Genomic DNA, 55,605 nt, shown 5'->3' with positions numbered 1-55,605 from the left:
TTGGAACAGAACATATTTTACTTGGCTTAATCCGTGAAGGTGAAGGTGTAGCGGCACGTGTTTTAAATAATTTAGGCGTCAGCCTCAACAAAGCAAGACAACAAGTGTTACAACTTCTTGGAAGTAACGAAGCAAGTTCAGGTCACCAAGGTGGTTCATCGACAAATGCAAATACACCGACACTAGACAGTTTAGCGCGCGACTTAACAGTTGTTGCACGTGAGAATCGTTTGGATCCTGTTATTGGACGTAGTAAAGAAATTCAACGTGTAATTGAAGTGTTAAGCCGTAGAACAAAAAACAATCCAGTGTTAATTGGAGAGCCTGGTGTAGGTAAAACAGCAATTGCTGAAGGGTTAGCACAGCAAATCGTAAATAATGAAGTTCCTGAAACGTTAAGAGATAAGCGTGTTATGACACTAGATATGGGAACAGTGGTAGCTGGGACGAAATATCGTGGTGAGTTTGAAGATCGTTTAAAGAAAGTAATGGATGAAATACGTCAAGCAGGGAATATTATTCTATTTATTGATGAACTTCATACACTAATCGGTGCAGGTGGAGCAGAAGGTGCAATCGATGCATCAAATATTTTAAAACCATCTTTAGCACGCGGAGAATTACAATGTATTGGTGCGACAACTTTAGATGAGTATCGTAAATATATTGAAAAGGATGCAGCTTTAGAGAGACGTTTCCAGCCAATTCATGTTGATGAGCCGAGTCTAGAAGAATCAACTCAAATCTTGAAAGGTTTACGCGATCGTTATGAGGCCCATCACCGTGTGTCTATTACAGATGATGCAATTGATGCAGCTGTGAAACTTTCCGATCGTTATATTACGGATCGTTTCTTACCAGATAAAGCAATTGATTTAATTGATGAAGCTGCTTCAAAGGTTCGCTTACGTTCTTATACAACACCACCAAACTTAAAAGAGCTTGAAGTGAAGCTTGAGGAAATTCGAAAAGAAAAAGATGCGGCTGTACAAAGTCAAGAGTTTGAAAAGGCTGCTTCCTTACGTGATATGGAACAACGCTTACGTGAGAAATTGGAAGATACAAAGCGTCAGTGGAAAGAACAACAAGGAAAAGAAAATTCAGAGGTTACGGTAGAAGATATTGCAAATGTCGTTTCTACATGGACACGTATCCCTGTTTCTAAACTTGCACAAACAGAGACTGATAAATTATTAAACTTAGAATCCATTCTTCATGATCGTGTCATCGGCCAGGATGAAGCGGTAGTGGCTGTAGCGAAAGCTGTTCGTCGTGCAAGAGCAGGACTGAAAGATCCGAAACGTCCAATTGGTTCATTTATTTTCTTAGGACCAACAGGTGTAGGTAAAACAGAATTAGCAAGAGCGTTAGCAGAATCTATGTTCGGTGATGAGGATGCAATGATTCGCATTGATATGTCTGAGTATATGGAGAAACATTCAACTTCTCGCTTAGTTGGTTCTCCTCCAGGATATGTTGGGTATGAAGAAGGCGGACAATTAACAGAGAAGGTTCGTCGTAAGCCGTATTCAGTTGTCCTATTAGATGAAGTAGAGAAGGCGCATCCTGATGTATTTAATATTTTACTACAGGTATTGGAAGATGGTCGTTTAACTGATTCTAAAGGACGTACAGTTGACTTCCGTAATACGATTGTTATTATGACGTCTAACGTTGGTGCTGAGGCGTTAAAACGTAACAAACATCTTGGATTTAACGTACAAGATGAAAGCCGTGATTATTCGGATATGAAAGGTAAAGTAATGGATGAGCTGAAAAAGGCATTTCGTCCAGAATTCTTAAACCGTATTGATGAAATTATCGTATTCCATATGCTTGAGAAAAAACATATTCAAGAAATTGTGACTCTTATGGTAAATCAGTTAGTGAATCGCTTAAAAGAACAAGAAATTGAATTGCAATTAACAGAAGGGGCGATTGCAGCTATTGCTGATAAAGGGTTTGATCGTGAATATGGTGCTCGTCCACTACGTAGAGCAATTCAGAAGCATGTAGAAGATAGACTATCGGAAGAACTTTTAAAAGGTGCTATTGAGAAAGGACAAAAAGTTATCTTTGATGTAGAAGGGGAAACATTTGTCATTCATAGTGCTGAAAAGGTAAAATAAGTATAGACAAACTAAGAGGGCTACGAGATAGCCCTCTTTCTTGTACGAGAAGGTCAAATGTTTATAGATGAAAGCGAAGTGAAATATAAAAAGATATGGCTAAAAAGAAAACAAAATTCACATGTCAAGAGTGTGGTTATCAATCACCAAAATATATGGGTAAATGTCCAGGGTGTGGTCAATGGAATTCGCTTGTTGAAGAGATGGAACCCGTTGTATCATCCAGACGCCTAAATTATGCAAATGCAATTCAAACAGAAGTAACAAAACCAAGACGTCTTACAGAAGTAGAAACAAAGTCTGAGGCACGTATTGAAACAAAATTTCAGGAGTTTAACCGTGTACTAGGTGGCGGAATTGTAGATGGATCTTTAGTACTTATTGGTGGGGACCCTGGGATTGGAAAATCAACGTTATTATTACAGATTTCCTCGCAATTAGCAGATGCTTCATATGATGTATTGTATATATCAGGTGAGGAGTCAGCAAAGCAGATTAAACTTCGTGCAGATCGTTTACATGTAAATGGTAGTAATCTATTTGTTGTATCAGAGACAGATTTACAGCGTATTGCAGCACATATTGAAGAGATGAATCCTGCTTTTGTTGTTATTGATTCTATTCAAACGATACATTTACCTGAAGTGACATCAGCTCCTGGTAGTGTGGCGCAAGTACGTGAATGTACAGCAGAATTAATGAAACTTGCAAAAACAAAGGGAATCCCAATTTTCATCGTAGGGCATGTGACAAAAGAAGGTGCAATTGCGGGACCGCGTATGCTAGAACATATGGTCGATGCAGTTCTTTACTTTGAAGGAGATCGACACCATACATATCGTATTTTACGAGCTGTAAAGAATCGTTTTGGTTCTACGAATGAAATGGGTATCTTTGAAATGAAAGAACTTGGCCTTGCAGAAGTCTTAAATCCTTCTGAAATTTTCCTTGAGGAAAGACCAGTTGGAGTTGCAGGTTCAACAGTAGTTGCCTCAATGGAAGGAACAAGACCAGTTTTAGTAGAAATACAGGCATTAATTTCCCCTACTAGTTTTGGAAATCCTCGAAGAATGGCGACAGGAATTGATCATAATCGTGTCTCGCTTATTATGGCGGTACTAGAGAAAAGAACAGGTTTACTATTACAAAATCAAGATGCGTATTTAAAAGTAGCTGGTGGTTTGAAATTAGATGAACCGGCAATTGATTTAGCTGTTGCCTTAAGTATAGCTTCAAGTTTTAGAGATAAATCTACGGCACCAACTGATGCGGTAATAGGAGAAGTTGGATTAACTGGAGAAATAAGAAGAGTATCAAGAATCGAACAACGTGTACAAGAAGCAGCTAAATTAGGATTTCAACGTGCTATCATTCCTAGAAAAAATTTAGGGGGGTGGACAATTCCAGAGGGGATTGAGGTTGTAGGTGTTTCTAATTTAGGAGAAGCGCTTCGTTTGACATTAGGAGGCTAGGCTATGGAAGAAAATAAGCAACGTGTCAAAAGTATAATTAATATTTTACAGCTCGTGGCCCCGGGAACACCACTGCGCGAAGGGATAGATAATGTACTTCGTGCACAAACAGGGGGACTAATTGTTCTTGGGTATAATGAGCAGATTAAAAGCATTGTTGATGGTGGTTTTCATATTAATTGCGCATTCTCTCCTGCTAGTTTATATGAATTAGCAAAAATGGATGGAGCACTTATTTTAAATGAAACTGGAAGTAAAATTTTAATTGCAAACGCACAGTTAGTTCCGGATTCATCTATTGATTCTATTGAAACAGGTATGCGTCACCGAACAGCAGAGCGTGTAGCAAAGCAGACGGGCAGCCTTGTTGTGGCCATTTCACAAAGACGTAATGTAATTACGCTATATCAAGGGAACTTACGTTATACATTAAAAGATATAGGTGTCATTTTAACAAAAGCAAATCAAGCAATTCAAACGCTAGAAAAATATAAGGCTGTATGGAATGACGGCATTACGAATTTGGGTATTCTAGAATTTGAAGAGGTCGTTACAATGTCCGAGGTGGTTCACGTTTTACATAGTGTTGAAATGGTGCTGCGTATAAAAAATGAAATATTGAGCTATATTCATGAGTTAGGAACAGAAGGTAGGTTAATTCGTTTACAGCTTACAGAATTACTAGCTGATTTAGAGGCAGAGGCAGCATTGTTAATTAAAGATTATCACCAGGAGAAAACACAAGACCATCATCAAATCTTGAAAAAGTTACAAGATCTTGCAAATACACAACTTTTAGAGGATAGTGATTTAGTTAAATTACTTGGCTATCCAGGACAAACAAGCTTAGAAGAAAGTGTGACACCTAGAGGGTACCGAATCACAAGCAAGATTTCTCGTGTTCCGCCACTTATTATCGAGAATTTAATTAATCGATTTAAAACATTGCAAGGTGTTTGCCGAGCAACTATTAATGAATTGGATGATGTGGAAGGAATTGGAGAAGTGAGAGCGAAGAAAATACGAGAAGGTCTAAAAAGAATTCAAGAGCATCTCTATATGAGTAGACACAATTAAGAATATTACATTGATTCTATAATATAACGACACTAGAACATTTTTGGTATATGATATGATATATTGGTAAATAAAACTATTTACAAAAAAACACGTCCGCTTTTGCATTCGGCGTTTTGATTAGCGAAACAATGGTTAATAATGAGTAGGAGGTGGTTGGATGTTAAAACGGATTGTACAGCTCTTCTTTTTAGTGATCGGGGGAGCGTTAGGGATTTACTTAATCCCAAAAATTATTAATGTATTAGATATCGGTGCGGTTCCTTTGTTGGAAGGATCGTATGTTCGTGCAATTATTGGTGCAATTATTTTATTTTTAACAACATTTTGGCTTGTAGATTATATTGTTCAACTTATTAAGCATATTGAAGAGGCTCTTGTAAAGGCGCCTGTAGCAGATGTTTTATTTGGTACATTAGGATTAATCTCTGGTCTTATTGTTGCATATTTAATTTTGATACCAATTCGTGAATTTACAATTCCAGTTATTAGTACGGTGTTGCAAGTGTTCTTCACCCTTTTACTTGGATATTTAGGATTCCAAGTAGGATTTAAAAAGAGGAATGAATTGCTAGGATTATTTACATTACCCCAACGCGGAGGTAAGAAGAAAAACAATAGTGAGAATGAAGAGGTAGAGGTCGAAGCAGAAAAATCTACGACTCATTGGAAAATTCTCGATACGAGTGTAATTATTGACGGACGTATTGCAGATATTTGCCAAACAAAGTTTTTAGAAGGAACAATTGTCATTCCGCAATTCGTATTAGAAGAGCTTCAGCATATTGCCGATTCTTCAGATGCTTTAAAGCGTAATCGTGGCCGCAGAGGGCTAGACATTTTAAATCGTATTCAAAAGGAGATGCCAATTCCGGTAGAAATTTATGAAGGCGATTTCGATGATATCCAAGAAGTAGATAGCAAGCTTGTAAAGTTGGCAAAAATCACTGGTGGAACTGTAGTAACAAACGATTTCAATTTAAACAAAGTTTCTGAATTACAAGGGGTTACGGTGTTAAACATTAATGATTTAGCTAATGCGATTAAACCAGTCGTACTCCCTGGTGAAGAATTAAGTGTTTATGTTGTGAAAGATGGTAAAGAACAAAATCAAGGTGTTGCATACTTAGATGATGGTACGATGATTGTAGTAGAAGATGGTAGAGAGTATGTGGGTTCACAACTTGACGTACTTGTTACTAGCGTATTACAAACATCGGCTGGTCGTATGATTTTTGCAAAACGTAAATTGCTAGAAAAAGCATTATAAGTAGAGGATTATTAATATGTATACATTAATTATTCCGGCAGCGGGCCAAGGAAAACGAATGGGTGCTGGTAAAAATAAGTTATTTTTACTTATAGATGAAGTACCAATTATTGTGCACACATTGCGTGCTTTTGAAAAAGATAAAGCGTGCAAAAGTATTATTATGGCAATTAACGAAGAAGAACGCCCGTATTTTGAAGAGTTAATGCAGAAGTACCAGATTGAAAAGCACGTACAATTTATTCAGGGTGGAGCCGAAAGACAAGATAGCGTATATAACGCACTTCAGTATGCGAGTGGTGTCGAATATGTTCTTGTGCATGACGGGGCGCGCCCGTTCGTAACGAATAAAGTGATTCGCGATGTATTAATTGCAGCAGAAAAATATGGAGCTTCCATTTGTGCAGTGCCAGTAAAAGATACTGTTAAGAAAGTAGAGCAGGGTGTTGTTGTAGAAACGGTAGAGCGATCTCAACTTAACGCTGTACAAACACCACAAGGATTCTCTGTTTCTCTTTTGCTAGAAGCTCATAGAAGCGCAAAGCAAAGTTGTTTTCTTGGCACAGATGATGCAAGTCTCGTAGAACGTGTTGGGAAGCAAGTAGGTGTAGTAGAGGGGAGTTACTATAATATTAAAGTGACGACTCCGGAAGATCTATTAATTGCTGAAAGTTTCCTACGTGTTCAGAAGAAATAATGTTGATGATGTGTTAATAAAGAAAAGCTCGGCAACAGCCGGGCTTTTCTTTATAAGGATAGCGATATAATATAGAGTCATAAAACTCAGTAGTTTAGCTTAAGGAGGAAGTAAGGATGTTTCGAATTGGACAAGGTTTTGATGTACATGAATTTGCGGAAGGGCGCCCGTTGATTATCGGTGGAATTACAATTCCACACGAGAAAGGATTAATTGGTCATTCAGATGCAGATGTATTGTTACATACGATTGCTGATGCATGTTTAGGTGCGATTGCAGCAGGAGATATCGGAAAGCACTTTCCTGATACAGACCCAGCTTTTAAAGATGCAGATTCAGCTGTATTGTTACAAAAGGTTTGGGAATTTGTGCGTGAACAAGGTTACGAGTTAGGAAATTTAGATTGTACAATTATTGCTCAACAACCAAAAATGGCACCACATATTGAGAGCATGCGTAAGCGCATTAGTGAACTGTTAGAAACGTCTATCGATAACATTAATGTAAAGGCAACAACAACAGAAAAATTAGGATTTACAGGTAGAGAAGAAGGGATTGCTTCTCAAGCGGTTGTTTTATTACAGAAAAAATGATGGTTTTTAATTCGTAAGATGGATAATCACATTTTTTTGGTGTACAATTATAGAATGTGTTGACATTAAGGATGGAAGGTGTACCAATTATGGAAAAGCAAGTGAGAGTACGCTACGCGCCAAGTCCAACAGGACACTTACATATCGGAAATGCGCGTACGGCATTATTTAATTATTTATTTGCTCGTCATTTAGATGGCAAATTTATTATTCGTATTGAAGATACTGATGTAAAACGTAACGTGGCTGGTGGAGAAGAAAGCCAATTAAAATACTTGAAATGGCTCGGTATGGACTGGGATGAAGGTGTTGATGTTGGTGGTGAATTTGGACCATATCGCCAAACAGAGCGTTTAGATATTTATAAAAAATTATATGAAGATTTATTAGAGCGTGGTCTAGCTTATAAATGTTATATGACAGAAGAAGAGCTAGAAGCAGAGCGTGAAGGACAAATCGCTCGCGGTGAAACACCTCGTTACGCAGGTAACCACCGTGAATTAACTGAAGAACAAGTGAAAGAATTTGAAGCTGAGGGACGTATTCCAAGTATTCGTTTCCGTGTACCAGCTGATCGTGACTACACATTCAAAGATATTGTAAAAGATGAAGTTGCGTTCCATTCAAATGATTTCGGTGATTTTGTTATTGTGAAAAAAGATGGAATTCCAACTTATAACTTTGCAGTAGCAGTAGATGATCATCTAATGGAAATTACACATGTACTTCGTGGTGATGATCATATTTCAAATACACCGAAACAAATGATGATTTATGAAGCTTTCGGCTGGGATATTCCACAATTCGGTCATATGACTCTAATTGTTAATGAAAGTCGTAAAAAGTTAAGTAAGCGTGATGAATCTATTATTCAATTTATTGAGCAATATAAAGAGCTTGGGTATCTTCCAGAAGCAATCTTTAACTTTATTGCACTACTAGGTTGGTCTCCGGTAGGAGAAGAAGAAATCTTCTCTAAAGATGAGTTTATCAAAATGTTCGATGCAGCTCGTTTATCAAAATCACCTGCATTATTTGATTCTCAAAAACTAAAATGGATGAACAACCAGTATATGAAAAAGCAAGATTTAGATACGGTTGTAGAGTTAAGCTTACCGCATTTAGTGAAAGCTGGACGTGTGGGAGAAACTTTAAGCGAACAAGACCAAGCTTGGATTCGTGATGTAATTGCTTTATACCATGAACAAATGAGTTTTGGAGCTGAAATTGTAGAGCTTTCTGAAATGTTCTTTAAAGATCATGTTGATTATGAAGAAGAAGGACAAGAAGTATTAAATGGTGAACAAGTACCTGAAGTACTTCGTGCATTTGCTGGTCAAATAGAAGCTCTAGAAGCAATGGAGCCAGCAGCAATTAAGGCAGCGATTAAAGCAGTTCAAAAGGAAACAGGACATAAAGGTAAAAATTTATTTATGCCAATCCGTGTTGCAACTACAGGACAAACGCATGGTCCAGAGCTTCCGAATGCTATTGCACTTCTTGGAAAAGAAAAAGTTTTAAATCGTCTTCAAAAAGTAATTGGTTAACATTTTCTAGGTTTAGAAATATAATAAGTATACCTAAAACCTAATAAGGAAAAGCGACGAGAAGGAGAAGTAGAAAATCAGGCTTTTTACAGAGAGAACCACCTTTAGGCTGGGAGTGGTTTATAAGCGGATTTTTGAAATGCCCCTTCGAGTCTTCTGCTGAACAGCGAATTGCTTCGTGGGATGTCTTAGGCCGCAAAGTAAGCAGGAGCGGTGTACACCGTTATCATGGATGAGTTTGAGGCTTTTTTAAGCCTAAACAGAGTGGAACCGCGCTTAAAAGGCGTCTCTGTCAATATGACAGAGACGCCTTTTTTTTATACCGTGTAAATAGGTATGAATATAGAATTTATCTCCTTATATAAAGAATTAGGGGAGAAGTGATGAGTTAGGGGAGTTAGTTCGTTCGACAAAAAAGCAGCCCATAAAGGGGAGGGAACACCGATGTTTAAGAGGCTTCGGGAAGATATTGAAGTCGTTTTTGAACAGGATCCAGCGGCAAGAGGTTATTTCGAAGTCATTTTAACTTACTCTGGATTACATGCAGTTTGGGCCCATCGAATTGCACATGCTTTCTATAAAAGAAATTTTTTCTTTCTTGCACGTTTTGTTTCACAAGTGAGCCGCTTTTTTACTGGCATTGAGATCCATCCAGGAGCAACTATTGGTCGACGCTTTTTTATAGATCATGGAATGGGAGTTGTAATTGGAGAAACTTGTGAAATTGGTGATAATGTAACGATTTATCAAGGGGTTACATTAGGTGGTACAGGAAAAGAAAAAGGGAAGAGGCACCCAACAATTCAGGATAATGTATTAATTGCGACGGGTGCTAAAGTTCTTGGGTCTATTACTGTGGGAGAGAATTCTAAAATCGGAGCAGGGTCTGTCGTATTAAAAGAAGTTCCTGCACATTCTACAGTTGTAGGTATACCTGGCCGTGTCGTTATTCAAAATGGAGTAAAGATTGGTCAAGAATTAAATCACTCTGACCTTCCAGATCCGATTTTTGATAAATTAAAGGCTATGGAAGTAGAACTTGATAAATTGAAGAAACAATTGGAATTAAAGGTAGAAAGGAAGGATAAAAATGACTATTCACATTTATAATACGTTAACACGTCAAAAAGAAGAGTTTGTTCCATTAGAAGAAAATAAGGTAAAGATGTATGTATGCGGACCTACAGTTTATAACTACATTCATATTGGGAATGCAAGACCTCCTATGGTATTCGATACAGTGCGTCGTTATTTAGAATACAAAGGATACGATGTGCAATATGTATCTAACTTTACGGACGTAGATGATAAATTAATTAAAGCGGCAAATGAATTAGGTGAAGATGTACCAACGATTGCTGATCGTTTTGTTGAAGCGTACTTTGAAGATGTAACAGCACTAGGTTGCAAACACGCAACAGTTCATCCTCGTGTAACAGAAAATATGGATATCATTATTGAATTTATTCAAGAACTTGTGAATAAAGGGTATGCATATGAATCAGAGGGTGATGTGTACTTTAAGACGAAGGAATTCGAAGGTTACGGTAAATTATCACATCAACCAATCGCAGATTTACGTCACGGTGCTCGTATTGAGGTAGGGGAAAAGAAACAAGACCCTCTTGATTTTGCTTTATGGAAAGCTGCGAAAGAAGGAGAAATCTTCTGGGAAAGCCCTTGGGGGCAAGGACGTCCAGGATGGCATATTGAATGCTCAGCAATGGCGCGTAAGTACTTAGGGGATACAATTGACATTCATGCTGGTGGGCAAGACTTGGCGTTCCCGCATCATGAAAATGAAATTGCGCAGTCAGAGGCATTGACTGGAAAAACGTTTGCACGTTACTGGATGCATAATGGATATATTAATATTAACAATGAGAAGATGTCTAAATCGCTGGGTAACTTTATTTTAGTTCACGATATTATTAAGCAATACGACCCGCAGTTAATTAGATTCTTTATGTTATCAGTACACTATCGTCACCCGATTAACTTTAGTGAAGAGTTATTACAAAGTACGAATAATGGACTGGAAAGAATTAAAACAGCTTATGGAAACTTAAAGCATCGTATGGAGAGTAGTACGGATTTAACGGACCATAATGAGAAATGGTTAGCTGAAATAGAGAAATTCCAGACTGCATTTGAAGAGGCAATGAATGATGACTTTAACACTGCAAATGCAATTACCGAATTATACAACGTAGCAAATCATGCAAATCAATATTTACTTGAAGAGCATACATCTAAAGTTGTGATTGAAGCATACGTAAAACAACTGGAAACGTTATTTGATATTTTAGGATTAGAATTATCAAAAGAAGAATTACTGGATGAAGAAATTGAAGAGCTTATCCAAAAGCGCATTGAAGCTCGTAAAAATCGCGATTTCGCATTGTCTGATCAAATTCGTGACGATTTAAAAGAACGTAATATTATTTTAGAAGATACCGCTCAAGGTACAAGATGGAAAAGAGGATAAGGATGATTGATGCAAAGCAATTAAACAGCTTGGCGTTAGCGTATATGGGTGATGCGGTATATGAACAATATATCCGCTATCACCTCCTTCAAAAAGGAAAAGTTCGCCCTAATCAATTACATCGCTTAGGGACGAGCTTTGTTTCAGCAAAAGCACAGGCGAAAGTTGTTTATCATTTATTAGAGACGGCATTTTTGACAGAGGAAGAAGAGGCGGTATTAAGAAGAGGGCGTAATGCAAATTCAGGTACAGTTCCGAAAAATACGGATGTACAAACATATCGACATAGTACAGCCTTTGAAGCACTAATTGGTTATCATCATTTATTAAATAATCGTGAAAGATTAGACGAAATTGTATATAAGGCAATTGCAGTTTTAGAAGAAAAGGAAGGGGGCACATCATCATGACTAGTGAATATATTATCGGACGTAACCCTGTAATTGAAGCGTTAAGATCAGGGAGAGATATTAATAAAATTTGGATCGCAGAAGGTGCTGCCAAAGGACAAGTACAAATTGTACTAGCGTTAGCGAAAGAAAATAAGATTATTTTACAACATGCACCAAAGAAAAAGTTAGATCAATTAGTTGAGGGTAATCATCAAGGTGTAATTGCTCAAGTAGCTGCATATCAGTATGCAGAGTTAGAAGATTTATTCAAAGTGGCAGAAAAACGTAATGAAGATCCGTTCTTCTTGATTTTAGATGAGATTGAAGATCCGCATAACCTAGGTTCTATTATGCGTACTGCTGATGCAACAGGAGCTCATGGAATTATTATTCCGAAGAGAAGAGCTGTGGGACTTACCGCATCAGTTGCGAAAGCATCAACAGGAGCGATTGAATACATTCCTGTTGCGCGCGTAACAAACTTATCTCGTACAATTGATGAATTAAAAGAGCGTGGACTTTGGATTGCTGGTACAGATGCCAAAGGGAAAACGGATTACCGTAATTTAGATGGTACAATGCCGATTGGATTAGTAATTGGTAGTGAAGGAAAAGGTATGAGTCGTATTATTGGTGAAAAGTGTGATTTCTTAATCACTCTACCGATGGTTGGTAAAGTTACATCCTTAAATGCTTCAGTAGCCGCAAGTTTGTTAATGTATGAGGTATATCGTAAACGTCACGAAATTGGTAAATAAAAAATGAACGATATTTTAATCGTTGACGGCTACAACATTATCGGAGCTTGGGGAGATTTGAAGAAACTGCGGGATGTAGATTTACAATCATCAAGAGATGCGCTTATTGATAAGATGGCGGATTATCAAGGTTATACAGGCACAAAAGTGATGATAGTCTTTGATGCCTATACAGTCCATGGTATTGAAAAAAAGATGAAACAATCTCGTGTAGAAGTAATATTCACACGAAAGAATCAAACTGCAGACGAAAAGATAGAGCAACTTGCGATAGAGCTTAGAAATATAAATACACAAATATATGTTGCGACTTCTGATTATACAGAACAATGGGTTATATTTGCGCAAGGTGCCCTTCGAAAATCTGCGCGTGAATTAGAGTTGGAAGTACAAGCAATGGAACAACAAGTAAGAAGGCGTACAAAAGACGCGAAAGAACAGCAGCCCGCCATGCGAAAGATATTTAGTAAGGATATTACAGAAAAATTAGAAAAATTAAGAAGAGGAGAGCGTTGAAGCATTGACGCTCTTTATCTTTTTACTGTATAATATTGCTAAATAAATAGCGGTCGGAGGGATCAAGGTGGAAGCAGGCTTCGTAAGTATAGGCGACGTTACATTTCGTGATTTAGAGGATGAGGCAATCGTTGAGTTAGTTCGAAAAGGTAATACTGACGCTCTAGAATATTTAATTCACAAGTATAAGAACTTTGTTCGTGCGAAATCAAGATCTTACTTTTTAGTGGGTGCCGATCGAGAAGACATTGTTCAAGAAGGTATGATAGGGTTGTTTAAAGCAATTCGTGATTATAAAGAGGACAAGCTGTCTTCATTCAAAGCATTTGCTGAACTATGTATCACTCGACAAATTATTACCGCTATTAAAACGGCAACAAGACAAAAACATATTCCTTTAAATTCGTATGTGTCTTTAGATAAGCCGATTTACGATGAGGAATCTGATCGAACGTTATTGGATGTTATTTCTGAAGCGAAGGTGACTGATCCTGAAGAGATGATCATTAGCCAGGAAGAATATACAGACATAGAATCAAAAATATCTGAATTATTAAGCGATTTAGAAAGAAAAGTGCTTTCTTTATATTTAGATGGTCGTTCTTATCAAGAGATTTCAGAACAGTTAAACAGGCATGTGAAATCTATTGATAACGCTTTACAAAGAGTAAAGAGGAAATTGGAACGATATATGGAAATGAGAGAAAGTACAACTTTAAATTCATAAGAAGTAACAAGTGCTGCAGGTGTAAAATAAATCACCTGTTTTCTTTTGTAGAGAGTACAAAATGCATGTCATTGACATTGTCTTTTATTGTATGATACATTTTTAGGGACATAATGTTACAAGGTTGGTGTAACTAATGAGGAAAAAAGTTGTACTCTCATGTGAAGAGTGTAAAAATCGAAACTACTCTACTATGAAAGATACGAGCTCAATAGAGCGACTTGAAATAAAAAAGTTTTGTAAAACATGCAATCAGCATACAGTTCACAAGGAAACAAAATAAATAATTGAAATAATACACTGGAGGTCCCGCAGATGCGTTTAACGAACTTTTTCGGCGATGTAGGTCGCGAAATGAAAAAAGTAAGTTGGCCTAAAAAAGATGAATTACTCCGCTCAACAGCGACTGTTGTTGCTACAGTTGTGTTCTTTGCGATTTTCTTCGCAGTAGTTGATATGGGCATTTCTTCTTTAATTCGGTTAATTCTTGGTTAATTCTTGAATAAGAAGCACTTATCCATGATATAATGTTATTTATAAGAACTGTGTAAAAGCCCGGTGAACGGGTTTTTTCATTTGCGCAAAAAAATGTACGTCAGGGAGGGAAGGACGCTCGTCCTAAATGAATGGAAAAAAGTTGGTATGTTGTCCATACTTATTCTGGATATGAAAATAAAGTAAAAGCAAACCTAGAGAAACGTGTAGAATCAATGGGTATGCAAGATAAAATTTTCCGTGTTGTTGTCCCGGAAGAAGTAGAAGTAGAAATGAAAAACGGAAAAGAAAAATTAATGAAAAGAAAAGTGTTCCCAGGTTATGTATTAGTAGAATTAATCATGACTGATGACTCTTGGTATGTTGTACGTAACACGCCGGGTGTAACTGGGTTCGTTGGTTCTTCTGGTTCTGGATCTAAACCATCACCTCTATTAGAAGAGGAAGTTGTTACCATTATGAAACATATGGGAATGGACAACGAAGTGGTTGATTTCGACTTTGAACTTCATGAGACAGTACGTGTAAATGAGGGGCCATTCGCAGATTATACAGGTGCTATTGAAGAAATTGATGTGGAGAAGAAAAAGGTTAGCGTGCTTGTGGATATGTTTGGTCGCGAGACTCCAGTTGAACTTGACTTCCATCAAATTGAAAAATTATAAAATGAAACTTGAAATGAATTGTAAAAAGTGATAATATCTTTTAAGTCAGTACGTCTTCGTTATCGGAGACGTTTTTTGAAAGATTTTATCCTTACAGATAAAATATGACGTGGGAGGGCAAATCACTGTCCAATTGACCACATCACGGACTTAAGGAGGTGTGTCTCGTGGCTAAAAAGGTAATTAAAATGGTAAAGCTTCAAATTCCTGCAGGTAAAGCTAACCCAGCTCCACCAGTTGGTCCAGCATTAGGACAAGCAGGTGTTAACATCATGGGCTTCTGTAAAGAGTTTAACGCTCGTACAGCAGATCAAGCTGGTCTTATCATCCCTGTTGAAATTACGGTATTTGAGGACCGTTCATTCACTTTCATTACTAAAACTCCTCCTGCTGCTGTTCTTCTTAAGAAAGTAGCTGGTATTGAGTCTGGTTCTGGTGAACCAAACCGTAATAAAGTGGCAACTGTTAAGCGTGATAAAGTACGCGAAATCGCTGAAACTAAAATGCCTGACCTAAACGCTGCTAGCGTAGAAGCTGCAATGCGTATGGTTGAAGGTACTGCACGCAGTATGGGCATCGTTATCGAAGACTAATTCGATTTGTTTTTAAAAAAGGTTGCGGGTCTGGAATTCCAATTCGCAACCTTTATTATCGTAAATGATTATCGTTTTTAAATAAATGGATGGCGCTCATCCTCAGGTTATACCTGAAAACAGGCGTAAACGTGGGAGGTTATTCCGCTAAAACCACATTCGAGGAGGAAATAAAAATGGCTAAAAGAGGTAAAAAGTACGTAGAAGCTGCAAAGCTTGTTGATCGTGCAGCTGCTTACTCTGCAACAGAAGCAGTAGAATTAGTAAAGAAAACAAACACAGCTAAATTTGATGCAACTGTAGAAGCTGCATTCCGTTTAGGTGTTGACCCTAAGAAAGCTGACCAACAAATCCGTGGTGCAGTTGTTCTTCCACACGGTACTGGTAAAGTACAACGTGTATTAGTATTTGCTAAAGGTGAAAAAGCTAAAGAAGCTGAAGCTGCTGGAGCTGACTTCGTAGGCGATACTGATTACATCGGTAAAATCCAACAAGGTTGGTTCGATTTCGATGTAGTAGTAGCAACTCCTGACATGATGGGTGAAGTTGGTAAACTTGGTCGCGTATTAGGACCTAAAGGTTTAATGCCAAACCCTAAAACTGGAACAGTTACTTTCGATGTAACTAAAGCTGTTAACGAAATCAAAGCTGGTAAAGTTGAATACCGCGTTGATAAAGCTGGTAACATCCACGTTCCAATCGGTAAAGTATCTTTCGAAGATGCTAAATTAGTAGAAAACTTCAAAACAATTGCTGACACTTTACAAAAAGTTAAGCCAGCTGCTGCAAAAGGTACTTACATGAAGAACGTAACAGTTGCTTCTACAATGGGACCTGGCGTACGTGTAGACGTTTCTACATTAGCGTAAATTTTGGAAGTTGACTTCATAAAGAAGTTTTAATATAATCATTTATGTTGTGAATTTAATTAGTGTACCGTAGACAGTAGGTGTCAATAGACTTAATTTCCTACCTAGGTGTTAATATACGAAGCGGAATCTTTTTTCTGTGACTATATGCCTCCATGTCTACAAGTTGGGCATGGAGGTTTTTAGTGCACTTTCGGTACATCTTCTATATAATCTACAGGAGGTGTAATAACATGAGCAAAGTAATCGAAACTAAACAACAAGTTGTAACTGAAATCGCGGACAAACTTCGCGCTAGTAAATCTACAATCGTTGTTGACTACCGTGGTTTAACAGTTTCTGAAGCAACAGAATTACGTAAGCAATTACGTGAAGCTGGCGTTGAGTTCAAAGTTTACAAAAACTCTCTAACTCGTCGTGCTGCAGAATCTGCTGAAATGGCTGAGTTAAATGAATTCTTAACAGGACCAAACGCAATCGCGTTCAGTAACGAGGATGTAGTTGCTCCTGCGAAAGTATTAAACGACTTCGCTAAAGATCATGAAGCTTTAGAAATTAAAGCGGGCGTAATCGAAGGTAAACTTGTAACACTTGATGAGGTTAAAGCAATCGCTACTCTTCCATCACGTGAAGGCTTACTTTCTATGCTTCTTAGCGTTCTTCAAGCTCCAATCCGTAACCTTGCACTTGCTACTAAAGCAGTTGCAGACCAAAAGGAAGAGCAAGGCGCTTAATTTTTTAAAAGATAATTACGTATTATCGATAAAACAATACAAACCTATTTAAGGGAGGATATTTACAATGACTAAAGAACAAATCATTGAAGCAGTTAAATCTATGACTGTATTAGAACTTAACGACTTAGTAAAAGCTATCGAGGAAGAATTCGGCGTAACTGCTGCTGCTCCTGTAGCTGTTGCTGGTGGCGCTGGAGAAGCTGCTGCTGAGAAAACTGAATTTGATGTGGAACTAACTAGCGCTGGTGCACAAAAAATCAAAGTTATCAAAGTTGTTCGTGAAATCACTGGTCTTGGCTTAAAAGAAGCTAAAGAATTAGTTGACAACACTCCAAAAGTAATCAAAGAAGCTGCTGCTAAAGAAGAAGCTGAAGAAATCAAAGCTAAACTTGAAGAAGTTGGCGCTGCTGTAGAAGTTAAGTAATTAACTTTTGATGCTTTAAAAAAGCTCGCTCTCATGCGAGCTTTTTTTTTAACTGTAAAGAAAAGAGGTGGCCATATGGCAGACCATTATTTTTCTAACGACCCTTCTAGTAAAAGTGATCGTAAGCGATGGGAGTTTGCCCTTCGTGGATCTCGATTCACTTTCTTATCTGACCATGGGGTGTTCTCGAAAAACGAAGTGGACTTTGGTTCCCGTCTTTTAATTGAAGCGTTTCAAATGCCAGATATTAAAGGTGATATATTAGACGTAGGTTGCGGATACGGTCCTATTGGTTTGTCGTTAGCGAAAGAGTTTCAAGGTCGTGAAGTTCACATGGTGGATGTGAACGAGAGGGCACTTGGGCTTGCGAAAGAAAACGCCGCTAATAACAAAATCGAGAATATACGTATTTTTCAAAGTAGCGTCTATGAAAATGTAGATGGTAAGTATGCTGCTATTCTATCTAACCCTCCAATTCGTGCGGGTAAAGATATCGTACATGAGATTTTAGAAAAAGCTGTGGAGTATTTAGTTCCAGATGGAGAGCTTTGGATTGTTATTCAAAAGAAACAAGGTGCACCGTCTGCGCTAAAAAAACTAGAAGAAGTATTTTCTGAAGTTGAGGTTGTAGAAAAGAAAAAAGGATATTATATCATAAAATCAAAAAAACGTTGACGGTTATTTTTGGCTATGTTAACATTATACAATGCCAATATATGATTTTCTGCGTTGAGAAAGATGTATATTTTTGTTTCTCTTGGAAAAGATAGTAAAATCAGCAGATTATGAAACAGAATGATGGTTTTCTTATAGAAGCCATTTTTCTTTTTTGAGCAGGTAGAAAGACTCAACGTATTTATCTTTAAGAGAAAGAGACTACGCTAATAGCAGTAGTTGTATTTATTTGTGATTTTGCACAAATTTTTTTGTGCATTTATAATACTCATGATTTGAGGGGTGAAGCAGTTGACAGGTCAACTAGTTCAATACGGACGCCACCGCCAACGAAGAAGTTATGCCCGTATTAGTGAAGTATTAGAGTTACCAAATCTTATCGAAATTCAAACCTCTTCTTATCAGTGGTTTCTTGATGAGGGTTTGCGAGAAATGTTCCAAGACATTTCTCCGATTGAAGACTTTACGGGAAATCTATCGCTTGAATTTATCGACTACAGCTTAGGTGAACCTAAATACTCTGTAGACGAATGCAAAGAGCGTGATGTGACGTATGCAGCACCACTTCGTGTAAAAGTGCGTCTAATCAACAAGGAAACTGGTGAAGTAAAAGAACAAGATGTGTTCATGGGAGATTTCCCACTCATGACAGAGACTGGAACATTCGTAATTAACGGTGCAGAACGTGTTATCGTTTCCCAGTTAGTTCGCTCTCCAAGCGTATACTATAGTGGCAAAGTGGATAAAAACGGAAAACGTGGTTTTACTGCTACTGTAATTCCAAACCGCGGAGCTTGGTTAGAGTATGAGACAGATGCTAAGGATGTTGTATATGTGCGTATTGACCGTACGCGTAAACTTCCTGTAACTGTTTTGTTACGCGCATTAGGGTTTGGCTCTGATCAAGAAATCACCGAGCTTTTAGGTGATAACGAATACTTAAGCAACACATTAGAAAAAGACAACACAGATAGCACAGAAAAAGCATTGCTTGAAATTTATGAGCGTCTACGTCCTGGTGAACCACCAACAGTAGAAAACGCTAAGAGCTTACTTGTGTCTCGTTTCTTCGATCCAAAGCGCTACGATTTAGCAAATGTAGGTCGCTATAAGATCAACAAGAAGTTACACATTAAAAACAGATTGTTTAATCAACGTTTAGCTGAAACATTAGTGGATCCAGAAACTGGTGAAATTTTAGCGGCAGAAGGAACAATCTTAGATCGTCGTACACTTGATCGCATTTTACCTTACTTAGAGAAAAACATTGGATTCAAAACAGCGAAACCAATGGGTGGAGTGGTAGAAGGCGATGTTGAGCTGCAATCTATTAAGATTTATGCTCCTGAGTCGGAAGGCGAACGCGTAATTAATGTAATTGGTAATGCAAACATTACTCGTGATGTGAAACACATCACACCAGGTGATATCCTTGCTTCTATCAGTTACTTCTTCAACCTACTATACAAAGTAGGGGATACAGATGATATTGACCATTTAGGAAACCGTCGTCTGCGTTCTGTTGGAGAACTATTACAAAATCAATTCCGTATCGGTCTTTCTCGTATGGAACGTGTTGTTCGTGAGAGAATGTCGATCCAAGATACAAATGCGATTACACCACAGGCACTAATTAATATTCGTCCTGTTATTGCATCTATTAAAGAGTTCTTCGGAAGTTCTCAGTTATCTCAGTTTATGGACCAAACAAACCCATTAGCAGAGTTAACTCACAAACGAAGACTATCTGCATTAGGACCTGGTGGTTTAACGCGTGAGCGCGCAGGCTTTGAAGTGCGTGACGTTCATTACTCTCACTACGGTCGTATGTGTCCGATTGAAACACCAGAGGGACCAAACATCGGTTTGATTAACTCATTATCTTCGTTCGCGAAAGTAAATGAGTTTGGTTTCATTGAAACACCATACCGTCGTGTTGACCCAGAAACTGGTCTTGTAACAGGGCATGTTGATTACTTAACAGCAGATGAAGAAGATAATTATGTTGTAGCCCAAGCGAATATGAAATTATCTGACGAAGGTGAATTCCTAAGTGAAGATATCGTAGCTCGTTTCCGTGGTGAAAACATTGTCACAAATAGAGAACGCATCGACTACATGGATGTATCTCCAAAACAAGTAGTGTCGGCAGCGACAGCTTGTATTCCATTCTTAGAAAACGATGACTCTAACCGCGCACTTATGGGAGCGAACATGCAACGTCAGGCGGTTCCGTTAATGAATCCGGAATCTCCGATTGTAGGTACAGGTATGGAGTACGTATCAGCAAAAGACTCAGGTGCTGCAGTAATCTGTAAACATCCTGGTGTTGTTGAGCGCGTAGAAGCACGTGAAGTTTGGGTACGTCGCTATGTAGAAGTTGACGGTCAAACAGTAAAAGGCGACTTAGATCGCTACAAAATGCAAAAATTCATTCGTTCTAACCAAGGAACTTGTTACAACCAACGTCCAATCGTAAGTGTTGGAAATGAAGTTGTAAAAGGTGAAATCCTTGCGGATGGTCCTTCTATGGAATTAGGTGAACTAGCACTTGGACGTAACGTGCTTGTTGGCTTCATGACTTGGGACGGTTATAACTACGAGGATGCGATCATCATGAGTGAGCGCCTTGTAAAAGATGATGTGTACACTTCTATTCATATTGAAGAATATGAATCAGAAGCTCGTGATACGAAGCTTGGACCAGAAGAAATTACACGTGACATTCCAAACGTTGGGGAAGACGCATTACGTAACCTTGACGAGCGCGGTATCATTCGCGTTGGTGCTGAAGTAAAAGATGGAGATTTACTTGTTGGTAAAGTAACACCTAAAGGTGTAACAGAATTAACAGCTGAAGAACGTCTATTACATGCTATCTTTGGAGAAAAAGCGCGTGAAGTACGTGATACATCACTACGTGTACCACACGGTGGTGGCGGTATTATCTTAGACGTAAAAGTATTCAACCGTGAAGATGGCGATGAATTGCCACCAGGCGTGAATCAACTTGTACGTGCATATATCGTTCAAAAACGTAAAATTTCTGAAGGTGACAAGATGGCCGGACGTCACGGTAACAAAGGTGTTATTTCTCGTATTTTACCAGAAGAAGATATGCCTTACTTACCAGACGGTACGCCAATCGATATCATGTTAAACCCATTAGGGGTACCATCTCGTATGAATATCGGTCAGGTATTAGAGCTTCATCTTGGTATGGCAGCAAGATACCTTGGCATTCACATTGCAACACCAGTATTCGATGGTGCTCGTGAGGAAGATGTTTGGGGCACAATTGAAGAAGCTGGTATGGCAAATGACGCGAAAACAATCCTGTATGACGGACGTACTGGTGAACCATTCGATAACCGCGTATCTGTTGGTGTCATGTATATGATCAAACTTGCGCACATGGTTGACGATAAACTTCATGCTCGTTCTACTGGACCATACTCACTTGTAACGCAGCAACCTCTTGGAGGTAAAGCTCAGTTCGGTGGACAGCGTTTCGGTGAGATGGAGGTTTGGGCACTTGAAGCTTACGGTGCTGCTTATACTCTTCAAGAAATCTTAACAGTGAAGTCTGATGATGTTGTTGGACGTGTTAAGACTTATGAAGCAATTGTTAAAGGCGAAAATGTTCCAGAACCAGGCGTTCCTGAATCATTCAAAGTATTGATTAAAGAGCTGCAAAGTTTAGGTATGGACGTTAAAATGATGTCTAGCGACGATACAGAAATTGAAATGCGTGATACAGAAGATGACGATGATCATCAATCAGCAGATAAATTGAATGTCGAAGTTGAGACAACTAAGGAATAATTGGGATAACCTGTAGACTAAAAGGGAGGTAGGCCCCTTGATAGATGTAAATAACTTTGAATATATGAAGATTGGACTTGCTTCACCTGACAAGATTCGTTCTTGGTCATACGGTGAAGTTAAGAAACCAGAAACTATTAACTATCGTACGTTAAAGCCTGAAAAAGATGGCTTGTTCTGTGAGCGTATTTTCGGACCACAAAAGGACTGGGAATGTCATTGCGGAAAATACAAACGTGTACGTTATAAAGGTGTAGTTTGTGATCGATGTGGCGTTGAAGTAACGCGTGCAAAAGTACGTCGTGAACGTATGGGTCATATTGAATTAGCTGCTCCTGTATCTCATATTTGGTATTTCAAAGGTATCCCGAGCCGCATGGGACTTGTCTTAGACATGTCCCCTCGCGCGCTTGAAGAAGTAATTTATTTCGCTTCTTATGTTGTAACAGAAAGTGGAGATACACCACTTGATAAGAAGCAATTACTTTCTGAAAAAGAATACCGTGCATATCGTGATCGATATGGTAGCACATTCCAAGCTGCTATGGGTGCAGAAGCAATTAAAAAGCTACTACAAGACATCGATTTAGATAAAGAAGTAGACTTCTTAAAAGAAGAATTAAAAACAGCACAAGGACAACGCCGTACTCGTGCTATTAAACGTCTAGAAGTATTAGAAGCATTCCGTAACTCTGGAAATGAACCGTCTTGGATGATCTTAGATGTTCTACCAGTAATTCCACCAGAACTACGCCCAATGGTACAGTTAGACGGTGGACGTTTTGCTACTTCTGACTTAAACGACTTATACCGTCGTGTAATTAACCGTAACAATCGTTTAAAACGTCTATTGGACTTAGGTGCACCAAGCATCATCGTTCAAAACGAAAAACGTATGTTACAAGAAGCTGTAGACGCATTAATCGATAATGGTCGTCGTGGCCGTCCAGTTACTGGACCAGGTAACCGTCCATTAAAATCACTATCTCACATGCTTAAAGGTAAACAAGGACGTTTCCGTCAAAACTTATTAGGTAAACGTGTTGACTACTCTGGTCGTTCTGTAATCGTTGTAGGACCGAACTTAAAGATGTATCAATGTGGATTACCAAAAGAAATGGCGCTTGAACTGTTCAAACCTTTCGTAATGAAAGAGTTAGTTGAAAAAGGATTAGCACATAACATTAAGAGTGCGAAACGTAAAATCGAGCGTGTACAACCTGAAGTTTGGGACGTTTTAGAGTCTGTGATTAAAGAACATCCAGTACTTCTAAACCGCGCACCAACACTTCACCGTCTTGGTATCCAGGCGTTTGAACCTACATTAGTAGAAGGTCGCGCAATCCGTCTTCACCCACTTGTATGTACTGCATACAACGCGGACTTTGACGGTGACCAAATGGCCGTTCACGTACCTTTATCATCAGAAGCTCAAGCTGAAGCTCGTCTTCTTATGTTAGCGGCACAAAACATCTTGAACCCGAAAGACGGTAAACCAGTTGTTACTCCATCTCAGGATATGGTATTAGGTAACTATTACTTAACACTTGAGCGTGAAGGTGCAATCGGTGAAGGTATGGTCTTCAAAGATGCAAACGAAGCATTGCTTGCATATCAAAATGGATATGTTCATCTTCATACACGTGTTGCAGTAGCTGCAAGTGCAGTAAACAACGCAACATTTACTGAAGAGCAAAAGAGTATGCTTCTATTAACAACAGTTGGTAAATTAATATTTAACGAAATCTTACCAGAGTCGTTCCCTTATATTAATGAACCAACAAATTCAAACCTTGAAAAAGAAACACCAGCGAAATATTTCGTTGAAAAAGGTGCGAACATTAAAGAAATTATTGCTAGTCGCGAAGAAGTGGCGCCATTTAGCAAGAAAATCCTTGGTAACATCATTGCGGAAGTATTCAAACGTTTCCAAATTACAGAAACGTCTCGCATGCTTGACCGTATGAAAAACTTAGGATTCAAGTACTCTACAAAAGCTGGTATTACAGTTGGGGTATCTGACATTCTTGTATTAGGCGAAAAAGATGAAATTCTCCACGAAGCACAAGCAAAAGTAGATAATGTAATTAAACAATTCCGTCGCGGTTTAATCACGGAAGAAGAACGTTACGATCGCGTTATCTCTATTTGGAGTAATGCAAAAGATGTTATCCAAGGAAAACTGATGAAATCCTTGAATAAACGCAACCCAATCTTCATGATGAGTGACTCAGGTGCCCGTGGTAACGCATCTAACTTTACTCAGCTTGCTGGTATGCGTGGTCTTATGGCCAATCCATCTGGTCGTATCATCGAACTTCCAATCAAATCGAGTTTCCGTGAAGGTTTAACAGTACTTGAGTACTTCATCTCTACGCACGGTGCGCGTAAAGGTCTTGCTGATACAGCACTTAAAACTGCCGATTCTGGTTACTTAACACGTCGTCTTGTTGACGTTGCACAAGATGTAATCGTTCGTGAAGATGATTGTGGAACAGATCGCGGTTTATTAATCGGTGCGATTAAAGAGGGTAATGAAGTTATCGAGTCATTATATGATCGTCTTGTTGGACGTTTTGCAAGAAAAACTGTAAAACATCCTGAAACAGGTGAAGTATTAGTTGCTGAAAATCAATTAATTACTGAAGATATCGCTCATATCGTTGAAAATTCGGGTGTTGAAACTGTAAACATTCGTTCAGCGTTTACGTGTAACACTCGCCACGGTGTATGTAAGAAGTGTTACGGTCGTAACTTAGCAACTGGAACAGACGTAGAAGTAGGAGAAGCGGTAGGTATTATCGCAGCTCAATCTATCGGTGAGCCAGGTACACAGTTAACGATGCGTACATTCCATACAGGTGGGGTTGCCGGAGATGATATCACTCAAGGTTTACCTCGTATCCAAGAGATCTTCGAAGCTCGTAATCCGAAAGGTCAGGCAGTTATCAGTGAAATCGACGGTGTTATCGCAGCGATCAACGACGTTAAAGATCGCCAAGAAGTAGTTGTACAGGGTGAAGTTGAAGCTCGTACGTATGCTATTCCTTACGGTGCTCGTCTGAAAGTAACTCCAGGACAGCCAATTAGCCACGGTAAAGAGTTAACAGAAGGTTCTATTGATCCGAAAGAATTACTAAAAGTAACGGACATTACGGCGGTTCAAGAATACTTATTACGTGAAGTTCAAAAAGTATACCGTATGCAAGGGGTAGAAATTGGTGACAAACACGTAGAAGTAATGGTACGTCAAATGTTACGTAAAGTTCGTGTAAGTGATGCAGGTGAAACAGATGTATTACCAGGAACATTACTAGATATCCATCAGTTCACTGATGCGAATGCTAAGGTCTTACTGCAAGGTAAGCAACCAGCAACAGCTAGACCTGTTCTACTTGGTATTACAAAAGCTTCACTTGAAACAGATTCATTCTTATCTGCAGCATCGTTCCAAGAAACAACTCGTGTCTTAACTGATGCAGCAATTAAGGGTAAACGCGATGAACTTCTAGGATTAAAAGAAAATGTTATTATCGGTAAACTTGTTCCTGCTGGAACAGGTATGAATCGTTATCGCAAAGTGGATCTTGTAAAAACAACACAAGATGACATGAATGTAGAAAACGATGAGGTTTATGTGGAACAGTAAAATTTTCCGGCATAAATTTTGTATAAAAACAATTAATCTTAGTTGACATTGTATGAGTCAAAATGTTACTATAATCAAGGTTGCTCCTGAACGATGCTTTGGAGGATATTTATATGTCTTATCAAAAAGTATCAACTGCTGAAAATGTAGTCGTTGGTCATAAACGCACATTGGAGGCAATCAAAAATGGTACAGTTAAAGAAGTTGTCATCGCAGAGGATGCTGACATGCGGTTAACCCATGCTATCATTCGTGTTGCAATGCAATATAACGTGCCCATAACAAAAGTTGAATCAGTTCGTAAGCTTGGTAAAGCTTCGGAGATTCAAGTGGGAGCTTCAGCAATAGGAATAATAAGTTAAAACTGTTTTTGTGAGGAGAGAGCATTTGCTCTTCCTTGCAAAAACTTTGTTTTCAACTAATAATGAACCACCTGGATATGTGGTCATACAAACATGCGAAGGGAGGATAATCAAATGCCTACTATTAACCAATTAGTGAGAAATGGTCGTACTGATAAAGTATGGAAATCTAAATCACCTGCGTTAAACAAAGGTTTTAACTCTTTAAAGAAAAAATCAACTGATATCTCTGCACCTCAAAAACGTGGTGTATGTACTCGTGTTGGTACAATGACTCCAAAGAAACCTAACTCAGCGTTACGTAAATACGCTCGTGTACGTTTAACAAACGGTATCGAGGTTACAGCTTACATCCCAGGTATCGGTCATAACCTACAAGAGCATAGCGTAGTATTAATTCGCGGTGGTCGTGTAAAGGATTTACCGGGGGTACGTTACCACATCGTTCGTGGTGCGCTTGACACAGCTGGTGTTGACAAACGTATGCAAGGACGTTCTAAATATGGTACTAAGAGACCAAAACCTGCTAAAAAATAATAACTTTAAAATGAAAGGAGGAACTCAATATGCCTCGTAAAGGACCTGTTGCGAAACGTGACGTGTTACCAGATCCAATGTACAATTCGAAGCTAGTAACACGCCTTATCAACAAAATGATGGTTGACGGTAAAAAAGGTAAATCTCAAACAATTCTTTATAATGCGTTCGATATCGTAAACGAACGTACTGGTAAAGAGCCAATGGAAGTATTCGAGCAAGCTCTTAAGAACATCATGCCTGTTCTTGAAGTACGCGCTCGTCGTGTTGGTGGTGCTAACTACCAAGTTCCAGTTGAGGTTCGTCCAGAACGCCGTACAACTTTAGGTCTTCGTTGGTTAGTAAACTACGCTCGTCTTCGTGGTGAAAAAACTATGGAAGAGCGTCTTGCTAACGAAATCTTAGATGCAGCTAACAACGCTGGTGCATCTGTTAAGAAACGTGAAGACACTCATAAAATGGCAGAAGCTAACAAAGCATTTGCTCATTACCGTTGGTAGGATTCAACGTAAAATAAATGTAAGCATAAACCGCTTTATTTGTCGCTTATGGAAGTGTGGAGAGGGAGAATGCCTCTCCCTTTCATCGGGCGCTCGTTTTACATAATGAGAGTACTGGACATACTGACATGTGTAACAATATAAAGTGGCTTTTTTGCTACTTAAAATAAAAAAATCCAATCCATATATGGAAGGAGCAAGACACCAAATGGCAAGAGAGTTCTCTTTAGAAAACACTCGTAATATTGGTATCATGGCTCACATCGATGCTGGTAAAACAACAGCAACTGAGCGTATTCTGTACTACACAGGACGTATTCATAAAATCGGTGAAACTCACGAAGGTGCATCTCAGATGGACTGGATGGAGCAAGAGCAAGAGCGTGGTATCACAATTACTTCTGCTGCAACTACAGCACAATGGAAAGGTCATCGTGTAAACATCATTGATACTCCAGGACACGTAGATTTCACAGTAGAAGTAGAACGTTCTTTACGCGTACTTGATGGCGCTGTAGCAGTACTTGATGCGCAATCTGGTGTAGAACCACAAACAGAAACTGTTTGGCGTCAGGCTACTACTTACGGCGTACCTCGTATCGTATTCGTTAACAAAATGGATAAGATCGGTGCAGATTTCTTATACTCTGTAGGAACAATCCACGATCGTTTACAAGCAAACGCACATCCAATTCAGTTACCAATCGGTGCTGAAGATGAGTTCAATGGTATCATTGACCTTGTTGAAGAGTGTGCTTACATGTACGGTAACGATTTAGGAACAGACATTCAACGTGTTGAAATTCCTGAAGAGCACAAAGAATTAGCTGAAGAATACCGTGGAAAACTTATTGAAGCGGTAGCTGAGCTTGATGAAGAAATGATGATGAAGTACCTAGAAGGTGAAGAAATCACTGTAGAAGAGCTTAAAGCTGGTATCCGTAAGGCTACAACTTCTGTAGAATTCTTCCCAGTAATCTGTGGTTCTGCATTCAAAAACAAAGGTGTTCAAATTCTGTTAGACGCAGTTATCGACTACCTTCCATCTCCACTAGATGTACCTGCTATTAAAGGTACTCTACCGGATACAGATGAAGAAGTAGAACGTAAGTCTAGCGATGAAGAACCATTCGCAGCTTTAGCATTCAAAATCATGACTGACCCTTATGTTGGTAAGTTAACGTTCTTCCGTGTGTACTCTGGTGTGTTAAACTCTGGATCATACGTGAAAAACTCAACTAAAGGTAAGCGTGAGCGTGTAGGTCGTATCCTACAAATGCACGCTAACAGCCGTGAAGAGATTTCAACAGTTTACGCTGGTGATATCGCTGCTGCTGTAGGTTTAAAAGATACTACTACTGGTGATACTCTTTGTGACGAGAAGAGCCTTGTTATCCTTGAGTCTATGGAATTCCCAGAGCCAGTTATCTCTGTAGCTATCGAACCAAAATCTAAAGCTGACCAAGATAAAATGGGTACAGCATTATCTAAGCTTTCTGAAGAAGATCCAACATTCCGTGCTCACACTGACCAAGAAACTGGCCAAACTATCATCGCTGGTATGGGTGAACTTCACCTTGATATCATCGTTGACCGTATGCGTCGTGAATTCAAAGTGGAAGCAAACGTTGGTGCTCCTCAGGTAGCATACCGTGAGACTTTCCGCGCTGCTGCGAAAGTTGAAGGTAAGTTCGCTCGTCAATCTGGTGGTCGTGGACAATTCGGTCACGTTTGGATTGAGTTTGAACCTAACGAAGAAGGTAAAGGATTCGAATTCGAAAACAAGATCGTCGGTGGTGTAGTTCCTCGTGAATACATCCCAGCTGTTGGAGCAGGTCTTGAAGATGCACTTAAAAATGGTGTACTAGCTGGTTATCCACTAGTTGACATTAAAGCTGCATTAGTTGACGGATCTTACCATGATGTCGATTCATCTGAGATGGCGTTCAAAATCGCTGCATCTATGGCACTTAAAGCTGCGGTTTCTAAATGTAGCCCAGTAATTCTTGAGCCAATGATGAAAGTTGAAGTTGTAATTCCTGAAGAGTACATGGGTGACATTATGGGTGACGTAACATCTCGTCGTGGACGTGTAGAAGGTATGGAAGCTCGCGGTAACGCACAAGTTGTTCGCGCTATGGTTCCACTTTCTGAAATGTTCGGTTATGCAACGTCATTACGTTCTAACACTCAAGGACGCGGAACATTCTCTATGGTGTTTGACCACTATGAAGAAGTACCAAAGTCTGTTTCTGAAGAAATTATCAAAAAAAATAAAGGTGAATAATTGATTTTTATCGATTGTTCAAGTATAACTACTTATGTAAGCTTAGAAAGTGGGACGTAAGTTTCACTTTCTAGTCTAAATATAAAATAACCTATATAAACTAAGGAGGAATTTAGAATGGCTAAAGCTAAATTCGAACGTTCTAAACCCCATGTTAACATCGGTACAATCGGCCACGTTGACCATGGTAAAACTACATTAACTGCTGCGATCACTACAGTTCTTGCAAAAGCTGGTGGTGCTGAAGCACGCGGATACGATCAAATCGATGCTGCTCCAGAAGAAAGAGAGCGCGGTATCACAATCTCAACTGCACACGTTGAGTACGAAACTGAAACTCGTCACTATGCACACGTTGACTGCCCAGGTCACGCTGACTATGTTAAAAACATGATCACTGGTGCTGCTCAAATGGACGGCGGTATCTTAGTAGTATCTGCTGCTGATGGCCCAATGCCTCAAACACGTGAGCACATCCTTCTTTCTCGTCAAGTAGGTGTTCCTTACATCGTTGTATTCTTAAACAAATGCGACATGGTAGATGACGAAGAATTATTAGAATTAGTAGAAATGGAAGTTCGCGACCTATTATCTGAATACGGATTCCCAGGCGACGACATTCCTGTAATCAAAGGTTCTGCTCTTAAAGCTCTTCAAGGAGAAGCTGATTGGGAAGCAAAAATCATTGAATTAATGGCTGAAGTTGATGCTTACATCCCAACTCCAGAACGTGAAACTGACAAACCATTCTTAATGCCTGTAGAGGACGTATTCTCTATCACAGGTCGTGGTACAGTTGCTACTGGTCGTGTTGAGCGCGGTATCGTTAAAGTTGGTGACGTAGTAGAAATCATCGGTCTTGCTGAAGAAAATGCTTCTACAACTGTAACTGGTGTAGAGATGTTCCGTAAACTTCTTGACCAAGCTCAAGCTGGAGACAACATCGGTGCTTTACTTCGTGGGGTTGCTCGTGAAGACATCCAACGTGGACAAGTACTTGCAAAAAGCGGTTCTGTAAAAGCTCACGCTAAATTCAAAGCTGAAGTTTTCGTATTATCTAAAGAAGAAGGTGGACGTCACACTCCATTCTTCGCTAACTACCGTCCTCAGTTCTACTTCCGTACAACTGACGTAACTGGTATCATCCAATTACCAGAAGGTACTGAAATGGTAATGCCTGGTGACAACATCGAAATGACTATCGAACTTATCGCTCCAATCGCTATCGAAGAGGGAACTAAATTCTCTATTCGTGAAGGTGGACGTACAGTAGGTTACGGTGTAGTTGCTACTATCGTTGAGTAATCTTAACTGATATAAAAAAACCTAAGGGATTTTCCCTTAGGTTTTTTGTTTGCGTTTATATAAGGGAGAAGAGAGTGTTTTTTTTGTTTTGACGAGTTTCTTCTATAGTAATATAAAAACAACAAAAGATAATCCAGAAACTGTAAAATGAATTCTGTTAGATGAAAACTTGAAATTCTTTAAAGTGCCATGTATAATAGCAAAAGTAGAGAAAAGCAGATGCAAACAAAAAGATGCTTGCATCTAGACGAATAACATTGTATAATAGACAATGTTGGTCTTTGACTGCGATGAAGTGGAAGGTTGCTGACACACCCGGCCGCTTTGCCATGGCATGGTGTGGGGAAATTTCCATGGAGAAGGTCTATTTTAGAAATAGGCGAACGAAGGAGGGAAAATAATGGCAAAAGAAAAAATTCGTATCCGTTTAAAAGCTTACGATCACCGTATTCTTGATCAGTCAGCTGAGAAAATTGTAGAAACAGCTAAGCGTTCTGGGGCAACAGTTTCTGGTCCGATCCCATTACCAACTGAAAAAACTGTTTACACAATTCTTCGTGCTGTTCATAAGTACAAAGATTCTCGTGAGCAATTCGAAATGCGCACGCACAAACGTCTAATCGACATCGTGAGTCCTACTCCACAAACAGTAGATTCATTAATGCGTTTAGACTTACCATCTGGTGTAGATATCGAAATCAAACTATAATTTATATAACTTAAAAATGTAGGAGGTGTAACTCATGACCAAAGGAATCTTAGGAAGAAAGATCGGTATGACTCAAGTATTTGCTGAGAACGGTGAGTTAATCCCAGTAACAGTTATCGCTGCTAATCCAAACGTTGTTCTTCAAAAGAAAACAACTGAAACTGATGGCTACAATGCAATCCAGTTAGGATTTGAAGATAAACGTGAAAAGTTAACTAACAAACCTGAACAAGGCCACACTGCTAAAGCATCTACAACTCCTAAGCGCTTCATTCGCGAAATCCGCGATGCAGACGTGGACGGATTAGAGGTTGGTCAAGAGGTAAAAGTTGACGTATTCGCTACAGGTGAAATCGTTGATGTAACAGGAATTTCTAAAGGTAAAGGTTTCCAAGGTGTTATCAAACGCCACGGACAATCTCGCGGACCTATGTCTCATGGTTCTCGCTATCACCGTCGTCCAGGTTCAATGGGCCCAGTTGCTCCGAACCGTGTATTCAAAGGCAAAAAACTTGCTGGACGTATGGGTGGAGACCAAGTTACTATCCAAAACTTAGAAATCGTTCAAGTTGACACTGAGCGCAACTTATTACTAGTAAAAGGTAACGTTCCAGGTGCTAAGAAATCTCTTGTAGTTGTTCAAGGCGCTGTGAAGGTTAGCAAATAATTCACAATAGGAAGGAGGAATTCCAATGCCAAAAGTTACTGTATATAACCAAACTGGTTCACAGGTTGGTGAAATCGAATTAGCTGAAGCTATTTTCGGTATCGAACCAAATGAAGCTGTACTTTTCGAAGCTGTAATGATGCAACGTGCATCTTTACGTCAAGGTACACACAAAGTAAAAACTCGCTCTGAAGTTCGCGGTGGTGGTCGTAAACCATGGCGTCAAAAAGGAACTGGACGTGCTCGTCAAGGGTCTATCCGCTCTCCTCAATGGCGTGGTGGTGGTACGGTATTCGGACCTACACCAAGAAGCTATGCGTACAAACTTCCTAAGAAAGTTCGTCGTTTAGCAATCAAATCTGCATTAGCTACTAAAGTAGTTGAGAACAACATTGTAGTTCTTGAAGACCTAGTGTTAAATGCACCAAAAACAAAAGATATGCTAGCAGTACTTAAAGGATTAACTGTTGAGAAGAAAGCTCTTATCGTAACTGCTGATGCAAACGAATCTGTAGAGTTATCTGCTCGCAATATCCCTGGAGTAACAGTAATCACTGCTGATGGCGTAAACGTTTTAGACGTGCTTCATCATGATAAGCTAATCATGACAAAAGCGGCAGTGGAAAAAGTAGAGGAGGTGCTTGCATAATGAGAGATCCTCGTGATATCATTAAGCGCCCAGTTATCACTGAACGTTCTATGGAAATGATGGCTGAAAAAAAATACACGTTCGATGTGGACGTTAAATCTAATAAAACAGAAGTTAAAGATGCTCTTGAAGCGATCTTTGGTGTTAAAGTAGAAAAAGTGAACATCATGAACTACAAGCCGAAAGCAAAACGCGTTGGTCGTCACGCTGGTTTTACTAGCCGTCGTCGTAAAGCAATCGTTAAGCTAACTGCTGACAGCAAAGAAATCGAAATCTTCCAAGGCGTTTAATTCTTACTAAAGAAGGAGGGAAATTGAGATGGGAATCAAAAAGTATAATCCAACTACTAACGGTCGTCGTAATATGACTACGAATGATTTCGCTGAAATCACGACTGATAGACCCGAAAAGTCATTACTTGCTCCTTTAAGCAAGAAGGCTGGTCGTAATAACCAAGGTAAAATCACTGTACGTCATCAAGGTGGCGGACATAAGCGTCAATACCGTATCATCGACTTTAAGCGTAACAAAGATGGAATTCCAGGACGCGTTGCTACGATCGAATACGATCCAAACCGCTCTGCGAATATCGCATTAATTAACTACGTTGACGGTGAAAAACGTTACATTCTTGCTCCTAAATCTTTAGAAGTAGGTATGGAAGTTATGTCTGGCCCAGAAGCTGACATTAAAATCGGTAACGCATTACCATTAATCAACATTCCAGTAGGTACTGTTGTTCATAACATCGAGCTTAAGCCTGGTCGTGGCGGACAATTAGTTCGTTCTGCTGGTACATCTGCTCAAGTACTTGGTAAAGAAGGTAAATACGTACTTGTACGTTTAACTTCTGGTGAAGTACGTCTTGTATTATCTGCTTGTCGCGCTTCAATCGGTCAAGTAGGTAACGAACAACACGAACTTATCAAAATCGGTAAAGCAGGTCGCTCTCGCTGGTTAGGTAAACGCCCAACAGTTCGTGGTTCTGTAATGAACCCGGTTGATCACCCACACGGTGGTGGTGAAGGACGTTCTCCAATCGGACGTAAGTCTCCAATGTCTCCATGGGGTAAACCAACTCTTGGATTCAAGACTCGTAAGAAAAACAAAGCGTCTGACAAATTCATCGTTCGTCGTCGTAAAAAATAATGGGATTGTAGTACGGTTCATTTCTAGAACCGTACGCCAATCACGAAGGGAGGCACCAAAATGGCTCGTAGCTTAAAAAAAGGACCATTTGTCGATGATCACTTAATGAGCAAAATGGAAAAATTAGTTGCATCTGAGCAAAAACAAGTTGTTAAAACTTGGTCTCGCCGTTCAACAATCTTCCCTCAGTTCATCGGACACACAATCGCTGTATATGATGGTCGTAAACACGTACCTGTGTACATCACTGAGGATATGGTTGGCCATAAGTTAGGTGAATTCGCACCAACTCGTACGTACAAAGGTCACCTTGCTGACGATAAGAAAACTAGAAGATAATGAGAGGAGGCACTTCAATGCAAGCTAAAGCAGTAGCGAGAACAGTTCGTATTGCTCCTCGTAAAGTTCGTTTAGTAGTAGACTTAATCCGAGGTAAGCAAGTGGGTGAAGCGATTGCTATCCTTAACCACACACCAAAAACTGCTTCTCCAGTTGTAGAAAAAGTTTTAAAATCTGCAATCGCAAATGCAGAGCACAATTATGAGATGGACATTAACAACCTAGTTGTTGAAAAAGTTTTCGTTGACGAAGGTCCAACGTTAAAACGTTTCCGTCCACGTGCAATGGGTCGTGCAAGCCAAATTAACAAACGCACAAGCCACATCACAGTTGTGGTATCAGAAAAGAAGGAGGGATAATCGATGGGTCAAAAGGTTAATCCAATTGGTCTTCGTGTCGGCGTTATCCGTGACTGGGAATCTCGTTGGTTCGCTGAGAAAGATTACGCTACATTATTACATGAAGACATCAAAATCCGTGAGTACATTAATGTACGCTTAAAAGATTCTGCTGTTGCTAAAGTAGAAATCGAACGTGCAGCAAATCGTGTAAATGTTACAATTCACACTGCAAAACCTGGTATGGTAATTGGTAAAGGTGGTACTGAAGTTGAAGCACTTCGTAAAGCTCTTAACCAATTAACAGGCAAGCGTGTACACATCAACATTTTAGAAGTTAAGAGAGCTGATCTTAACGCTAAATTAGTAGGCGAAAACATCGCTCGTCAATTAGAAAACCGTGTATCATTCCGTCGTGCACAAAAGCAAGTTATTCAACGTGCTATGCGTGCAGGTGCTAAAGGTATTAAAACACAGGTTTCTGGTCGTCTTGGCGGAGCTGATATCGCTCGTGCAGAATCTTACAGTGAAGGAACTGTTCCACTTCATACACTTCGCGCTGATATTGACTATGCAGCAGTTGAAGCTGATACAACATACGGTAAATTAGGCGTAAAAGTATGGATCTACCGTGGAGAAGTCCTTCCTACAAAAAAGAAAGCTTCTGAGGAAGGAGGAAAATAATATGTTAATGCCAAAACGCGTAAAATATCGTAGAGAGCATCGTGGTAAAATGCGTGGTCGTGCTAAAGGTGGAACTGAAATTGCTTTCGGTGAATTCGGTTTACAAGCACAAGCTGCTTCATGGATTACAAACCGTCAAATCGAAGCTGCTCGTCGTGCAATGACTCGTTACATGAAACGTGGCGGTAAAGTATGGATTAAAATTTTCCCTTCTAAACCTTACACTGCAAAACCTCTAGAAGTACGTATGGGTTCCGGTAAAGGGGCACCAGAAGGCTGGGTAGCAGTAGTAAAACCTGGGAAAATTATGTTCGAAATCGCGGGTGTATCTGAAGAGGTAGCACGCGAAGCATTACGTCTTGCAGCTCACAAGTTACCTGTGAAATGTAAATTCGTAAAACGTGAAGAAAATGGTGGTGAATCTAATGAAAACTAATGATATTCGTGAATTAACCACTGCCGAAATCGAAACAAAAGTTAAAGCTTTAAAGGAAGAGTTGTTTAATCTTCGCTTCCAACTTGCTACAGGACAATTAGAGAATCCAACTCGCATTCGTGAAGTGCGTAAAGCAATTGCTCGTATGAAAACTGTAGTTCGTGAAAGAGAGATCGGAATTAATCGATAAATTGAGGGGAGGTTTGCATAGTGAGCGAACGTAACCAACGCAAAGTTTATACTGGTCGTGTAGTGTCTGACAAAATGGACAAAACGATTACAGTTTTAGTTGAAACTTACAAAACTCATTCCTTGTACGGAAAACGTGTTAAGTATTCTAAGAAGTACAAAGCCCATGATGAGCAAAACCAAGCGAAACTTGGCGATATCGTTAAAATCATGGAAACTCGCCCGCTTTCTGCTACTAAGCGTTTCCGTTTAGTTGAAATCGTTGAAGAAGCGGTTATTATCTAAATAGACGAATCGGAATTTTTAGTCCGAAGGGAGGTTTCATAACATGATCCAACAAGAATCTCGTTTGAAAGTTGCTGACAACTCTGGTGCACGTGAACTTTTAACAATTAAAGTATTAGGCGGCTCTGGTCGTAAATATGCTAACATTGGTGACATTATCGTTGCTACGGTAAAACAAGCAACACCAGGTGGCGTTGTTAAAAAAGGTGACGTTGTTAAAGCAGTAGTGGTACGTACGAAGAGCGGAGCTCGTCGTCCGGACGGTTCTTACATCAAATTTGATGAAAACGCAGCGGTTATCATTAAAGACGATAAGAGCCCACGTGGTACTCGTATCTTCGGACCAGTAGCTCGTGAATTACGTGATAGCAACTTCATGAAGATCGTTTCTTTAGCTCCAGAAGTTCTATAATTTAAGGTATTGCCTTGCTAAGGAGGTGCAGAATTAAGATGCATGTAAAAAAAGGTGATAAAGTACAGGTAATCACTGGTAAAGACAAAGGAAAACAAGGCGTTATCCTTGTGGCTTTCCCAAAGCAAAACCGTGTTATCGTTGAGGGTGTCAATATCGTTAAGAAGCACTCTAAGCCATCTCAATTAAATCCACAAGGTGGAATTATTACTAAAGAAGCACCTATTCACGTTTCTAACGTTATGATTTTAGATCCGAAAACAGGTGAACCTACTCGTGTAGGCTTCAAAGTAGAAGATGGTAAAAAAGTTCGTATTGCAAAAAAATCTGGTGAATTATTAGATAAATAATTTTCTTAAGAAAGGAGGTCACTTCATTGAATCGCCTTAAAGAGAAGTTCCAAAAGGAAATTACTCCTGCTCTAGTGAGCAAGTTTAACTATAAATCTGTAATGCAGGTACCAAAAATCGAAAAGATCGTAATCAACACTGGTGTTGGTGACGCGGTATCTAACTCAAAAGCGTTAGACAACGCAGTAGAAGAATTAACACAAATCACAGGTCAAAAACCTGTTGTAACTCGTGCTAAAAAATCAATCGCTGGTTTCCGTCTTCGTGAAGGTATGCCAATCGGTGCGAAAGTAACTTTACGCGGCGAGCAAATGTATGAGTTCTTCGACAAATTAGTATCAGTTTCTTTACCACGTGTACGTGATTTCCGTGGTGTTTCTAAGAAATCATTCGATGGTCGTGGAAACTATACATTAGGTGTTAAAGAGCAACTTATTTTCCCTGAGATTGATTATGATAAAGTAAGCAAAGTCCGCGGTATGGACATCGTAATCGTTACTACAGCGAAAACTGATGAAGAAGCTCGTGAACTTTTAACACAATTCGGTATGCCATTCCAAAAATAATGGAAGCCAACGCTAAGTAGAGGAGGCGAAAACGTGGCTAAAAAATCTATGATAGCGAAACAAAAGCGTACTCCTAAGTTTAAAGTACAAGAGTATACACGTTGCGAACGCTGCGGTCGTCCGCATTCTGTATACCGCAAATTTAAACTTTGCCGTATTTGTTTCCGTGAACTTGCATATAAAGGTCAAATTCCTGGTGTTAAAAAAGCTAGTTGGTAAAACCCACAAATGGGAAGGAGGTAAAACACATGGTGATGACAGATCCAATTGCAGACATGCTTACTCGCATCCGTAATGCGAACATGGTACGTCATGAGAAATTAGAGGTTCCTGCTTCTAAAATCAAAAAAGAGATCGCTGAACTTTTAAAACGTGAAGGTTTCATTCGTGATGTAGAATACATCGAGGATAACAAACAAGGTATCCTTCGTATTTTCCTGAAATATGGTGCAAACAATGAACGTGTAATCACTGGATTAAAACGTATCAGTAAACCTGGCTTACGCGTTTACGCTAAAGCTGACGAAGTACCACGTGTACTTAACGGATTAGGTATCGCTCTTGTTTCTACATCTAAGGGAGTAATGACAGACAAAGACGCTCGTCAATTACAAACTGGTGGAGAAGTAGTAGCATACGTTTGGTAATATATATTTAAAACGAACGGAGGTGTGACCACATGTCTCGTATTGGTAAAAAGATTCTTGAAATCCCTGCAGGTGTTACTATTACAGTTGCAGAAGACAATACTGTAACAGTAAAAGGCCCTAAAGGTGAATTAACTCGTACTTTCAATGCTGATATGCTTATCAAAATTGAAGAGAATACATTAACAGTTGAGCGTCCATCTGAACAGAAGGAACACCGTGCATTACACGGTACAACTCGTGCTTTAATCGGAAACATGGTTGAAGGTGTAACTGAAGGTTTCGCACGCGGACTTGAATTAGTCGGTGTTGGTTACCGTGCTCAAAAACAAGGTGATAAACTTGTATTAAGCGTAGGTTATTCTCATCCAGTAGAAATGACTCCGGAAGCAGGTCTTGAAGTTGAAGTACCTGCACCAACTAAGATCGTAATTAAAGGTATCGACAAGCAACGTGTTGGCGAATTCGCTGCTAACATCCGTGCTGTACGTGCTCCTGAGCCTTACAAAGGTAAAGGTATTCGTTACGAAGGCGAAGTTGTTCGTCGTAAAGAAGGTAAAACTGCTAAGTAAACCCGTTAGGTGAGAGAAAGGAGTGACAAGAATGATCACTAAAGCTGATAAAAATGCGACTCGTAAGAAAAGACATGCACGTGTACGTGCTAAACTTACTGGTACTGCAGAGCGTCCACGTTTAAACGTGTTCCGTTCTAACCAACATATTTACGCTCAAGTTATTGATGATGTGAATGGTGTAACGTTAGTAAGTGCATCTACTCTTGATAAAGACCTTGCTCTTAACGGTACTAGCAATATTGAAGCTGCTACGAAAGTTGGAGAATCAGTTGCTAAGCGTGCTGTAGAGAAAGGCGTTAAAGAAGTAGTATTTGATCGCGGTGGTTACTTATACCATGGCCGTGTTAAAGCTCTAGCTGAAGCTGCTCGTGAGGCTGGATTACAATTTTAATGGTCAAAGGAGGGAAAATTGATGCATCGCATTGACCCAAGTAAATTAGAACTTGAAGAACGTGTAGTTACGATAAATCGTGTCGCGAAAGTTGTTAAGGGTGGTCGTCGTTTCCGCTTTGCTGCACTAGTTGTAGTTGGCGATAAAAACGGTCATGTTGGATTCGGTACTGGTAAAGCACAAGAGGTACCAGACGCAATCCGTAAAGCTATCGAAGACGCTAAGAAAAACTTAATCGCTGTACCATTAGTTGGTACAACAATTCCACACACAATCAACGGTCATTTTGGCGCTGGTGAAGTATTCTTAAAACCTGCTGCTGAGGGTACTGGTGTTATTGCTGGTGGACCTGTTCGTGCGGTCCTTGAATTAGCTGGTGTACAAGATATTCTTTCGAAATCTCTTGGTTCTAACACACCAATCAACATGATTCGCGCTACTGTGAACGGATTAAGCGAACTTAAGCGCGCTGAAGATGTTGCAAAATTACGCGGTAAATCTGTAGAAGAGCTACTAGGTTAAGGAGGGAAAACAAATGGCGAAAAAGTTAGAAATTACCCTCACTCGTAGTGTAATTGGTCGTCCACAAGATCAACGTGCGACGGTAGAAGCTTTAGGTCTTAAAAAGTTGAATTCAACTGTAGTTAAGGAAGAAACTCCTGCTATTCTTGGTATGATCAACAAAGTTTCTCACCTTGTAACTGTAAAAGAAGCTTAAGGATAACTCATTAATATAAGGAGGTGCCTGGGAATGAAACTTCATGAATTAAAACCTGCAGAAGGTTCTCGTAAAGTACGTAACCGTGTCGGTCGTGGTATCGGTTCTGGTAACGGTAAAACTGCTGGTAAAGGTCATAAAGGACAAAACGCACGTTCTGGCGGCGGTGTTCGTCTTGGCTTCGAAGGTGGTCAAACTCCATTATTCCGTCGTTTACCAAAACGCGGCTTCACAAACATTAACCGTAAAGAGTTTGCTATTGTAAACTTATCAACGTTAAATCGTTTTGAAGATGGTACAGAAGTAACACCTGAATTATTGCTGGAAACTGGCGTTATCAGCAAGTTAAACGACGGTGTTAAAGTTCTTGCAAGCGGAGCAGTAGAGAAAAAACTAACTGTTAAAGCGCACAAGTTCTCTTCAAGTGCTAAAGAAGCAATTGAAGCAGCTGGCGGATCAGTTGAGGTGATCTAATGTTTCGTACAATCTCCAACTTTATGCGCGTTGCTGAGATAAGACGTAAAATATTATTCACTTTAGCGATGTTAATCGTATTCAGGATTGGCACGTTTATCCCCGTGCCATTTACAAATGGAGACGTACTGAAGGCACAAGATCAATTAAATGCTTTAGGTATTCTAAATACATTTGGCGGTGGAGCCTTGAAAAACTTCTCCATCTTTGCGATGGGAATCATGCCGTATATTACAGCATCCATCATCGTGCAATTATTGCAGATGGATGTTGTTCCTAAATTTTCGGAATGGTCGAAGCAAGGTGAAATGGGCCGTCGTAAATTAACGCAATTCACGCGTTACTTTACAATTGTTCTTGCGTTTATTCAGGGGTTTGGTATGTCAATCGGTTTTAACGGTATGGTAGGTGGACAATTAATTTTGAATCCAGGTTGGAGCACTTATTTATACATTGCTACGGTACTGACTGCTGGTACTGCATTTTTAATGTGGTTAGGTGAACAGATTACAGCTAAAGGTGTAGGTAATGGTATTTCCATCCTTATCTTTGGCGGTATTGCCGCAGCGATCCCAAGTGTTATATCTCAAGTGTATCAGCAACAGTTTCAAAATATCGGAGATCAATTGTTCATGAGTATCGTTAAAGTTGCATTGATTTTACTAGCTGTGCTAGCAGTTATTGTGGGTGTTATTTTCATTCAACAGGCTGTTAGAAAGATCCCAATTCAATATGCGAAGCGTGTAACAGGAGGAAATGGTGGTTATGCTGGAGCACAAAACACACATTTACCGCTTAAGGTAAATAGTGCTGGTGTTATTCCAGTAATTTTTGCTGTTTCATTCTTAATTACGCCTCCGACTATTGCACAGTTCTTCCCGAAACATGATGTATCGCAGTGGATTATTGCAAACTTTAACTATTCTCACCCAGTGGGAATGATCATATATGTTGCGCTCATTGTAGCCTTCACATATTTCTATGCATTTGTTCAGGTTAATCCAGAGCAAATGTCAGAGAATCTAAACAAGCAAGGTGGATATGTTCCAGGTATTCGTCCGGGTAAGAATACGGAACAATATCTAACAAAAATCTTGTATCGTTTGACCTTTGTAGGATCAATTTTCCTAGCAGCGATTGCAATCTTACCAGTTATCTTTACGAAATTGGGAAATCTTCCTCCATCTGCACAGATCGGTGGAACGAGTATGTTAATCGTTGTCGGCGTTGCTTTAGAAACAATGAAGCAGCTAGAAAGCCAACTGGTAAAACGCCATTACAAAGGGTTTATCAAGCAGTGAGTAAGTGGGAAGAATTGTCTTCCCTACATGCTCATGTACTCTGAGGGGGAACAAGGATGAACTTAATTTTAATGGGGCTTCCTGGTGCTGGTAAAGGTACACAAGCCGAACAGATTGTTGCCAAGTATAACATCCCTCACATTTCAACAGGAGACATGTTCCGTGCAGCTATGAAGGCTGAAACTGAAATGGGTCTACAAGCAAAATCTTTTATTGATAAAGGTGCACTTGTTCCAGATGAAGTTACAATCGGAATCGTTCGTGAACGTTTAAGTCAAGACGACTGCGTAAGAGGTTTCTTACTAGACGGTTTCCCACGAACTGTTGCACAAGCATCAGCTCTTGAAGAAATTATGAAAGATCTTGGCAAAAAAATCGACTATGTTTTAAACATTAATGTGGATTCAGGGTTGTTATTAAAACGCCTTACAGGCCGTCGTATTTGTAAAGAGTGCGGTGCGACTTACCACTTAGAATTCAATCCACCAGCAAAAGCTGATGTGTGCGATAAATGTGGTGGCGAATTATATCAACGCTCTGATGACAATGAAGAAACTGTAGCAAATCGTTTAGATGTAAATATTAAGCAAACAAAACCTTTGCTTGATTTCTACGAAGAGCTTGGTTACTTACAAAGCATTAATGGTGAGCAAGATATCAATAAAGTATTTGCTGATATCGATGTTCTCATCGGAGGCTTAGCGTAATGATAATCTGCAAAACTCCTCGCGAGATAGAAATCATGCGAGAAGCTGGCAGGATCGTTGCTTTGACTCATCAAGAGTTGAAACAGCACATTACTCCAGGAATTACAACGAAAGAGCTCGATCAAATAGCGGAAAAGACGATTCAAAAATATGGTGCTACGCCATCTTTTAAAGGATACAACGGATTTCCGGGGAGCATATGTGCTTCTGTAAATGAAGAGCTTGTACACGGAATTCCAGGGAAGCGCAAGCTCAAAGAGGGCGATATCATCAGTATCGATATTGGTGCGAAATACAATGGGTACCATGGAGATTCTGCATGGACGTATCCAGTTGGAAACATTTCTGAATCTGTTCAAAAGCTACTTGATGTCACAGAAAAATCGTTGTATCTTGGTCTAGAACAAGTAAAACCAGGCGAGAGATTATCAAATATCTCACATGCGGTTCAAACCCATGCTGAAGAGAATGGATTCTCGATCGTTAGGGAGTATGTTGGTCACGGAATCGGGCAAGACTTACATGAGGACCCTCAAATCCCGCACTATGGTCCACCAAATAGAGGCCCTAGATTAAAGCCGGGAATGGTCATCTGTGTTGAGCCGATGGTGAATCAAGGAAGACGATATGTAAAAACACTATCTGATGACTGGACAGTGGTAACGGTAGATGGTAAATGGTGTGCCCATTTTGAGCACACGATTGCTCTTACAGAAGCAGGATACGAAATCCTTACCACTTTATAAGTAGCTGGCTCTCCGGGATTTCAGAGCAGTGTAAAATGTTACTGATTTGAAGAAGGGAGAACTATTGAATGGCTAAAGATGATGTAATTGAAGTCGAAGGTACCGTTCTTGAAACGTTGCCAAATGCTATGTTCAAAGTAGAATTAGAGAATGGGCATGTCGTATTGGCTCACGTTTCTGGTAAAATCCGTATGAACTTCATTCGTATTTTACCAGGAGACAAAGTTACGGTAGAATTATCTCCGTACGATTTAAATCGTGGTCGTATTACGTACCGTTTTAAATAATATAGCACTCCGTAATCTTTAAGGAGGTTCGAGACATGAAAGTAAGACCGTCAGTTAAACCAATCTGCGAAAAATGTAAAGTTATTCGTAGACGTGGAAAAGTAATGGTTATTTGTGAAAACCCTAAACATAAACAAAAACAAGGTTAATCAGAAGGAGGTGCATTCGTAATGGCACGTATCGCAGGTGTAGATATTCCTCGAGACAAACGCGTTGTTATTTCTTTAACTTACGTATTCGGCATTGGTCGCACAACTGCTGAAAAAATTCTTGCAGAAGCAGGTATTTCTGAAGAAACACGAGTTCGTGATTTAACGGAAGACGAATTAGGACGTATCCGTGATATCATCGATCGTATTAAAGTTGAGGGAGACCTTCGTCGTGAAGTATCTCTTAACATCAAACGTCTAATGGAGATCGGTTCTTACCGTGGTCTTCGTCACCGTCGTGGTTTACCAGTTCGTGGTCAAAACTCTAAAAACAATGCTCGTACACGTAAAGGTCCACGTCGTACAGTAGCAAATAAAAAGAAATAATAAGTAAAGGAGGTTGAACTAACAATGGCACGTAAAACAAACACTCGTAAAAAACGTGTGAAAAAGAATATTGAAGCTGGTATAGCTCATATTCGTTCTACTTTCAACAACACAATCGTAACACTTACAGATACTCACGGTAACGCACTTTCTTGGTCTAGTGCTGGTGCACTTGGTTTCCGTGGATCTCGTAAATCTACTCCATTCGCTGCGCAAATGGCTGCTGAAACTGCTGCTAAAGCTGCAATGGAACACGGTTTAAAAACTTTAGAGGTTACTGTTAAAGGTCCTGGTGCTGGTCGTGAAGCTGCAATTCGTGCTCTTCAAGCTGCAGGTCTAGAAGTAACAGCAATTAGAGATGTTACTCCAGTTCCTCATAATGGATGTCGTCCACCAAAACGTCGTCGTGTGTAATTTTTCTGTATAGAATTTTCCCTTTTGTCTATAATGGATATGATGCATTATCGAGAAATTTCGTACAGAAACATCGCTTGTTGTGCACAATCGGGAACTGCCTAAGGGGGACTTTCGGTTAGACAGGGGTTATACCTTTGTTTAACCGGGGTTTCGACGTTTTGAAGGAGGGTTTAGTTAATGATTGAAATCGAAAAGCCGAAAATCGAAACGGTTGAACTTAACGAAGATGCTAAATATGGTAAATTCGTAATTGAACCGCTTGAGCGTGGATATGGTACTACTTTGGGTAACTCCTTACGTCGTATTCTTTTATCCTCACTCCCTGGTGCCGCTGTTACTGCTATCCAAATCGATGGCGTATTACATGAATTTTCAACAGTTGAGGGCGTAGTAGAAGACGTTACGACGATCATCTTAAACTTGAAAAAGTTAGCTCTTAAAATCTACTCTGAAGAAGAGAAGACGTTGGAAATCGATGTACAGGGCGAAGGTATTGTCACAGCTGCTGATATTACTCACGATAGTGATGTAGAAATCTTAAATCCAGATTTACACATTGCAACGTTAGCAAAAGATGCGCATTTCCGCGTGCGTTTAACTGCAAAGCGTGGCCGTGGGTATACGCCAGCTGATGCAAATAAAAGCGAAGATCAACCAATAGGAGTAATTCCTATTGATTCTATTTATACTCCAGTATCACGTGTGACTTACCAAGTGGAAAAGACACGTGTCGGACAAGTGGCTAATTATGATAAGCTTACGCTTGATGTATGGACGGATGGAAGCATCGGGCCAAAAGAAGCTATCTCTTTAGGTGCCAAAATCTTAACTGAGCATTTAAATATCTTTGTTGGTTTAACTGATGAAGCACAAAATGCTGAGATTATGGTCGAGAAGGAAGAAGATCAAAAAGAGAAAGTTCTTGAGATGACTATCGAAGAACTAGACCTTTCTGTTCGTTCTTATAATTGCCTAAAACGTGCAGGAATTAATACTGTACAAGAGCTTGCGAACAAAACAGAAGAAGATATGATGAAAGTTCGTAACTTAGGACGTAAATCCTTAGAAGAAGTTAAACATAAACTTGAGGAATTAGGTTTAGGTTTACGTAAAGACGACTGAGGATTTAAACCCATCAACAAAGGAGGGAACTACGAATGGCATACAGAAAATTAGGCCGTACAAGTGCGCAACGTAAAGCTATGTTACGTGATTTAGCTACTGATTTAATTATCAACGAGCGCATCCAAACGACAGAAACTCGTGCAAAAGAACTTCGTTCTGTAGTGGAAAAAATGATCACTTTAGGTAAACGCGGAGATCTTCATGCTCGTCGTCAAGCAGCAGCTTTCATTCGCAATGAAGTAGCTAACGCTGAGACTGGTCAAGATGCACTTCAAAAACTATTCGCTGATGTAGCTCCACGCTATGCTGAGCGCCAAGGCGGATACACTCGTATTGCAAAAATTGGTCCACGTCGCGGAGACGCAGCACCAATGGTAATTATCGAGTTAGTATAATGATAATTAAAAGGGCAGGACAGTTCTTTTCAAGAAACTGGTCATGGCCCTTTTTTTTAAATATAAAAATAGGCTAACTGTGCGAAGGAAAGGGTGCCTTCTATTGAAAAAAGAGAAACTTCGGATAGAAAATATATCATTTCAATATCCTGGGGCAGCCACTTATGCATTAAAAGATGTTTCATTTTCCTTATATGAGGGAGAATGGGTATCTATTATTGGACAAAACGGTTCAGGAAAGTCTACACTTGCAAAATTATTGAATGGTTTGTTTTTGCCAGAAGCAGGGACTATTACAGTAAATGATACAATGGTTTTATCAGAGGAAACAGTATGGGATGTTCGAAAACAAATTGGAATGGTATTTCAAAATCCAGATAATCAATTTGTTGGAACAACAGTGCAAGATGATGTTGTATTTGGCTTAGAGAATATCGGAATGCCAAGAGAACAAATGATTGAAAGATTAGAACAGGCCTTGCAACTTGTCCGTATGGAAGATTTTCTTAATGATGAGCCTCATTCCTTATCCGGTGGGCAAAAGCAGAGAGTGGCAATAGCAGGCGTTTTAGCACTTCAACCATCTATTTTAATATTAGATGAAGCAACGTCAATGTTAGACCCTCAAGGGAGACGTGAAGTAGTAGAAACGGTTAGACAACTTGTTACTCAAAAAGGTATTACTGTGTTATCGATTACGCACGATTTAGAGGAAGCGGCACAGTCAGATCGTGTTATTATTTTAAATAAGGGAGAAATATTAGAGGAAGGGACTCCAGAAAAAATTTTCAAATCCTCTCATATGCTCCAGGAAATTGGCTTAGATGTACCGTTTTCAGTGAAAATAGCAGAATTATTAAAAAGAAATGAAATTCTCTTGCAAAATACGCATCTTACAATGGAAAGCTTGGTGAACGAACTTTGGAGATTACATTCCAAAAAGTAGAGCATCGTTATCAATATAAAACTCCATTTGAAAGACGCGCACTTTATGATGTAGACGTGTCGTTTCCAAGTGGGGGCTATTATGCCATTATCGGTCATACTGGTTCAGGTAAGTCGACGATGATTCAACATTTAAATGGTTTATTGCAGCCGACAAATGGTACAGTTCAAATTGGTGAACATTTGATTTCGGCAGGAAAGAAAGAAAAAAAGCTAAAGCCACTACGTAAAAAAGTAGGGGTTGTCTTTCAATTCCCAGAACATCAGTTGTTTGAAGAGACTGTGGAGAAAGATATTTGTTTCGGCCCTACTAATTTTGGAGTATCTGTAGACGAAGCAAGGCAAAAGGCTAGAAAGGCAATTGAACTTGTAGGGCTAGAACCGGAACTGTTAACACGTTCTCCGTTCGAATTAAGTGGTGGACAAATGAGACGTGTTGCAATAGCGGGTGTACTGGCGATGGAACCTGAAGTGCTTGTATTAGATGAACCTACAGCAGGACTAGATCCAAAAGGGCAGAACGAACTTATGGAGATGTTTTATAAGTTGCACAAGGAGAAAGGTCTTACAGTTATCCTTGTAACGCATAATATGGAGGATGCTGCTCAGTATGCGGAGCAGATTGTAGTTATGCATAAAGGAACGGTCTTTTTGCAAGGAAGTGCAGAGGAAGTATTTTCACATGCTGATGAACTAGAGAAAATTGGTGTGGATCTTCCTATGTCATTAAAGTATAAACGTGCAATTGAAGAGAAGTTTGGTATTTCAATTCCAAAGGCTACCTTATCTTTAGAGGACCTTACTCATGAAGTTGTGCAGGTGTTACGAAAAGGTGGTCATGAATCATGCAGCAGTTGATTATTGGGAGATATATCCCGGGGAATTCACTTATTCATCAACTTGATCCACGTACGAAGCTGCTGATTGTCTTTTTATATGTATTTGTTGTTTTCTTAGCAAATAATGCGATTTCATATGGATTTTTATTTTTATATGCACTCATTGCTTTATTTTTTGCAAAAGTGCCGATTCGTTATGTACTTTCGGGCTTAAAACCAATTTTATGGATTTTTCTTTTTACATTTTTCCTGCATATTTTTACAAATAAAGAGGGGGATGTACTATTCCAGCTTGGTTGGTTTTCGATATATGAAAAAGGATTAGAGCAAGGGATATACATTTCTGTACGATTCTTCGTTATTATTTTAATGACGACATTATTAACGTTAACGACGACACCTATTGAAATTACAGATGGTTTGGAGACGTTATTAAAGCCGTTGAAGCGTATAAAGGTTCCTGTTCATGAAATCGCATTAATGATGTCAATTTCTCTTCGTTTTATCCCGACATTAATGGATGAAACGAGTAAAATAATGAAAGCACAAGCGTCACGTGGTATTGATTTTGCCGGGGGACCGATAAAAGATAGAATGAAAGCTATTATTTCACTGCTCGTTCCTCTGTTTATCAGTGCTTTTAAGCGTGCAGAGGACTTAGCCATTGCGATGGAAGCTCGTGGATATCAAAGTGGTGAAGGACGTACTAAATTTAGGCAACTACGCTGGAAAACAAGCGATACAGTAACGATTGTCAGCTTATTTTGTTTAGCTTGTATTTTGGCATGGGTGCGATCGTAATGGAGAATAGAGAAATGGATAGAATAAAATGTACGGTTGCATATGATGGCATGCATTTTTGTGGTTATCAAATTCAGCCGAACCATCGTACTGTTCAACAGGAGATAGAAAAAGCATTGCAGAAATTGCATAAGGGAGAACTTGTTCGTGTTCAGGCATCTGGTAGAACAGATTCTACAGTTCATGCAAAAGGACAAGTAATACACTTTGATACTCCTTTGTCTCTTGAAGAGTGGCAATGGAGTAATGCTTTAAACACAATGTTGCCAGATGATATTGTTATTAGGCAAGTAGAGAAAAAAACAGAAGAATTTCATGCACGTTACGGTGTTGAGAAAAAAGAATATCGTTATCGTGTATTATTATCAAAGACTGCGGATGTATTCCGTAGAAATTACGTATATCAATATCCATACCCGCTCGAAATCAACTCTATACGAAAAGCAATTCCTTATTTTATTGGAACGCATGATTTCACTTCTTTTTGTTCAGCAAAAACTGACAAAAAAGATAAAGTGCGAACAATTTATGAAATCGAGTTAATTGAACAAAATGATGAAATAATTTTTCGTTTTGTAGGTAATGGATTTTTATATAATATGGTCAGAATTATTGTTGGTACGTTACTTAGCGTAGGGCAAGGAAAGCTTGATCCTGATAGCATTCCAGAGATTTTAGCGAAACAAAATCGTCAGTTTGCTGGAAAGATGGCTCCAGGTCATGGGCTTTACTTATGGGAGGTAAACTATAACAACTAATCCTGGTGTAACATTTGCTTGACATTAGAAACTCAAAAGTATATCATAACATATGGTATTGTTTCTAAAACCACGATTAGCCCCGGAAGGAAATCGTGTTTAAGATAAACAATAGATTTTTTCTATGGAAAAGATAACGAGGAGGGAAACACATGCGTACGACTTTTATGGCAAAAGCTAACGAAGTTGAGCGTAAATGGTATGTGGTTGATGCTGAAGGTCAAACTTTAGGTCGCCTTGCTAGTGAAGTAGCATCCATTTTACGTGGTAAAAACAAACCTACATTTACACCACACGTTGACACGGGTGATCATGTAATTATTATTAACGCTGAGAAAATTCATTTAACAGGTAATAAATTAAACGATAAAATTTACTACCGTCACACTAACCACCCAGGTGGACTTAAGCAAAGAACAGCTCTTGAAATGCGTACAAACTACCCTGTACAAATGTTAGAGCTTGCAATTAAAGGCATGCTTCCAAAAGGACGCTTAGGCCGTCAAGTTTCTAAGAAACTTAACGTGTATGCTGGAGCAGAGCATCCACACCAAGCACAAAAACCAGAAGTTTACGAACTTCGCGGATAATTAATTAAAGGAGGGCTTACTTTGGCACAGGTTCAATACTATGGCACTGGACGTCGTAAGAGTTCAGTAGCGCGCGTACGCCTAGTTCCAGGCGAAGGACGCGTTATCATTAACGGTCGTGATTTTGAAAACTATATCCCATTTGCTGCATTACGTGAAGTAGTGAAACAACCTCTAGTTGCAACAGAAACTTTAGGTAACTACGATGTACTTGTAAACGTAAATGGTGGTGGATACACTGGTCAAGCTGGTGCTATTCGTCACGGTATTTCTCGCGCTTTATTAAAAGCTGATCCAGAATACCGTCTAACACTAAAACGTGCAGGTCTATTAACTCGTGACGCACGTATGAAAGAGCGTAAAAAATACGGTCTTAAAGGCGCACGTCGTGCACCTCAGTTCTCAAAACGTTAATTTTTGCGAACTACAAACCCCAACCATTTTGGTTGGGGTTTTTTTATGTTTCATTCCTCTTTTGCAATTTTTATAGCTTGGAATATTTTAGTGCTACCGCCACGCGTATGCTTCTTCTTTAGAAGTTTAGACTAATACGTATTAGGGAGGTTTATAAGTACTATGAATGTCATTGTCAGCTTACAAGAAAAACAAAAAGAAAAGCAGTTAAAATACGAGCGGAAGATGTTGCGGGAATTATCATTAAAAACATTGCGTTCAAATATTCGTGATGCCTTTCAAATGCAAGAGCTTCATCGTCAGTATGAAGATTACTGTATTGAATTAGGGATAGAATCTTATTTATTAGGAGCGAGATACAGTAAATTTGGTTATTATGGTGAATCGTTTTTTGATGTGAAATATAGAGCTTTAGAAGAAGAACAACAATTAACTGAAACGCTATTTCAATTTTTAACGAGTATGACTATGCGAGAAATAAAGTTGAAAGATGAGGAATTACTTTTTGAATCTTGTCAGCAGTTTATAGGATTGTGGTGGCAAGAAGGGTATGAAAAAGGTGAAAGAAGATATCGATTAAAGCTTCATTAAGACAAGCATAAACTTTCCTCTTGTCCCATATAAGTAATTAGAGGGACTAGCTGGAGGAGGAAAGGTATGAAGAGAATTCGAATTATCTCTTTTGCACTCGCTGCGGTTGTATTGTTTTTTTTAGTTAAACAAGAATTTCAAATTACAAAATCGTGGCGAGCTTGGAATTTACCCTTATCAGGGAAAGTAATTGTATTAGATGCTGGGCATGGTGGACCAGATGGAGGGGCTGTTGGTGGAAAGGATATTATAGAAAAGGATATTACGCTTGAAATTACAAAAAAGGTACAAGACTATTTACAAGAACAAGGTGCACTAGTTATTTTAACACGTGAGGGAGATTATGATTTAGCTAACAAAGATACAAAGTCATATAGTAGACGTAAAGCAGAGGATTTAAAAAAACGTGTAGAAATCATCAATAAACCTGATGTAGACTTTTTTGCAAGTATTCATTTAAATGCTTTAACTAGTAGTGGATCGAAAGGCGCACAAACGTTCTATTACCGCTCTTCGATTGAAAATGAACGTGCTGCAAAATTTATACAGGCTGAATTGAGAACAAGTTTAGAAAACACGAATCGTTCTGCTAAGACAATTTCGCATGTATATTTATTAAAGTATTCTAAAACACCAGGTGCTTTAATTGAAGCTGGCTTTTTATCGAATGTGAACGAAAGGTATATGTTAAATTCGGAGAAATATCAGCAAAAGGTAGCAGCTGCAATATACCGTGGTATATTACGTTATTTCACGGAAAAAGGAAATCCTCCAGAATAAGGAGGATTTTTTTGAGCTTCTCTCGTTAACGAAGTTTTCGGAAAATATGTTATACTGGAAATGTAAACGTATTTATTTCAAGGATAAGCAGAGATAAATTCAATTAACATTACGTTATTTTTCATACAGGGGGCTGGGCTAATTATGATAACGAAAGAGCAAGTGGTTGAAGCGTTAGAAGGGATTGTAGATCCGTTTTTACATAAAACATTAAAAGAAACAAGTGCAATTAAAGAGGTAACAGTCAAGCCAGAGAAGGAACATGTGAGTGTCAAAATTGCAATCGTAAAAACCGGTACAGCGGAACAAATGCAGTTGCAGTCTGGAATTGTAAAGTTAGTAAAAGAACTTGGGGCAGCAACAGTTGGACTTCGTTTTGCAGAATTTACAGAAGAGGAATTAGCTCAGTTTGCACCGGAACAAGAAGAAGAGCAAAGTGAATCTTTATTGTCACCTAATTCAAAAACAACATTCTTAGCAGTAGCGAGTGGAAAAGGTGGCGTGGGAAAATCAACTGTTTCCGTTAACCTTGCAGTTGCTTTAGCTCGTTTAGGAAAAAAAGTTGGTATTATTGATGCGGACATTTACGGTTTTAGTGTGCCAGACATGATGGGGATAGAAAAACGTCCTATCGTAAGAGGTGACAAGATAATTCCGGTGGAACGTTTAGGTGTAAAGGTAATCTCAATGGGCTTCTTTGTAGAGGATAATGCACCAGTTATTTGGAGAGGACCTATGCTTGGGAAAATGTTAAACCACTTCTTCACAGAAGTAGAATGGGGCGATTTAGATTATTTAGTACTAGATTTGCCACCAGGCACAGGTGATGTTGCGTTAGATGTGCACTCAATGTTGCCATCTTGCAAAGAGATTATTGTAACGACGCCTCATCCAACAGCTGCGTTTGTAGCAGCGCGTGCTGGAGCGATGGCATTGCGCACTGAACATAGTATTCTTGGTGTTGTTGAGAATATGGCATATTTTGAAAGTAAGGTAACTGGTGAGAAAGAATATGTATTTGGAAAAGGTGGGGGAGATAAGTTAGCTACCGAATTACAAACGAATGTTCTTGGTCGCATTCCGCTACAACAACCCGATTGGAATAAAGAAGACTTTGCTCCTTCAGTATATGAAGATACACATACAACGGGCATTATTTATAGTAAAATAGCTGAAACAGTAATTGATAGAACAGCTGTTACACAAAAATAAAGTGAAACTTTAATCAGTGGGGTTTACCTGTTACTGACAACAATAAGGCTTTTGTTGCTAGTAAACCTTTCGCTTAACTAGAGGGGGCCATTTCGTCTGTTAATAGCAAGATAAAGTAATAACGAGTGAACAATGTATAAATTGTCCACTCGTTATTATAGTTATTATTTTTTACTATTCTTCCTTCTTCCCGCCTTGAGAACCACCGTCACCGCCTGCTTCTTTCTTACCAGATCCGCCTTTTTCAGCTTTTTGCACACCTTTACTAATGATATCAATCATCTTGGCTTGGAAGAGTGGACTTTCAGCAGTTTCTGTTAGTACTTGTTGTAGATATTGACGGTATTCTTTACTCTTCATTGTTTGTAACATCATTTTTTCTACTTCAGGATTTTTCATAATTTCTATAACGCCTGCTTGGTATTCAGGGTCTTTTAATAAGGTTTTCATTAATTGGGTTTGTTCTTTCCCCATACTTTTAGCGAACTTCGATGAGAACTCAGGATCTTTAAAGAGCTTTTCCCAGAATTGTTGCCCTTTATCGGATACCATGGCATCTTCAATCGTTTTCTTTACTACTGTTTCATCTAGTATGAGTGCTTGTTTCATTTTTTCATCAGTTAATACATCTTGAATAGCTTTCTTACCTTGATCTGTTTTTAAAATATCAACAATCATTTTCTTTGTTTGATCGTAATCTAGTTCGGATTTCGTTTCTTTTCCTTGTGCGCATGCTGCAAGTGCGATAAGTAGAAAAGAAGAAACGAAAATGAATAGCATCCGTTTCATAAGTTGGAACTCCTTTCAGCACAGTTCTCTCTTTTTAATATAAATATCTTTAAGGAATTTATACATGAACATGGCTAGCTTTTTGAAATTGTCATTGATACAATTTAATTAGAAATATAAGGATAATGGGGGATGTGTTGTGAATAGCCGCAAGTGGGTACGACTATTTTTAACGACGTTGTTTCTTGGTGGAATTAGCACAGTTATTATTGGTTTTGTTTTGGAGTGGGACAAGTACAATAAATTTTTTCAAAATTTCGACGGTAAGGAGATTTTAGCAGTATCTTTCTGGCTGATGGGTGTAGGATTTATTTTTAGTGTTATAAGTCAAATGGGATTCTTTGCATATTTAACAATCCACCGTTTTGGACTAGGGATGTTCCGCTCATCTTCTTTATGGAATGCAGTCCAGCTCTTCTTTATTGCATTCGTATTATTTGATTTTGTGTATTTAAGATCTGTACTTATTGCAAATGGGGAAGTCTCGTTAGGGAATAACATACTTGTTGCTGGAATATTATTTGTGTTTGGAGCAATTGTTGCTTATGTAAAAAGCAAAGAAACAAATAAAAAAGCATTTGTGCCAGCTCTGTTCTTTATGGTTGTTGTAACAATCCTTGAATGGGTACCGGCGCTTCGGATTAATGATACAGATTGGTTATATTTAATGGTTATACCGCTATTGTTATGTAACGCATATCAATTACTTGTATTACATCGTTTAATCGGAAAAACAAGTAAATCAGCTTAATAGAGAGATTTTATACACCAGCAGTTATAATGCTGGAAATGGTATGATTAAAAAAGCTCTACCACCTTCTTGAAAGGTAGTAGAGCTTTTTATGCGTGAAGAGTGGTAGGGAAGAAGCTACTTCACATCTTCACTTTTCGTACTTGTGCTGGAAATAAGTTGTGATACGGATATTTGCTCATATCCATCACTTTTTATTTTTTGCAGGAGCAGCGGTAAAGCTCTATTTGTTTGAAGGGCAGAATCGGATGCGTGTAATAAGACGATATCTCCACCTTTCAAATTATTAGAGACAGTGGAAACGATGTTATTTACACCTGGGTTTTTCCAATCGTTTGAATTATTACTCCAATGCACGACGGTGTATCCAAGTGATTCTGCGATTTTAAGGGTTGCTTTGTTAAATTCGCCACTAGGTGGACGTAACAGCTTGACTTGTTTTACACCAAGTTTCGTAAAAACATCTTGTGCTCGTAAAAGGTCTCGTCTTATTTCATTTGTCTCTAGAGAAGTGTAGGATGTGTAATTGTACCCCATACTACCGATTTCGTGTCCGTCTTTCATGATTCGCTCTACAATATCGGGGTGTCTTTCGGCCCATGCAGCAGAAAGGAAGAATGTTGCATTCTTAATTTCTCTTTCTTTAAGAGTATCTAGGATTGGAATTGCTTTTTTGTCTCCCCAACTAATATCAAACGTAAATGCAACTTGCTTTTTAGCGGTGTCTCCTTTGTAAATTACTTTAGGGCCTGTAGCAGTTGAAAAAGCAGATTCATGTGAATATGTTTTTAAAAAGAGTAGCCATGCTGTAAATAAGGACAGTATCACTATTAAGCTAATGTGTTTAAAATTTCTCTTACTCGTAATAAAAAAGAAAAACATAATATTACGCCCCTTTGTCCAATCCTTTTCAGTTACATATATGCTGTAAATATAAAAAAGAGAACAAAGGATTAATATCGTAAGTAGTGGATATAATGGATGATAGGATTGTGATAATTGAAAATGAGCGGAACGTTTATTGTTGCGTAAGGAATTATTGAGGTGATTGTTTGCTTGGGCTGATGTTGACAAAAGAAGAGAGAAAAGAAATGGAATACATATTGAAGAGAGAATTAGAGGAACTTTTATTTGATTTTGAAGATGAGCGTATTCATGAAGTTGTAAAAAAAGCCATGGAAGAAAGATATAAAATCATTTTCTGTTTATTCCGGAGAGTAGCTAACACAGAAGAATGTATTCGTTATGTAAGAAAAAGAATTTTTTATTAAAAAGTGTTGACGTTAATAGTTTGTATATGTTAAATTAATAACCGTCGCTGATGCGGAAACGCAGAAAACGACAAAAAGAAATTGAAAAACTTAGTTGACATCGAAAAACGAAAATGTTAACATAAGGAAGTCGCAAATGAGCGACCAAGTAGTTCTTTGAAAACTGAACGAAACAAACAACGT

General features: G+C 39.0%; 71 protein-coding genes and 2 other annotated features (1 of these 73 only partly in view). Of the genes, 69 read left to right on the top strand and 2 right to left on the bottom strand.

What is annotated here, in order from left to right:
* From clpC to ACTFR8_RS29145, 67 genes are all read left to right on the top strand, one after another.
* Positions 1–2,129 carry the 3' portion of an ATP-dependent protease ATP-binding subunit ClpC gene (gene clpC / locus ACTFR8_RS29475; protein ID WP_000971184.1) on the top strand. Its footprint begins 307 nt before the window's first position, so only the last 2,129 of its 2,436 coding nucleotides appear in the window; its start codon lies beyond the left edge, outside the window; its stop codon occupies positions 2,127–2,129.
* Between the two features lie 95 nt (positions 2,130–2,224).
* Positions 2,225–3,601: a DNA repair protein RadA gene (gene radA, locus ACTFR8_RS29470; protein WP_001085202.1), complete on the top strand. Its 1,377-nt coding sequence runs from the start codon at positions 2,225–2,227 to the stop codon at positions 3,599–3,601.
* A gap of 3 nt (positions 3,602–3,604) precedes the next feature.
* Complete coding sequence (disA, locus tag ACTFR8_RS29465) at positions 3,605–4,678, top strand: DNA integrity scanning diadenylate cyclase DisA (RefSeq protein WP_000392158.1); 1,074 nt, start codon at positions 3,605–3,607, stop codon at positions 4,676–4,678.
* Positions 4,679–4,838: 160 nt separating this feature from the next.
* Positions 4,839–5,948: a PIN/TRAM domain-containing protein gene (locus tag ACTFR8_RS29460; protein WP_000919677.1), complete on the top strand. Its 1,110-nt coding sequence runs from the start codon at positions 4,839–4,841 to the stop codon at positions 5,946–5,948.
* Between the two features lie 16 nt (positions 5,949–5,964).
* On the top strand, positions 5,965–6,645 hold the full coding sequence (gene ispD / locus ACTFR8_RS29455) for a 2-C-methyl-D-erythritol 4-phosphate cytidylyltransferase (protein ID WP_000288282.1): 681 nt from the start codon (positions 5,965–5,967) through the stop codon (positions 6,643–6,645).
* A gap of 116 nt (positions 6,646–6,761) precedes the next feature.
* Complete coding sequence (ispF, locus tag ACTFR8_RS29450) at positions 6,762–7,238, top strand: 2-C-methyl-D-erythritol 2,4-cyclodiphosphate synthase (RefSeq protein WP_000488391.1); 477 nt, start codon at positions 6,762–6,764, stop codon at positions 7,236–7,238.
* Between the two features lie 89 nt (positions 7,239–7,327).
* Positions 7,328–8,785, top strand: coding sequence for a glutamate--tRNA ligase (gltX, locus tag ACTFR8_RS29445; protein ID WP_000415143.1), 1,458 nt, complete (start codon positions 7,328–7,330; stop codon positions 8,783–8,785).
* Between the two features lie 47 nt (positions 8,786–8,832).
* Positions 8,833–9,079, top strand: a binding site (T-box leader).
* Positions 9,080–9,229: 150 nt separating this feature from the next.
* Positions 9,230–9,895, top strand: a complete 666-nt coding sequence (gene cysE, locus ACTFR8_RS29440) for a serine O-acetyltransferase (protein WP_000476497.1) — start codon at positions 9,230–9,232, stop codon at positions 9,893–9,895.
* Positions 9,876–11,273: a cysteine--tRNA ligase gene (gene cysS / locus ACTFR8_RS29435; RefSeq protein WP_000152276.1), complete on the top strand. Its 1,398-nt coding sequence runs from the start codon at positions 9,876–9,878 to the stop codon at positions 11,271–11,273. Before cysE ends, cysS begins: the two co-directional genes overlap by 20 nt.
* 2 nt (positions 11,274–11,275) lie before the next feature.
* Complete coding sequence (locus ACTFR8_RS29430) at positions 11,276–11,683, top strand: Mini-ribonuclease 3 (protein ID WP_000564261.1); 408 nt, start codon at positions 11,276–11,278, stop codon at positions 11,681–11,683.
* Positions 11,680–12,423, top strand: coding sequence for a 23S rRNA (guanosine(2251)-2'-O)-methyltransferase RlmB (gene rlmB, locus ACTFR8_RS29425; RefSeq protein WP_000200237.1), 744 nt, complete (start codon positions 11,680–11,682; stop codon positions 12,421–12,423). Before ACTFR8_RS29430 ends, rlmB begins: the two co-directional genes overlap by 4 nt.
* A gap of 3 nt (positions 12,424–12,426) precedes the next feature.
* Positions 12,427–12,939 carry an NYN domain-containing protein gene (locus ACTFR8_RS29420; protein ID WP_000997880.1) on the top strand — a complete coding sequence of 171 codons (513 nt, stop codon included), beginning with the start codon at positions 12,427–12,429 and terminating at the stop codon, positions 12,937–12,939.
* Positions 12,940–13,006: 67 nt separating this feature from the next.
* A complete protein-coding gene (locus tag ACTFR8_RS29415; RefSeq protein ID WP_000387193.1) occupies positions 13,007–13,666 on the top strand; it encodes an RNA polymerase sporulation sigma factor SigH in 660 nt (219 codons plus the stop codon).
* A 136-nt stretch (positions 13,667–13,802) separates the two neighbouring features.
* Complete coding sequence (gene rpmG / locus ACTFR8_RS29410) at positions 13,803–13,949, top strand: 50S ribosomal protein L33 (protein WP_014481927.1); 147 nt, start codon at positions 13,803–13,805, stop codon at positions 13,947–13,949.
* A 32-nt stretch (positions 13,950–13,981) separates the two neighbouring features.
* Complete coding sequence (gene secE, locus ACTFR8_RS29405) at positions 13,982–14,161, top strand: preprotein translocase subunit SecE (RefSeq protein ID WP_001241323.1); 180 nt, start codon at positions 13,982–13,984, stop codon at positions 14,159–14,161.
* Between the two features lie 131 nt (positions 14,162–14,292).
* Positions 14,293–14,826 carry a transcription termination/antitermination protein NusG gene (gene nusG / locus ACTFR8_RS29400; RefSeq protein WP_000415794.1) on the top strand — a complete coding sequence of 178 codons (534 nt, stop codon included), beginning with the start codon at positions 14,293–14,295 and terminating at the stop codon, positions 14,824–14,826.
* Positions 14,827–14,993: 167 nt separating this feature from the next.
* Positions 14,994–15,419 (top strand): 50S ribosomal protein L11, encoded by a 426-nt coding sequence (gene rplK / locus ACTFR8_RS29395; RefSeq protein WP_001085872.1) that lies wholly within the window; start codon positions 14,994–14,996, stop codon positions 15,417–15,419.
* A 176-nt stretch (positions 15,420–15,595) separates the two neighbouring features.
* A complete protein-coding gene (gene rplA, locus ACTFR8_RS29390; protein ID WP_001987630.1) occupies positions 15,596–16,288 on the top strand; it encodes a 50S ribosomal protein L1 in 693 nt (230 codons plus the stop codon).
* 49 nt (positions 16,289–16,337) lie between these two features.
* Positions 16,338–16,482 (top strand) — a sequence feature (ribosomal protein L10 leader region).
* Positions 16,483–16,521: 39 nt separating this feature from the next.
* Positions 16,522–17,022, top strand: a complete 501-nt coding sequence (gene rplJ, locus ACTFR8_RS29385; protein WP_000048716.1) for a 50S ribosomal protein L10 — start codon at positions 16,522–16,524, stop codon at positions 17,020–17,022.
* A 67-nt stretch (positions 17,023–17,089) separates the two neighbouring features.
* Complete coding sequence (rplL, locus tag ACTFR8_RS29380; protein ID WP_000159736.1) at positions 17,090–17,449, top strand: 50S ribosomal protein L7/L12; 360 nt, start codon at positions 17,090–17,092, stop codon at positions 17,447–17,449.
* Between the two features lie 75 nt (positions 17,450–17,524).
* A complete protein-coding gene (locus ACTFR8_RS29375; protein ID WP_000763262.1) occupies positions 17,525–18,124 on the top strand; it encodes a class I SAM-dependent methyltransferase in 600 nt (199 codons plus the stop codon).
* Positions 18,125–18,415: 291 nt separating this feature from the next.
* The gene (rpoB, locus tag ACTFR8_RS29370; protein WP_000147553.1) at positions 18,416–21,949 is read left to right on the top strand and encodes a DNA-directed RNA polymerase subunit beta; all 3,534 of its coding nucleotides are present in this window, start codon (positions 18,416–18,418) and stop codon (positions 21,947–21,949) included.
* 37 nt (positions 21,950–21,986) lie between these two features.
* The gene (rpoC, locus tag ACTFR8_RS29365; RefSeq protein WP_000567939.1) at positions 21,987–25,598 is read left to right on the top strand and encodes a DNA-directed RNA polymerase subunit beta'; all 3,612 of its coding nucleotides are present in this window, start codon (positions 21,987–21,989) and stop codon (positions 25,596–25,598) included.
* A gap of 113 nt (positions 25,599–25,711) precedes the next feature.
* The gene (locus tag ACTFR8_RS29360; protein WP_086412302.1) at positions 25,712–25,960 is read left to right on the top strand and encodes a ribosomal L7Ae/L30e/S12e/Gadd45 family protein; all 249 of its coding nucleotides are present in this window, start codon (positions 25,712–25,714) and stop codon (positions 25,958–25,960) included.
* Positions 25,961–26,074: 114 nt separating this feature from the next.
* On the top strand, positions 26,075–26,497 hold the full coding sequence (rpsL, locus tag ACTFR8_RS29355; protein WP_001142341.1) for a 30S ribosomal protein S12: 423 nt from the start codon (positions 26,075–26,077) through the stop codon (positions 26,495–26,497).
* A 29-nt stretch (positions 26,498–26,526) separates the two neighbouring features.
* Complete coding sequence (gene rpsG / locus ACTFR8_RS29350) at positions 26,527–26,997, top strand: 30S ribosomal protein S7 (RefSeq protein ID WP_001137491.1); 471 nt, start codon at positions 26,527–26,529, stop codon at positions 26,995–26,997.
* Between the two features lie 208 nt (positions 26,998–27,205).
* Positions 27,206–29,284 carry an elongation factor G gene (fusA, locus tag ACTFR8_RS29345; protein ID WP_000090370.1) on the top strand — a complete coding sequence of 693 codons (2,079 nt, stop codon included), beginning with the start codon at positions 27,206–27,208 and terminating at the stop codon, positions 29,282–29,284.
* Positions 29,285–29,401: 117 nt separating this feature from the next.
* A complete protein-coding gene (gene tuf / locus ACTFR8_RS29340; RefSeq protein WP_001029614.1) occupies positions 29,402–30,589 on the top strand; it encodes an elongation factor Tu in 1,188 nt (395 codons plus the stop codon).
* A 400-nt stretch (positions 30,590–30,989) separates the two neighbouring features.
* Positions 30,990–31,298, top strand: a complete 309-nt coding sequence (gene rpsJ / locus ACTFR8_RS29335) for a 30S ribosomal protein S10 (protein ID WP_001040596.1) — start codon at positions 30,990–30,992, stop codon at positions 31,296–31,298.
* A 34-nt stretch (positions 31,299–31,332) separates the two neighbouring features.
* Positions 31,333–31,965, top strand: a complete 633-nt coding sequence (gene rplC / locus ACTFR8_RS29330) for a 50S ribosomal protein L3 (protein ID WP_000160207.1) — start codon at positions 31,333–31,335, stop codon at positions 31,963–31,965.
* A gap of 25 nt (positions 31,966–31,990) precedes the next feature.
* Complete coding sequence (gene rplD, locus ACTFR8_RS29325; RefSeq protein ID WP_001127258.1) at positions 31,991–32,614, top strand: 50S ribosomal protein L4; 624 nt, start codon at positions 31,991–31,993, stop codon at positions 32,612–32,614.
* Positions 32,614–32,904 (top strand): 50S ribosomal protein L23, encoded by a 291-nt coding sequence (rplW, locus tag ACTFR8_RS29320; protein WP_001205558.1) that lies wholly within the window; start codon positions 32,614–32,616, stop codon positions 32,902–32,904. The genes rplD and rplW overlap by 1 nt, the downstream gene beginning before the upstream one ends.
* 28 nt (positions 32,905–32,932) lie before the next feature.
* Positions 32,933–33,763, top strand: a complete 831-nt coding sequence (gene rplB, locus ACTFR8_RS29315) for a 50S ribosomal protein L2 (protein ID WP_000511583.1) — start codon at positions 32,933–32,935, stop codon at positions 33,761–33,763.
* Positions 33,764–33,823: 60 nt separating this feature from the next.
* The gene (gene rpsS, locus ACTFR8_RS29310; protein WP_000124454.1) at positions 33,824–34,102 is read left to right on the top strand and encodes a 30S ribosomal protein S19; all 279 of its coding nucleotides are present in this window, start codon (positions 33,824–33,826) and stop codon (positions 34,100–34,102) included.
* Positions 34,103–34,119: 17 nt separating this feature from the next.
* Positions 34,120–34,461 (top strand): 50S ribosomal protein L22, encoded by a 342-nt coding sequence (rplV, locus tag ACTFR8_RS29305; protein WP_001148024.1) that lies wholly within the window; start codon positions 34,120–34,122, stop codon positions 34,459–34,461.
* A 3-nt stretch (positions 34,462–34,464) separates the two neighbouring features.
* Positions 34,465–35,124, top strand: coding sequence for a 30S ribosomal protein S3 (gene rpsC / locus ACTFR8_RS29300; RefSeq protein ID WP_000529956.1), 660 nt, complete (start codon positions 34,465–34,467; stop codon positions 35,122–35,124).
* A 1-nt stretch (position 35,125) separates the two neighbouring features.
* Positions 35,126–35,560, top strand: a complete 435-nt coding sequence (gene rplP, locus ACTFR8_RS29295; RefSeq protein WP_000928969.1) for a 50S ribosomal protein L16 — start codon at positions 35,126–35,128, stop codon at positions 35,558–35,560.
* Positions 35,550–35,750: a 50S ribosomal protein L29 gene (gene rpmC, locus ACTFR8_RS29290; RefSeq protein WP_000855718.1), complete on the top strand. Its 201-nt coding sequence runs from the start codon at positions 35,550–35,552 to the stop codon at positions 35,748–35,750. Before rplP ends, rpmC begins: the two co-directional genes overlap by 11 nt.
* A gap of 20 nt (positions 35,751–35,770) precedes the next feature.
* Positions 35,771–36,034, top strand: a complete 264-nt coding sequence (rpsQ, locus tag ACTFR8_RS29285) for a 30S ribosomal protein S17 (protein WP_000004106.1) — start codon at positions 35,771–35,773, stop codon at positions 36,032–36,034.
* A 43-nt stretch (positions 36,035–36,077) separates the two neighbouring features.
* Entirely contained in the window at positions 36,078–36,446 is a 369-nt protein-coding gene (gene rplN / locus ACTFR8_RS29280; protein WP_000615912.1) for a 50S ribosomal protein L14, read from the top strand.
* 38 nt (positions 36,447–36,484) lie between these two features.
* Positions 36,485–36,796, top strand: a complete 312-nt coding sequence (rplX, locus tag ACTFR8_RS29275; RefSeq protein ID WP_000558200.1) for a 50S ribosomal protein L24 — start codon at positions 36,485–36,487, stop codon at positions 36,794–36,796.
* A gap of 26 nt (positions 36,797–36,822) precedes the next feature.
* A complete protein-coding gene (gene rplE / locus ACTFR8_RS29270; protein ID WP_001080831.1) occupies positions 36,823–37,362 on the top strand; it encodes a 50S ribosomal protein L5 in 540 nt (179 codons plus the stop codon).
* 33 nt (positions 37,363–37,395) lie between these two features.
* Positions 37,396–37,581 carry a 30S ribosomal protein S14 gene (gene rpsN, locus ACTFR8_RS29265; RefSeq protein ID WP_001085700.1) on the top strand — a complete coding sequence of 62 codons (186 nt, stop codon included), beginning with the start codon at positions 37,396–37,398 and terminating at the stop codon, positions 37,579–37,581.
* 29 nt (positions 37,582–37,610) lie between these two features.
* The gene (gene rpsH, locus ACTFR8_RS29260) at positions 37,611–38,009 is read left to right on the top strand and encodes a 30S ribosomal protein S8 (RefSeq protein ID WP_000245511.1); all 399 of its coding nucleotides are present in this window, start codon (positions 37,611–37,613) and stop codon (positions 38,007–38,009) included.
* Positions 38,010–38,041: 32 nt separating this feature from the next.
* Positions 38,042–38,581, top strand: coding sequence for a 50S ribosomal protein L6 (rplF, locus tag ACTFR8_RS29255; RefSeq protein ID WP_000086558.1), 540 nt, complete (start codon positions 38,042–38,044; stop codon positions 38,579–38,581).
* Positions 38,582–38,612: 31 nt separating this feature from the next.
* The gene (gene rplR, locus ACTFR8_RS29250; protein ID WP_000628816.1) at positions 38,613–38,975 is read left to right on the top strand and encodes a 50S ribosomal protein L18; all 363 of its coding nucleotides are present in this window, start codon (positions 38,613–38,615) and stop codon (positions 38,973–38,975) included.
* Positions 38,976–38,996: 21 nt separating this feature from the next.
* The gene (rpsE, locus tag ACTFR8_RS29245; protein ID WP_000554646.1) at positions 38,997–39,497 is read left to right on the top strand and encodes a 30S ribosomal protein S5; all 501 of its coding nucleotides are present in this window, start codon (positions 38,997–38,999) and stop codon (positions 39,495–39,497) included.
* 13 nt (positions 39,498–39,510) lie between these two features.
* A complete protein-coding gene (rpmD, locus tag ACTFR8_RS29240) occupies positions 39,511–39,693 on the top strand; it encodes a 50S ribosomal protein L30 (RefSeq protein ID WP_001085234.1) in 183 nt (60 codons plus the stop codon).
* 33 nt (positions 39,694–39,726) lie between these two features.
* Positions 39,727–40,167 (top strand): 50S ribosomal protein L15, encoded by a 441-nt coding sequence (rplO, locus tag ACTFR8_RS29235; protein ID WP_000766081.1) that lies wholly within the window; start codon positions 39,727–39,729, stop codon positions 40,165–40,167.
* Positions 40,167–41,468 carry a preprotein translocase subunit SecY gene (gene secY / locus ACTFR8_RS29230; protein ID WP_000490117.1) on the top strand — a complete coding sequence of 434 codons (1,302 nt, stop codon included), beginning with the start codon at positions 40,167–40,169 and terminating at the stop codon, positions 41,466–41,468. The genes rplO and secY overlap by 1 nt, the downstream gene beginning before the upstream one ends.
* Positions 41,469–41,524: 56 nt before the next feature.
* Complete coding sequence (locus ACTFR8_RS29225; protein ID WP_001048989.1) at positions 41,525–42,175, top strand: adenylate kinase; 651 nt, start codon at positions 41,525–41,527, stop codon at positions 42,173–42,175.
* On the top strand, positions 42,175–42,921 hold the full coding sequence (map, locus tag ACTFR8_RS29220; protein ID WP_000582539.1) for a type I methionyl aminopeptidase: 747 nt from the start codon (positions 42,175–42,177) through the stop codon (positions 42,919–42,921). The genes ACTFR8_RS29225 and map overlap by 1 nt, the downstream gene beginning before the upstream one ends.
* A gap of 68 nt (positions 42,922–42,989) precedes the next feature.
* Positions 42,990–43,208 (top strand): translation initiation factor IF-1, encoded by a 219-nt coding sequence (infA, locus tag ACTFR8_RS29215; protein ID WP_001029884.1) that lies wholly within the window; start codon positions 42,990–42,992, stop codon positions 43,206–43,208.
* A gap of 35 nt (positions 43,209–43,243) precedes the next feature.
* The gene (gene rpmJ / locus ACTFR8_RS29210; RefSeq protein ID WP_000868344.1) at positions 43,244–43,357 is read left to right on the top strand and encodes a 50S ribosomal protein L36; all 114 of its coding nucleotides are present in this window, start codon (positions 43,244–43,246) and stop codon (positions 43,355–43,357) included.
* 21 nt (positions 43,358–43,378) lie between these two features.
* Positions 43,379–43,744: a 30S ribosomal protein S13 gene (gene rpsM / locus ACTFR8_RS29205; protein WP_000090788.1), complete on the top strand. Its 366-nt coding sequence runs from the start codon at positions 43,379–43,381 to the stop codon at positions 43,742–43,744.
* 24 nt (positions 43,745–43,768) lie between these two features.
* Positions 43,769–44,158 carry a 30S ribosomal protein S11 gene (rpsK, locus tag ACTFR8_RS29200; protein ID WP_000101798.1) on the top strand — a complete coding sequence of 130 codons (390 nt, stop codon included), beginning with the start codon at positions 43,769–43,771 and terminating at the stop codon, positions 44,156–44,158.
* Positions 44,159–44,338: 180 nt separating this feature from the next.
* Positions 44,339–45,283, top strand: a complete 945-nt coding sequence (locus tag ACTFR8_RS29195) for a DNA-directed RNA polymerase subunit alpha (RefSeq protein WP_000569643.1) — start codon at positions 44,339–44,341, stop codon at positions 45,281–45,283.
* A gap of 35 nt (positions 45,284–45,318) precedes the next feature.
* Positions 45,319–45,681, top strand: coding sequence for a 50S ribosomal protein L17 (rplQ, locus tag ACTFR8_RS29190; RefSeq protein ID WP_000331490.1), 363 nt, complete (start codon positions 45,319–45,321; stop codon positions 45,679–45,681).
* A gap of 103 nt (positions 45,682–45,784) precedes the next feature.
* The gene (locus tag ACTFR8_RS29185) at positions 45,785–46,627 is read left to right on the top strand and encodes an energy-coupling factor ABC transporter ATP-binding protein (RefSeq protein WP_000711757.1); all 843 of its coding nucleotides are present in this window, start codon (positions 45,785–45,787) and stop codon (positions 46,625–46,627) included.
* Positions 46,603–47,484, top strand: a complete 882-nt coding sequence (locus ACTFR8_RS29180; RefSeq protein WP_000406535.1) for an energy-coupling factor ABC transporter ATP-binding protein — start codon at positions 46,603–46,605, stop codon at positions 47,482–47,484. The genes ACTFR8_RS29185 and ACTFR8_RS29180 overlap by 25 nt, the downstream gene beginning before the upstream one ends.
* Positions 47,472–48,266 (top strand): energy-coupling factor transporter transmembrane component T family protein, encoded by a 795-nt coding sequence (locus ACTFR8_RS29175; RefSeq protein ID WP_001186526.1) that lies wholly within the window; start codon positions 47,472–47,474, stop codon positions 48,264–48,266. Before ACTFR8_RS29180 ends, ACTFR8_RS29175 begins: the two co-directional genes overlap by 13 nt.
* A gap of 14 nt (positions 48,267–48,280) precedes the next feature.
* On the top strand, positions 48,281–49,024 hold the full coding sequence (gene truA / locus ACTFR8_RS29170) for a tRNA pseudouridine(38-40) synthase TruA (protein WP_088045214.1): 744 nt from the start codon (positions 48,281–48,283) through the stop codon (positions 49,022–49,024).
* Between the two features lie 152 nt (positions 49,025–49,176).
* On the top strand, positions 49,177–49,614 hold the full coding sequence (gene rplM, locus ACTFR8_RS29165) for a 50S ribosomal protein L13 (RefSeq protein ID WP_001260793.1): 438 nt from the start codon (positions 49,177–49,179) through the stop codon (positions 49,612–49,614).
* 21 nt (positions 49,615–49,635) lie between these two features.
* Entirely contained in the window at positions 49,636–50,028 is a 393-nt protein-coding gene (rpsI, locus tag ACTFR8_RS29160; protein WP_000079986.1) for a 30S ribosomal protein S9, read from the top strand.
* A gap of 162 nt (positions 50,029–50,190) precedes the next feature.
* On the top strand, positions 50,191–50,619 hold the full coding sequence (locus ACTFR8_RS29155; protein ID WP_001101005.1) for a DUF2521 family protein: 429 nt from the start codon (positions 50,191–50,193) through the stop codon (positions 50,617–50,619).
* A 66-nt stretch (positions 50,620–50,685) separates the two neighbouring features.
* Positions 50,686–51,399, top strand: coding sequence for an N-acetylmuramoyl-L-alanine amidase CwlD (gene cwlD / locus ACTFR8_RS29150; protein ID WP_000822439.1), 714 nt, complete (start codon positions 50,686–50,688; stop codon positions 51,397–51,399).
* 144 nt (positions 51,400–51,543) lie between these two features.
* Positions 51,544–52,611, top strand: coding sequence for an Mrp/NBP35 family ATP-binding protein (locus ACTFR8_RS29145; RefSeq protein WP_000628846.1), 1,068 nt, complete (start codon positions 51,544–51,546; stop codon positions 52,609–52,611).
* Positions 52,612–52,785: 174 nt separating this feature from the next.
* Here the strand turns inward: ACTFR8_RS29145 and gerD are convergent, their stop codons facing one another.
* Positions 52,786–53,400, bottom strand: coding sequence for a spore germination lipoprotein GerD (gene gerD, locus ACTFR8_RS29140; protein ID WP_000827296.1), 615 nt, complete (start codon positions 53,398–53,400; stop codon positions 52,786–52,788).
* A gap of 139 nt (positions 53,401–53,539) precedes the next feature.
* On the opposite strand from gerD, the gene kbaA reads away from it, so the two are divergent.
* Positions 53,540–54,151, top strand: coding sequence for a KinB signaling pathway activation protein KbaA (kbaA, locus tag ACTFR8_RS29135; protein WP_001088526.1), 612 nt, complete (start codon positions 53,540–53,542; stop codon positions 54,149–54,151).
* Positions 54,152–54,268: 117 nt separating this feature from the next.
* On the opposite strand, the gene pdaB is transcribed toward kbaA, so the two are convergent.
* Positions 54,269–55,033 (bottom strand): polysaccharide deacetylase family sporulation protein PdaB, encoded by a 765-nt coding sequence (gene pdaB, locus ACTFR8_RS29130; protein ID WP_252209750.1) that lies wholly within the window; start codon positions 55,031–55,033, stop codon positions 54,269–54,271.
* A gap of 170 nt (positions 55,034–55,203) precedes the next feature.
* Here pdaB and ACTFR8_RS29125 point away from each other — a divergent pair, with 170 nt between their 5' ends.
* Positions 55,204–55,422 carry a hypothetical protein gene (locus ACTFR8_RS29125; protein ID WP_000901147.1) on the top strand — a complete coding sequence of 73 codons (219 nt, stop codon included), beginning with the start codon at positions 55,204–55,206 and terminating at the stop codon, positions 55,420–55,422.
* The last annotated feature ends 183 nt before the right edge of the window (positions 55,423–55,605 follow it).

Source organism: Bacillus cereus group sp. MYBK15-3, from assembly GCF_051916765.1.
Taxonomy (GTDB): domain Bacteria; phylum Bacillota; class Bacilli; order Bacillales; family Bacillaceae_G; genus Bacillus_A; species Bacillus_A cereus.
Note: the sequence above shows the minus strand (reverse complement) of the source record. Positions and strands in the feature narration are given on the sequence as shown.

What these genes read in the sequence shown, in the direction of transcription:
- ACTFR8_RS29155 (WP_001101005.1), top strand. Translation starts at nt 50,191, where the DNA reads ATGAATGTCATTGTCAGCTTACAAGAAAAACAAAAAGAAAAGCAGTTA.
- rplV (WP_001148024.1), top strand. Translation starts at nt 34,120, where the DNA reads ATGCAAGCTAAAGCAGTAGCGAGAACAGTTCGTATTGCTCCTCGTAAA.
- cwlD (WP_000822439.1), top strand. Translation starts at nt 50,686, where the DNA reads ATGAAGAGAATTCGAATTATCTCTTTTGCACTCGCTGCGGTTGTATTG.
- nusG (WP_000415794.1), top strand. Translation starts at nt 14,293, where the DNA reads ATGGAAAAAAGTTGGTATGTTGTCCATACTTATTCTGGATATGAAAAT.
- rplC (WP_000160207.1), top strand. Translation starts at nt 31,333, where the DNA reads ATGACCAAAGGAATCTTAGGAAGAAAGATCGGTATGACTCAAGTATTT.
- cysE (WP_000476497.1), top strand. Translation starts at nt 9,230, where the DNA reads ATGTTTAAGAGGCTTCGGGAAGATATTGAAGTCGTTTTTGAACAGGAT.
- rplO (WP_000766081.1), top strand. Translation starts at nt 39,727, where the DNA reads ATGAAACTTCATGAATTAAAACCTGCAGAAGGTTCTCGTAAAGTACGT.
- rplX (WP_000558200.1), top strand. Translation starts at nt 36,485, where the DNA reads ATGCATGTAAAAAAAGGTGATAAAGTACAGGTAATCACTGGTAAAGAC.
- radA (WP_001085202.1), top strand. Translation starts at nt 2,225, where the DNA reads ATGGCTAAAAAGAAAACAAAATTCACATGTCAAGAGTGTGGTTATCAA.
- rplN (WP_000615912.1), top strand. Translation starts at nt 36,078, where the DNA reads ATGATCCAACAAGAATCTCGTTTGAAAGTTGCTGACAACTCTGGTGCA.
- infA (WP_001029884.1), top strand. Translation starts at nt 42,990, where the DNA reads ATGGCTAAAGATGATGTAATTGAAGTCGAAGGTACCGTTCTTGAAACG.
- rpmG (WP_014481927.1), top strand. Translation starts at nt 13,803, where the DNA reads ATGAGGAAAAAAGTTGTACTCTCATGTGAAGAGTGTAAAAATCGAAAC.
- rpsL (WP_001142341.1), top strand. Translation starts at nt 26,075, where the DNA reads ATGCCTACTATTAACCAATTAGTGAGAAATGGTCGTACTGATAAAGTA.
- rpmD (WP_001085234.1), top strand. Translation starts at nt 39,511, where the DNA reads ATGGCGAAAAAGTTAGAAATTACCCTCACTCGTAGTGTAATTGGTCGT.
- rpsK (WP_000101798.1), top strand. Translation starts at nt 43,769, where the DNA reads ATGGCACGTAAAACAAACACTCGTAAAAAACGTGTGAAAAAGAATATT.
- rpsJ (WP_001040596.1), top strand. Translation starts at nt 30,990, where the DNA reads ATGGCAAAAGAAAAAATTCGTATCCGTTTAAAAGCTTACGATCACCGT.
- tuf (WP_001029614.1), top strand. Translation starts at nt 29,402, where the DNA reads ATGGCTAAAGCTAAATTCGAACGTTCTAAACCCCATGTTAACATCGGT.
- ACTFR8_RS29430 (WP_000564261.1), top strand. Translation starts at nt 11,276, where the DNA reads ATGATTGATGCAAAGCAATTAAACAGCTTGGCGTTAGCGTATATGGGT.
- ACTFR8_RS29195 (WP_000569643.1), top strand. Translation starts at nt 44,339, where the DNA reads ATGATTGAAATCGAAAAGCCGAAAATCGAAACGGTTGAACTTAACGAA.
- rpsC (WP_000529956.1), top strand. Translation starts at nt 34,465, where the DNA reads ATGGGTCAAAAGGTTAATCCAATTGGTCTTCGTGTCGGCGTTATCCGT.
- ispF (WP_000488391.1), top strand. Translation starts at nt 6,762, where the DNA reads ATGTTTCGAATTGGACAAGGTTTTGATGTACATGAATTTGCGGAAGGG.
- rplJ (WP_000048716.1), top strand. Translation starts at nt 16,522, where the DNA reads ATGAGCAAAGTAATCGAAACTAAACAACAAGTTGTAACTGAAATCGCG.
- ACTFR8_RS29375 (WP_000763262.1), top strand. Translation starts at nt 17,525, where the DNA reads ATGGCAGACCATTATTTTTCTAACGACCCTTCTAGTAAAAGTGATCGT.
- rplF (WP_000086558.1), top strand. Translation starts at nt 38,042, where the DNA reads ATGTCTCGTATTGGTAAAAAGATTCTTGAAATCCCTGCAGGTGTTACT.
- rpsE (WP_000554646.1), top strand. Translation starts at nt 38,997, where the DNA reads ATGCATCGCATTGACCCAAGTAAATTAGAACTTGAAGAACGTGTAGTT.
- rplA (WP_001987630.1), top strand. Translation starts at nt 15,596, where the DNA reads ATGGCTAAAAGAGGTAAAAAGTACGTAGAAGCTGCAAAGCTTGTTGAT.
- ispD (WP_000288282.1), top strand. Translation starts at nt 5,965, where the DNA reads ATGTATACATTAATTATTCCGGCAGCGGGCCAAGGAAAACGAATGGGT.
- ACTFR8_RS29460 (WP_000919677.1), top strand. Translation starts at nt 4,839, where the DNA reads ATGTTAAAACGGATTGTACAGCTCTTCTTTTTAGTGATCGGGGGAGCG.
- disA (WP_000392158.1), top strand. Translation starts at nt 3,605, where the DNA reads ATGGAAGAAAATAAGCAACGTGTCAAAAGTATAATTAATATTTTACAG.
- ACTFR8_RS29225 (WP_001048989.1), top strand. Translation starts at nt 41,525, where the DNA reads ATGAACTTAATTTTAATGGGGCTTCCTGGTGCTGGTAAAGGTACACAA.
- rpsS (WP_000124454.1), top strand. Translation starts at nt 33,824, where the DNA reads ATGGCTCGTAGCTTAAAAAAAGGACCATTTGTCGATGATCACTTAATG.
- pdaB (WP_252209750.1), bottom strand. Translation starts at nt 55,033, where the DNA reads ATGTTTTTCTTTTTTATTACGAGTAAGAGAAATTTTAAACACATTAGC.
- rpsM (WP_000090788.1), top strand. Translation starts at nt 43,379, where the DNA reads ATGGCACGTATCGCAGGTGTAGATATTCCTCGAGACAAACGCGTTGTT.
- rpsG (WP_001137491.1), top strand. Translation starts at nt 26,527, where the DNA reads ATGCCTCGTAAAGGACCTGTTGCGAAACGTGACGTGTTACCAGATCCA.
- rpmC (WP_000855718.1), top strand. Translation starts at nt 35,550, where the DNA reads ATGAAAACTAATGATATTCGTGAATTAACCACTGCCGAAATCGAAACA.
- ACTFR8_RS29175 (WP_001186526.1), top strand. Translation starts at nt 47,472, where the DNA reads ATGCAGCAGTTGATTATTGGGAGATATATCCCGGGGAATTCACTTATT.
- secY (WP_000490117.1), top strand. Translation starts at nt 40,167, where the DNA reads ATGTTTCGTACAATCTCCAACTTTATGCGCGTTGCTGAGATAAGACGT.
- truA (WP_088045214.1), top strand. Translation starts at nt 48,281, where the DNA reads ATGGATAGAATAAAATGTACGGTTGCATATGATGGCATGCATTTTTGT.
- rpsH (WP_000245511.1), top strand. Translation starts at nt 37,611, where the DNA reads ATGGTGATGACAGATCCAATTGCAGACATGCTTACTCGCATCCGTAAT.
- rplL (WP_000159736.1), top strand. Translation starts at nt 17,090, where the DNA reads ATGACTAAAGAACAAATCATTGAAGCAGTTAAATCTATGACTGTATTA.
- map (WP_000582539.1), top strand. Translation starts at nt 42,175, where the DNA reads ATGATAATCTGCAAAACTCCTCGCGAGATAGAAATCATGCGAGAAGCT.
- fusA (WP_000090370.1), top strand. Translation starts at nt 27,206, where the DNA reads ATGGCAAGAGAGTTCTCTTTAGAAAACACTCGTAATATTGGTATCATG.
- rplB (WP_000511583.1), top strand. Translation starts at nt 32,933, where the DNA reads ATGGGAATCAAAAAGTATAATCCAACTACTAACGGTCGTCGTAATATG.
- ACTFR8_RS29360 (WP_086412302.1), top strand. Translation starts at nt 25,712, where the DNA reads ATGTCTTATCAAAAAGTATCAACTGCTGAAAATGTAGTCGTTGGTCAT.
- cysS (WP_000152276.1), top strand. Translation starts at nt 9,876, where the DNA reads ATGACTATTCACATTTATAATACGTTAACACGTCAAAAAGAAGAGTTT.
- rpmJ (WP_000868344.1), top strand. Translation starts at nt 43,244, where the DNA reads ATGAAAGTAAGACCGTCAGTTAAACCAATCTGCGAAAAATGTAAAGTT.
- rplR (WP_000628816.1), top strand. Translation starts at nt 38,613, where the DNA reads ATGATCACTAAAGCTGATAAAAATGCGACTCGTAAGAAAAGACATGCA.
- ACTFR8_RS29420 (WP_000997880.1), top strand. Translation starts at nt 12,427, where the DNA reads ATGAACGATATTTTAATCGTTGACGGCTACAACATTATCGGAGCTTGG.
- rplP (WP_000928969.1), top strand. Translation starts at nt 35,126, where the DNA reads ATGTTAATGCCAAAACGCGTAAAATATCGTAGAGAGCATCGTGGTAAA.
- gltX (WP_000415143.1), top strand. Translation starts at nt 7,328, where the DNA reads ATGGAAAAGCAAGTGAGAGTACGCTACGCGCCAAGTCCAACAGGACAC.
- ACTFR8_RS29145 (WP_000628846.1), top strand. Translation starts at nt 51,544, where the DNA reads ATGATAACGAAAGAGCAAGTGGTTGAAGCGTTAGAAGGGATTGTAGAT.
- rplM (WP_001260793.1), top strand. Translation starts at nt 49,177, where the DNA reads ATGCGTACGACTTTTATGGCAAAAGCTAACGAAGTTGAGCGTAAATGG.
- rplW (WP_001205558.1), top strand. Translation starts at nt 32,614, where the DNA reads ATGAGAGATCCTCGTGATATCATTAAGCGCCCAGTTATCACTGAACGT.
- secE (WP_001241323.1), top strand. Translation starts at nt 13,982, where the DNA reads ATGCGTTTAACGAACTTTTTCGGCGATGTAGGTCGCGAAATGAAAAAA.
- rlmB (WP_000200237.1), top strand. Translation starts at nt 11,680, where the DNA reads ATGACTAGTGAATATATTATCGGACGTAACCCTGTAATTGAAGCGTTA.
- gerD (WP_000827296.1), bottom strand. Translation starts at nt 53,400, where the DNA reads ATGAAACGGATGCTATTCATTTTCGTTTCTTCTTTTCTACTTATCGCA.
- rplD (WP_001127258.1), top strand. Translation starts at nt 31,991, where the DNA reads ATGCCAAAAGTTACTGTATATAACCAAACTGGTTCACAGGTTGGTGAA.
- rplQ (WP_000331490.1), top strand. Translation starts at nt 45,319, where the DNA reads ATGGCATACAGAAAATTAGGCCGTACAAGTGCGCAACGTAAAGCTATG.